The following is a 55,552-nucleotide window of genomic DNA, read 5'->3' as shown; positions in this document are numbered from 1 at the left end:
CGATGTTCTGCGAGAGGTAGCCGACGGCGCGGTACACGGCCGTGACGTCCCAGTCGTTGAACTTGCCGGTGCCCCGGACGTTGCCGGTGCCGTCGAGTTCGGTGCGTTCGGTGCGCAGGCCGACGACCTTGCCGTCCTCGCCGAGCACCTCCGACGGCGACTCGAAGAAGTGCAGGAACAGCTTGTGCGGGCGGTTGCCCACGTCGCGGATCGCCCAGTCCTGCAGCGTGTTCGCGACCATGTCGACCTGCTTGGAGTTGCGCCGCGCGGCCTCGGAACCCTCGTCGTAGTCGATGTCCTCGGGGTCGACGATGACCTCGATGGTGGGGGAGTGGTCGAGCTCGCGCAGCTCCAGCGGGGTGAACTTGGCCTGCGCCGGGCCGCGGCGGCCGAAGACGTGCACCTCGACGGCCTTGTTGTTCTTGAGGCCCTCGTACACGTTCGCGGGGATCTCGGTGGGCAGCAGCTCGTCGCCGGTCTTGGCGAGCACGCGCGCGATGTCGAGCGCGACGTTGCCGACGCCGAGGACCGCGACCTTCTCGGCCTCGAGCGGCCAGGTGCGCGGCACGTCCGGGTGGCCGTCGTACCAGGAGACGAAGTCGGCGGCGCCGTAGCTGCCGTCGAGGTCGATGCCCGGGATGTCCAGCGCGCGGTCGGCGTTGGCGCCGGTGGAGAAGATCACCGCGTCGTAGAAGCGGCGCAGGTCCTCGAGGGTGATGTCGGTGCCGTAGTCGATGTTGCCCAGCAGCCGGACCTGGTCCTTGTCGAGCACCTTGTGCAGGGCGGTGATGATGCCCTTGATGCGCGGGTGGTCGGGCGCGACGCCGTAGCGGATCAGGCCGAAGGGCGCGGGCATGCGTTCGTACAGGTCGATGGACACGCCGCGGCCCGATGCGGTGTCGGACTTCATCAGGGCGTCGGCGGCGTAGATGCCGGCGGGGCCGGCGCCGACGATGGCGATGCGGAGCGGACGATTCTGGTCAGTCATCTCGAACGAACTACCTCTTCGACTAGCGGACGGACGGTTCGGTGCTGGTACCAGCCTTACCGGCGAGTGTTCAGCTTAAACTGAGCCGTACCTGACAGGTGAGTGCAGCCCTGTCGCCGGGCCCTCGTGAGTCGATCCTCCGCCACGGCGGCCGACTCCGCTAGGGCAGCCCGACTTGAGGGGGCACAAGCAACGGTTGTGACAAGGCAGCGTTGCCGGTGGCGCACGCGGCCGCAACCCTTACCGACAGCGCTGAGTGAAACCCTTCCGGGTCGCCGCGCCGTCTGCTCGGACGGGGCCCGCGGCCGGGGAGGCTGCCGCCGGGTGAGCGCCTCCGCGGGGTTGTGAAAAACTGTTCCCATGAGCTACGCAGGCGACATCACTCCCGAGCAGGCATGGGACCTGCTGCGCGAGCATCCCGGGGCGGTCCTCGTCGACTGTCGTACCGACGCGGAGTGGCGGTTCGTCGGGGTGCCCGACACCTCCGAACTGGGCCGGACCCCGGTGTTGATCGAGTGGGTCAGCGTCAGCGGCGCCCGCAACGACAACTTCGTCGACCAGCTCGAGGAGGCCGGCATCACGGGCGGCGAGGAGCGCGAGGTCGTGTTCCTGTGCCGTTCGGGCCAGCGTTCCATCGGCGCCGCGGAGGCGGCGACCGCGGCCGGTATCGGCCCGTCCTACAACGTTCTCGACGGCTTCGAGGGTGGCATCGACGCGAACGGTCATCGCGGCGCGGTCGGCTGGCGCGCGGTCGGACTTCCCTGGAGGCAGCAATGAGTGGCATTCCCCAAGGCGGCGCCTTCCACAAGGAGCTTCCGCCGAACGTCGGGCTCGGCACCCTCGGCGTGCGCGGTGGCGTGATGCGCACCGGCTTCGAGGAGACCTCGGAGGCGATGTTCCTCAACTCCGGCTTCGTCTACGAGTCGGCGGGCGCGGCCGAGCAGGCGTTCACCGGGGAGGTGGACCACTTCGTCTACTCCCGCTACGGCAACCCGACCGTGAAGATGTTCGAGGAGCGGATGCGCCTCATCGAGGGCGCCGAGGCCTGCTTCGCCACCGCCAGCGGCATGTCGGCGGTGTTCACCGCGCTCGGCGCGCTGCTGAAGGCGGGCGATCGACTGGTCGCCGCCCGCAGTCTCTTCGGCTCCTGCTTCGTGGTGTGTAACGAGATCCTGCCGCGCTGGGGCGTGGAGACCGTCTTCGTCGACGGCGAGGACCTCGAGCAGTGGGAGCAGGCGCTGTCGGTGCCGACCACCGCGGTGTTCTTCGAGACGCCGTCCAACCCGATGCAGACCCTGGTCGACGTCCGCAAGGTCTCCGAGATGGCGCACGCCGCCGGTGCACAGGTGGTGCTGGACAACGTCTTCGCCACCCCGCTGCTGCAGCGCAGCCTCGACCTGGGCGCCGACGTCGTGGTCTACTCCGGCACCAAGCACATCGACGGTCAGGGTCGAGTGCTCGGCGGGGCGATCCTCGGCACCGAGGAGTACATCGACGGGCCGGTCAAGAACCTGATGCGTCACACAGGTCCGGCGCTGAGCCCATTCAACGCCTGGACCCTCCTCAAGGGCCTCGAGACCATGCCGGTCCGGCTGCGGCACACGGTGGACTCCACGCTGAAGATCGCGCAGTTCCTCGAGGGCCACCAGGCGATCCGCTGGGTGAAGTACCCGTACCTCGCGTCGCACCCGCAGTACGACCTGGCGACGACGCAGATGAGCGGCGGCGGCACAGTCGTCACCTTCGAGCTCGACGCGCCCGACGGCGAGGGCAAGAAGCGCGCGTTCGAGATGCTCGACGCGCTGCGCGTCATCGACATCTCCAACAACCTGGGCGACGCCAAGTCGCTGATCACCCACCCCGCGACGACCACACACCGGGCGATGGGACCGGAGGGACGGGCCGCGGTCGGGCTCACCGACGGGGTGGTGCGACTGTCGGTCGGGCTCGAGGACGTCGAGGACCTGCTCGCCGACCTGGAGAACGCGCTGCGCTAGCGGCGAACCGGATGACGAGATCGGCTGTGTCGACAGGTTTCTCACGATCGGCGTCGGTCCGCCGACCTCGATTCGCCGGCATCGCCGCGCTCCTCGGCGCGGCGATGCTGGCCTTCGCGACGGGTTGCGCGAGCAGTCCGCCCGATCGCCCCGCACCCACCACGGGCGACGGCGCCTTCCCGGTGTCGGTGCGGTCGGGTCCGGCGAACTCCACCGACACCGTCACCGTCGACGCGCGGCCGACGCGGATCGTCTCGCTCAGCCCGACCGCGACCGAGACCCTGTGGGCGGTCGGCGCGGGCGGGCAGGTGGTCGCCGTCGACGACAAGTCCGACTATCCGGCGGGCGTCCCGACCACCACCCTCTCCGGTTACGCCCCGAACGTCGAGGCGATCATCGGCAAGGAACCCGACCTGGTGATCGCCTCGGAGGACAACGGCGGGCTGGTCTCCGGGCTGAAGGCGGCCGGGGTGCCCACCCTGCTGCTCCCCGCCGCGGCGAACCTCGACGAGGCGTACGGGCAGATCGAGCGCGTCGGGTCGGCGACCGGACACACGCCGGAGGCGATCGCCGTGACCGCGTCGATGCGCAGCGAGATCGCCTCGGCGGTGCAGTCCGCGCCTGCGCGCGCCCAGCAGCGGACCTACTTCCACGAACTCGACGACACGCTCTACACGATCACCGACAAGACCTTCCTCGGCGAGATCTACGCGCTCTTCGGACTGCGGAGCATCGCGGCCGGCGGCGGGTCGGGCGGCGACTACCCGCAACTGTCGGCGGAGTACGTCGTGTCCGCCGATCCGGACCTGATCTTCCTCGCCGACAGTCAGTGCTGCGGCGTCACCCCCGACACGGTCGCCGCGCGCCCCGGGTGGTCGGGCCTGGCCGCGTTGCGCGCCAGGCAGATTCACGTCCTCGACGCGGACCTCGCCAGCCGCTGGGGGCCGCGCGTGGTCGACCTCGTACGCAGCATCGCCGCGGCGGCCTGATGCGCCCCGCGCAGTGGAGCGCTTCCGGAGTCCAGGCCAGCCGTATCCGCACCACTGCGCGCAGCGCACCGCTGCTGGTGGTCGGCGGCGCCGTGGTCGTGCTCCTCGCGGCGTTGCTGATCGGCGCCGTGACCGGGCCGGCCGGACTGACCGTGCGCGGGGTGATCGTGGACCTGCTGGACGCGGTCCCGGGCGTGCACCTCGACTCGGGACTGTCCGCGCAGCAGCACGCCGTCCTGTCGCAGATCCGGCTGCCCCGGGTGGTGCTCGGTGCGCTCGTCGGCGCGACCCTCGCGATCGCCGGCGCCGCCTATCAGGGCGTGTTCCGCAACCCGCTCGCCGACCCGTTCCTGCTCGGTGTCTCGAGCGGCGCCGGGCTCGGCGCCACCGCGGCGATCGTCTCCGGCGCGGCCATGGGCACGTTCGGCGTGCCGGCGGCGGCGTTCGCGGGCGGCATCGTGGCGGTGGCCGCGACGTACTCGCTGGGCCGCGGGGTCGGGGGCGCGCGCAGCGAGGTGGTGATCATCCTCGCGGGGGTCGCGGTGGCGGCCTTCGCGAATGCGGCGCAGACGTTCCTGCAGCAGGGGCACGACGAGACGCTGCGGCAGGTGTACAGCTGGTTGCTCGGCAGGCTGAGCACCGACGGCTGGACGCAGGTGCTGGTGGTGCTGCCGTACGTGGTGGTCGCGGCCGCGGTGATCGGCCTGCACCGGCGGGTGCTCGACGTGATGGCGGTCGGCGACGTGGAGGCCGCGAGCCTGGGCGTGCACCCGGCCCGGGTGCGGCTGACGCTGGTGGCCGCCGCGACGCTCGGCACCGCGGCGGTGGTCAGCGTGAGCGGGCTGATCGGTTTCGTCGGGATCGTGGTGCCGCACTCGATCCGGTTGCTGGTCGGGCCGGGACACCGGCTGCTGCTGCCGCTGTCGCTGATCCTCGGCGCGGCCTTCCTGGTGCTCGCCGACGTGGTCGCGCGGACGGCGATGTCGCCGGCGGAGCTGCCGATCGGCGTGGTGACCGCCGCCGTCGGCGCGCCGTTCTTCCTGTTGATCCTGCGGCGTGGGCAGCGGGCACCGTGATCGAGTGCGCGGGACTGCGGGTCGAGCGCGGCGGGGTTGACGTGCTGGACGGGGTGGATCTGGTTGTCCGGCAGGGCGAGTGGGTCGCGGTGGTCGGGCCGAACGGGGCGGGCAAGACCACCCTGCTGCACGCGCTGGCCGGGCTGGTGCCGTTCGTCGGGACGGTGTCCGTCGCCGGGCACGATCCCGGTCGGGCAGCCCGGCGCGCGATGTCGCGGGCGGTCGCGCTGATGCCGCAACGGCCCGTGGTGCCGGACGGGGTGAGCGTGGCCGATCTCGTCGCGCTCGGCCGCACCCCGCACCTGCCGCGTTTCGGCACCGAGACCGGCCGCGACCGGGAGGTGGTCGAGGCGGTGATCGAGCGGCTCGACCTGTCCGGGCTGTCCCACCGGCCGGCCGCCGAGCTGTCGGGCGGCGAACTGCAGCGGGTGGTGCTCGCGCGTGCCCTCGCCCAGCAGCCGCGGGTGCTGCTGCTCGACGAGCCGACCAGCGCGCTCGACATCGGTCACCAGCAGCAGGTGCTCGACCTCGTGCAGAGCCTGCGGGCGGCGGACGGCATCACCGTGGTGGCCGCGATGCACGACCTCACCCTCGCGGGGCAGTACGGCCGGCGCGTCGTCCTGCTCGACGGCGGTCGGGTGGTCGCGGACGGGTCCCCGAGGGAGGTTCTGCGGGCGGACCGGATCAACGAGGTGTACGGCGCCCGGGTCGAGGTCCTGGACCGCCCGGGAGGTCCGGTGGTGTTGCCGGTCGGGCCGCCCGAGCCGGGCGCGGGGAGGGAGTGATGGAGGTCGTGCTGCTCGGCACCGGCGCGGCCGACGGCTGGCCGAACCCGTTCTGCGGCTGCGCGTCCTGCCGGAGCGCGCTGGAGCGCGGGCAGATTCGCGCGCAGACCGCCGCCCTCGTCGACGACGTGCTGCTGCTCGACTGCGGACCGGAGGTGCCGCGAGCCGCGGCCCACGCCGGGAGGTCGCTGGCCGGGGTGCGGCACCTGTTGCTCACCCACGCCCACCCCGACCACACCGGGCCGCTGGCGTTGCTGATGCGGTCGTGGGCGGGCCGGACCGAACCCCTGGACGTCGTCGGCCCGCCGGAGGCGTTGGATCTGTGCCGCGACTGGGTCGGACCTGGCGACCCGATCCGGTGGTTGCCGGTCGCGCCGGGCTCCGTGCTGCGGGTGGGGGAGCACGCCGTGCGGGTGTTGCCCGCGGCGCACCGGGTGGTCCGTGCCGGCGATGCGGTGCTCTACGAGGTCGCCGGACCGGACAGCCGGAAACTGTTGTGGGCCACCGATACCGGACCACTGCCGATCGAGACGCTCGACGCGGTGCGAGGAGCTCGGTACGACGCGGTGTTCCTGGAGGAGACCTTCGGCGACCTCGCCGATCACGAACCCGACCACCTCGACCTGACCACCTTCCCGCGGACCCTCGCCGCGCTGCGGGTGGCAGGTGCGGTCGTCGACGGAACCGACGTGATCGCGGTGCACCTGGGCCATCACAATCCGATCGACCTCCCGGAGCGCCTGCGGCCGTGGGGAGTCCGCGTCGTCGACGACGGAGCGGTGATCGTGCTCGGGGAGCCGGGGCCGAAAACCACACTGCCACAACGGACGCTGGTCCTCGGTGGGGCGCGGGCCGGCAAGTCCACGTTCGCGCAGCGATTGCTCGCCGACCGCGACGACGTCACCTACCTGGCGACCGGCGGTCCGGCGAACGGCGACGCAGAGTGGGCCGAGCGGATCGCCGCGCACCGCGCGTCGCGGCCGGCGTGCTGGCGCACCGCCGAGACCGACGACGTCGTGACGACGCTGCGCGCGGCGTCGGGTCCGGTGCTCGTCGACTGCCTCGGGACCTGGCTGACCCGCCGCATCGACGACCGCGGCGCGTGGACGGACGAATCCGGCTGGGCGGCAGTGCAGTCCGACGTCGACGAGCTGCTGGCGGTGTGGCGGGCGGCGCCGGTGCCCGTCGTCGCGGTGAGCAACGAGGTCGGCAGCGGCGTCGTCCCGGCGACCGCCTCGGGTCGACGCTTCCGGGACGCGCTGGGCCGGCTCAACGCCGCGGTCGCCGCCGAATCCGAGTCGGTGGTGCTGGTGACCGCGGGCATCGCGCGGGAGTTGCGGGAACGCTGACGGTGGCCGGGTGTACTCGGCCACCGCCAGCAGAGAAAGTCGCCGCACCGCAGATCTCCCGAATGGCCCACTCGTTCAGCCGGACTGAATCGATGCGCCATTCGGGAAGTGTTCGCCGGTCAGCCGAACGGGTCCTGGGTCCGCCCGACGAGGTCGGCGACGGAGTCGAGGACCAGCGTCGGCCGGTAGGGGTACGCCTCGACGGTGTCGCGGGTGGAGATGCCGGTGAGCACCAGGATCGTCTGCAGCCCGGCCTCGAGCCCGGAGACGACGTCGGTGTCCATCCGGTCGCCGATCATGAGGGTGTTCTCCGAGTGCGCGCCGATGGCCCGCAGCGCCGAGCGCATCATCAACGGGTTCGGCTTGCCGACGTAGTACGGCTCGCGCCCGGTGGCCCGGGTGATCAGCGCGGCCACCGACCCGGTCGCGGGCAGCGAACCCTCGCGCGACGGGCCGGTCGCGTCCGGGTTGGTGGCGATGAACCGGGCGCCGCGCTCGACCAGCCGGATCGCGGTGGTGATCGCCTCGAACGAGTACGTGCGGGTCTCGCCGAGCACCACGTAGTCCGGGTCCTTGTCGGTGAGGACGTACCCGATGTCGTGCAGAGCGGTGGTCAGGCCCGACTCCCCGACCACGTAGGCGCTGCCCTCGGGACGCTGATTGGACAGGAACGTCGCGGTCGCCAGCGCCGAGGTCCAGATCGACTTCTCCGGGATGTCCAGGCCGGTCTGGACCAGGCGGGCCCGCAGGTCCCGCGGGGTGCGAATGGAGTTGTTGGTCAGCACGACGAAAGGCGTGCCCGACTGCTGGAGTTCGGCGAGGAACTCGTCGGCACCGGGAACGAGGTGGTCCTCGTGGACGAGCACGCCGTCCATGTCCATCAGGTAGGTCCAGCCGGGGCTCTGCTGCGTCGGGGTCACCCGTCAATTGTGCGCGCCGGTCTGTGGACTCACCGACCGGCGCGCACGACGTGTTCGTCACTCCCCGGCGTACGCCTGTCGCAGCACGCCGATGTCGAGCTTGCGCATCTTCATCATCGCGGTGACCGCCCGCTGGGCGCCGGCCGGATCGGGTCCGCCGAGGATTCCGGCCAGCTCCGACGGCACGATCTGCCAGGACAGTCCGAACTTGTCCTGGAGCCACCCGCACTGCGACTCCTTCCCGCCGTCGGCTGTGAGTGCGGCCCAGTACTCGTCGACCTCGGCCTGGTCGGCGCAGGCGACCTGGAACGAGATCGCCTCGGAGAACACGAACTCGGGTCCGCCGTTCAGCGCGGTGAAGTTCTGTCCGTTCAGAGTGAACTCGACCGTCAACACGGTCCCGGCGGGCTTCGACATGTCCTCGCCGTACCGGCTGATCTCACCGATCGACGAATTCTTGAAGACGGACGTGTAGAATCTGGCCGCCTCTTCGGCCTGCGAGTCGAACCACAGGCAGGGCGTGATCTTCTGCATGATCAGTCGGTCCTCTCGGTTGGGTGTGCTCACAGGTACAGACCACCCTGGCGGGCCGAACTCATCGCGTCCACTCGGATCCGGTCCGATCAGAAGCGGCGGATCTGGTTGATCGGCGGCAGCTCCGACAGCGGAGTGAGCCCGATCGGCACCCCCGCCCCGTACGCGTTGAACACCTGCCCGAACCCCGCGTAGATGCCGACATGGTCGTTCGCGGCACGGAACGTGATGATGTCGCCGGGCGCCATCGCCGCGAACGGGATCGGAGTCCCGGCCCACGCCTGGTCCTGGCTGACCCGCGGCAGTTGGACGCCGGCCTGGCGGAACGCCCACTGCACGAGGCCGGAGCAGTCCCAGGCGTTCGGTCCGGTGCCGCCCCACAGGTACGGCTTGCCGGTCTGGGTGGTCGCGGCGGCAAGCGCGACCATGCCTGCCGGGCTCGAGATCGGCAGGGGGATCACCGAGCTGCCGCCGGCGCTGCCCGAGCTCCCGATGCTGCCGACGGCGAGGGCCGGCGCTGCGGGCAGGGTGACGGCGCAGACCGTCAGGGCGCCGGCGACGAGGGCGCGGCGGAGGTGGGTTGATCGCCTGTCACGTGTTGTCGATGAGGTCACGGGCATGCCCTTCCCGGTCGGTGTCGAGGTCGCTGCGGCGCGATGTCGCCGCAACCGGTGAATCACGAAACGAAGGCAATGTGTTACACATCACACCTGATTCTCTGCCGTGCCGTGACCCTTTCGGGCGCACCCGGCGTCGACCGTGATGTGAGGATGGGGTGTGCCCGACGCCCCGAGCGAAGTCCCAGACCGCCCCGACGAGCGGTTCACCCTCGCCAGCGAGCGGACGTTCCTCGCCTGGATCCGCACGTCCCTCGGCCTGCTCGCGGGCGGGATCGCGATGGTGCACCTGGTGCCCGAGTTCAGCACCGGGTGGGTCCGCACCCTGCTCGGCGTGGTGCTGATCCTGCTGGCGGTCGCCGCTCCGATCGCGGGCCTGCGGCGATGGATGCAGGTCCGCCGCGCCCTGGAATCCGGGGCGCCGATGCCGCAGGAACGTGACCTGTGGGTATTCGGCGTCGGGGTTGCGGTGGTCGCCGCCGTCGCGGCCGTCGCGACCCTGATCGGGGCGTGACGCGGACCCGCCGCGGAGGCGGACACCTGTCTGGTTTAGCGTCGCGACAGAAGGTAAGCGGCATCACGCCCACGGCATCACCCCATGAGGAGGAACGGTGGCACTCAAGCTCGGGTACAAGGCGTCCGCGGAGCAGTTCGGTCCGCGCGAGCTGGTGGAACTGGCGGTGCTGGCCGAGTCGCACGGGATGGACTCGGCGACGGTGTCGGACCACTTCCAGCCGTGGCGGCACAACGGCGGTCACGCGCCGTTCTCGATCGCGTGGATGACAGCAGTCGGGGAGCGCACCACGACGCTGCAGTTGGGGACCTCGGTGATGACCCCGACGTTCCGCTACAACCCGGCGGTGGTGGCGCAGGCGTTCGCGACGATGGGCTGCCTGTACCCGGGACGGATCATGCTCGGTGTCGGGACGGGCGAGGCGCTCAACGAGATCGCGACCGGCTACGCGGGTGAGTGGCCCGAGTTCAAGGAGCGGTTCGCGCGGCTGCGCGAGTCGGTGTCGTTGATGCGCGAACTGTGGAAGGGCGGCCGGGTCGACTTCGAGGGCGAGTACTACTCCACGAAGGGCGCCTCGATCTACGACGTGCCCGAGGGCGGGATCCCGGTCTACGTCGCGGCGGGTGGCCCCGTGGTGGCCCGCTACGCCGGGCGGGCGGGCGACGGGTTCATCTGCACCTCGGGCAAGGGCATGGAGCTCTACACCGAGAAGCTGATGCCCGCGGTCCGTGAGGGCGCCGAGAAGGTCGGCCGTGACGCCGCGGGCATCGACCGGATGATCGAGATCAAGATCTCCTACGACACCGATCCCGAACTGGCACTGGAGAACACCCGGTTCTGGGCGCCGCTGTCGCTGACCCCGGAGCAGAAGCACTCGATCGAGGACCCGATCGAGATGGAGGCCGCCGCGGACGCACTGCCGATCGAGCAGGTCGCCAAGCGCTGGATCGTGGCCTCGGACCCCGACCAGGCGGTCGAGCAGGTCAAGCAGTACGTCGACGCCGGGCTGAACCACCTGGTCTTCCACGCTCCTGGGCACGACCAGCGCCGATTCCTCGACCTATTCGAGCGCGACCTCGCCCCGCGGCTGCGCGCGCTGGCCTGAGACGGGCCTGGCCCCGGATCCAGGCGAGGGCAGCCGGATCCGGGGCCAGGGGTCTGAGCCGAGGGAGCAGGTCAGGCGACGAGCTTGGCCTTCAGCTTCGCGAGCGTGGCCTTGTCGAGTCCGAGGCCATCGGACAGGTACTTGCCGACCGTGCCGTAGTCCGCGGTGATCTGGTCGAGACCGGCCTGCAGGTAGCTGGCGTCGACACCGAGGATCGGGGTCAGGTTGGTCGCGGCCTGGGCGCCGAGCGCGCCGGTGATCTGCTGGAGGATCTTCTGGTTGGTCGCCGCGAGGTAGGTGTTGCTCAGCAGGTAGTCGTCCATGATGGTCTGCTGCGGCAGGCCGGCGAGCGACTGCAGCAGCATCGCCGTCCAGCCGGTGCGGTCCTTGCCGGAGGTGCAGTGGAACAGCTGGGCGCCGTCGTTGTTCGCGATGTCGGTCAGGACCGTCGCGAACTGGGCCCGCTTGGCGGCGTCGGTGACGAAGGACTTGTTGGTGTCCACCAGGAACTGGGCGGCCTGCTCCGGCGAGGTGATCGTCTGCGCGAGCTGGATCAGGTTCGAGAAGTCGATCGGCACGTTCTTGTACACCGTGCTGGCGGGGAGCTTGTCCGTGCCGCCGACGAGCGGGTTGGTGATCTCGGACTGGCCGCGCAGGTCGTACGCATCGGCGACACCGAGGTCGGTGAGCGTCGTCAGGTCGGCCTCGGACGTCTTGGTCGGTGCGTCGGACCGGTAGATCACGCCGCGCTTGAGGTGGTGTCCGTTCGCGGCCGCGTAACCGGCGCCGGTGTTGCCCGCGACGTCGCGGAAGTTGGCGACGGTCGCGAGGCGCGGAGTGTCAACGAGGTTGGTCGGGGTCTGCGGGGTGAGCGAGCCCGTGCCGAGCGAACCGGTGTCGAGCGAGCCGAGGTCGAGGGCGCCGGCCGCGGCCGGCGCGGACAGCAGCAGACCGCTCGCCAGCAGCGCTGCGGTGAAGGTTTTCATCGTGCGAGTGGACATGTGGAACCTTTCCTTGGATGGAGCTGTGGACGATCAGGGGGCGACGTCGGCGAGGCTGGTGAAGCCGTAGCGACGGTGCGGGCCGATGACGCCGATCTCGAACAGACCTGCACCGGTGTGGGTGTCGCCACCCTCGGACAGGGTGAAGCGGGCGAGGTTGTCGACGGGGCAGAGGATCTTCTTCCAGGGTTCGATGTCGGAGACCTTCTCGCGCAACCCCTGGACGACGAGGTCGCCCTGCCACATGCCGTGCCGCCAGTCCTGCTCGAGGCCGTATCCGGTGCCGACCCCGAGGTAGTGCGGCAGCACCGGCTCGCAGGTGACGGTGACGACCTCGTCCGGACCGCCCGGTTCGCCGGGACGGCGGAACCGCAGCGTCGACGCGGCCACCTCGCGGGTGCCCGGCACGAAACGCAGGTCGTGCTCGGGCCGACCGAGCCACTGCGGTTCCCGGGTGCGGTCCGCCCACACCCGGGTGGCGTCCTCGACGATGCGCCGGCCGTCGGTGTCCTCCTGGATCACCGTGATCACCGAGAAGTCGTCGAACTGCATGATCGAGTAGATCCAGAAGAAGTTCTGGGTCGCTGCGATCGCCGGATCCGCTCGGCGCCCGGGGGGTTCGGCTTCCCCGACCGGGCGCACCCCCCACGAGCGGTCTCGGTTGCCGCGCCACCGGTCCTCGGTGACCGGGACCGTCTCCCCGTCGACGGTCATGGTGCCCTGCCAGGACCCGGTCTGCACGAAGCGCTGCGTGTCGAACGTGACGCGTTCGAGCTGCCGGTGGAAGTGCCGGGCCTCGAGATTGGCGGGCACGTCGGAGGTGAACACGAGGTCGAACGACAGGTCGGGGGCCTCGTCGCTCGGGTCGAGAACCACCCGCAACCGGTGCAGACCTTCGAGCACCTCGATCCGCAGTGGTCCGACCGACAGGTCCATCCGGTCGTCCCCGAGTGCACGGGAGGCGCGGAAGACGATGTGGTCGTCGCCGCGTCGCAGGACCGCGAACCCGTCGCACACACCGAGATTCGGGTACTGGCCGAGTCCGACGATCAGGAACAGCGGATCCTCGGCGTCGACGCCGGGGTGGCAGTTGAAGTAGTAGCGGTCGTAGAAGTTGCGGTCCGAGGTGCCGACGTGCCGGACGGTCTCGGCGATCTGGTGGACGGGATAGTCGTCGAGCGGCGACAGAGTCACGGCTGCACTCCGATGCCCGACCAGTAGGTGCCCTCGAGCATCGCGGTGAGCGAGGCACGGTGCAGGATCATGTCGTCGGGGTCGGCCGGGGCCGGTGCCTGCCCGAACGCGATCGTGCGGGTCTGCACCCGGAACATCACGACGGCGTGCCGCAGCGCCGCGTAGAGCGTGTAGAACTCGATGTCCTGGGCGTCGTGGCCGGTGCGGTCGCGGTACCCGGCCACGACGTCGGCCGGGCGCAGGAAGTCGGGCAGGCCGGGCAGTCCGGCGAGCGAGGCCAGGTCGTCGAAGAACCGGTGCAGGTAGATCATCCAACCGAGGTCGAGTTCGCGGGGGCCAAGGGCGGCCATCTCCCAGTCGAGGACGGCGGCGGGCTCGAAGTCCCGGTACATGATGTTGCCGATCCGGGAGTCGCCCCAGCACAGCACCGCCTGCCCGGCCGGCGCCGGCATGTTGGCCTCGACCCAGTCGAGACCCCGTTCGATCAGCGGCGAGCGAGGCCCGTCGCCGGTCGCCCACTCGTAGTAGTTCCGCTGCTCCTGGATGTGGGCGCGCAGTCCGTCTGCCGCGGTGAGCGGGCTGGGCGATTCGGTGCCGGCGGGCCGCAGCACCGCGAAGCGACGGTCGGGTTCGGGGATCGCGTGCAGGTCGGCGAGGACACGGACCGAGGTGTCCTGCAGGCGGCGCTGGTCCTCGGCCGAGGCCTCCGACAGCCAGGACCCGAACGTGTAGGGCATGACGTCCGGCGGAACGTCGCCGTCGAGGCGTTCCATCACGAAGAACTCGCCGCCGAGCGGCTCGGTGGAGGTCTCGGACCAGTACACCCGCGGCACGGGGACCGGCGAGTGCTCGGACACCGCGCGCATGACCTGGTACTGGCGATCCAGGTCGTAGGTCGGGAAGAGCGGCACCGCGGACGCGGACGGCGCGATCCGGGCGACCAGGTGGTGTTCGGTGCGCTGGCCGGCCTCGGTCCATGTCGCGCTGAACAGCACCGTCTCGTTCGACATGCCGTTCGCGGCAGGAACCTCGACCGAGGTCACCTCGGGCTCGGCCTCGGACGCGAGGATCGAGCCGAGCCATTCCTGCAGTCGGACCCGCAGTTGCTCCGGATCCTTCCGCGATTCGCCCGGGCGGGCGATTTCGGCGTAGTCCGGTTCCGGTTCCCGGGTGGCGGTGTCCAGTGGTGATTCCATGACCAGTCCTCGTGATGATGTGACGGCCGGCGTGGTTGCGTCCGCCCAGGTCGGGCAGCAGCGGCGCGGCTAGTGTTCGGGGGGCGGTGGCATCCGAAGCCGTGCCGTTACAAGCTGTAACGACAAAGCCGTGACACAATGTAACGGCCGTCACAGGGCTATGCAAGGGGTTTGGAAGAAATGGCAAAGGAACGGGCGGCGAAGCACCGGCTTGGGCCGCAGCGGAATCCGGCGATCGACGAGGCGGTTCTCGAAGCCACCCGGCAACTTCTGGTCGAGAAGGGGTACGCGGGCGTCACCGTCGATGCGATCGCCACCCGGGCCGGCGTGGGGCGCCCGGCGATCTATCGCCGCTGGCCGTCGAAGGCGCACATCGTCAACGACGCGGTCTACCCGGTGCTCGACACCGACCGTGACGCGGACATCGACGCCGAACTCGGTACCCAGGGCGCGATGGCCGAGCAGGTGCGCGACCTCGTGTACGGCGCGGTCGCGTTGTTCGGTGCGCCGGCGACGCGCGCGGCCGCGCCGGGACTGATGAACGAAGTGCGGTCCGACGAGTCGCTGCGCGGGGTGCTGATCGAGCGGCAGCTCGCCGGGGTCCGGACCGAGTTGGCGCGTCGGCTCGACGACGCCATCGCGCGCGGCGAGATCCGCGCCGGCGTCGATGCCGACACCCTGCTCGACATCCTCGCGGGCACGGCGATCTTCGCGCTGTCCCTCCGTGACGTCGAGGACGCCGAGTCCGTTGCGGCCGCCCTCACCGACATCGTCCTGCACGGAATCCTGCCCGAGCCGGGGCGCTAGTGCCCCGCGCCCGTGGCACTAGGCTTCCGCGCATGGACGCCAGCGACTCGATCAGGGAACAGGCTCGCCGGATCGGGGAGGTGTTCGGCGGGCTGCCCCGGGTGCTGAGGTTCAGGGCCGCGGTGGACGAGGACGGCGACGGGCAGGACCCGGACGAGGTGTCGGTCGCCGTCGGCGACGACTGCCCGGGGCCCGGCTTCTCCTCGTACGCGACGCTCGACCTGTCCCGATATCCGACGAACGTCACCACCGCCGACGGCAGGCCGATCCGCACCGAGCTGGTGACGGTCGGCCGCGCCGACTACCGGGCGATGGCCGACGTGCTCGCCAAGTGCGCTTTCGCGGTCGCGTCCGGGTCCTTCCACGTCACGCCCAACACGATCGTCCCCAACGCGGTCCGTGAGGCGGATGCGGACCGGGCGATGAAGCACGTGCTGCTCGTGGTGCCCTTCATCTGGCCGGAACTCGAGATCATGGTCGACGAGGAGGAGGCCGTCAGAACCTGGCTACAGGTCGTCCCGATCAGCGACGCCGAGCTCCAGTTCGCCTCCGCGCACGGCACCGAGCAGCTGTTCGGGCGGCTCGAATCGGCGGGTGCCGACGTGTCCGACATCGATCGCGCATCGGTGGTCTGACCGGGCGAACCCGGCAAAACGCAGAATTCCCCCGGTCGCGGGCATAGGCTTTTGATCATGAATCGGCCTTGGCCGCTGATTCAGCGGCAGCTCGAATTCGAAACGCTGAAGTCCGCATTGACCTCCGACGCAGGTGCGTGTGGGGTCGTTCTGACCGGGGATGCCGGAGTCGGCAAGACCACCCTCGCGCGAGTGGCGACCCAGTCGATCCCTGGTGAGGTGCGCTGGGTCGCGGGTACCGAGTCGGCTCGCAGCATCCCGCTCGGGGTGTTCGCTCACCTCGTCGGCTCGACCACGTCCCGGGATCCGGTGGCCTTCATGTCGGCGGCCCGCGAGGCGCTGCTCGGCGACGGCGACCCAGTGGTGATCGGGGTCGACGACGCACACCTGCTCGACCAGCTCTCGGCGACCTTCCTGCACCAGTTGGCCATCGACCGGGCAGCGCACATCGTCGCGACCGTCCGCAGCGGCGAGTCCACCCCGGACGCCGTCACGTCGCTGTGGAAGGACGGGCACCTGATGCGCCTGGAGTTGACGCCGTTCACCCGTGAGCAGAGCGTCACGTTCATCGAGTCCGTGCTCGGCGGGCCGCTCGAGGGACTGAGCGCGAAGCTGATGTGGGAGGCGTCCGGCGGCAACGCGCTGTTCCTGCACCACCTCGTGGAGGGGGCCCTGGAGGCCGGCACCTTGCGTGAGCGGCGCGGGGTGTGGCAGTTGCGGGGGCGGGCGGCGATCACCTCGGAGCTTGCGTCGCTGCTCGAGGACCGCATCGAGCACTTGCCCTCGGACGTGATGCGGGTGCTCGAACTGCTCACCTTCTGCGAGCCCCTGGCCCTCGACACCCTCAGCGACCTGGCCGGCGAGGGCGCGGTGGAGGATGCCGAGCAGCGTGGGCTGATCCAGATCGTCGAGGACGGGTCGAAGGTCGAGGTCCGGTACAACCACCCGATGTTCAGCGAGGTTGTCCGCCGACGGGTCGGCCGCGCCGCGGCACGGCGATTGCGCGGCAATCTGGTCGAGGCCCTGCAGACCCATCCGCTCGCCGGGCCCGGTGACCGGATCCGGCTCGCAGAGTTGGCCCTCGACAGCGACCAGACTCCGGACGTCGAACTCCTCGTCGCCGCGGCCAAGGACGCGCTCGCGCTCGCGAACGTGCCCCTCGGCGAACGGCTGGCTCGTGCGGCCGTCGACCGCAACGGCGGCTTCGGGCCGTCGAACCTGCTGGCCCGGACGCTGCTGTGGCAGGGTCGGGTGGCCGAGGCGGAGGCGCTGCTGAGCCGATTCGACCCCGACCAGCTCGACCAGCGGCAGCTGGTGCGGTGGGGCCTGACTCGGGTCGCCAACTTGTTCTGGTCCGGTGGTGATGCGGACAAGGCCGACGAGGTGCTCGCGGCGCTCCGCGTACGGGCCACCGACCCGACCGCGGCGCTGGTGGTCCGCGGGCTCGCTGCCACCTGCGCAGTCTTCGAGAACAGGCTCGGCGAGGGTCTTTCCGACGCGAACGCGATCCTGGCCGAGCCGGACCTCTCGCCCTGGGCGGAGGAGTGGGCCACCTTCGCGGGCGGCCTCGCGCTGGCGTTGTCCGGTCGGGGTACGGAAGTCGCCGCGCTTGCCGCCCGCGGCGACGCCGTCATGACGAAGGTGGACGGGCTGACCCGGTACCCGGCGGCGATGGGGCCGATCCTGGCACTTGTGCTGACCGGAGATTTCGACGCAGCCGAGCGACGGGCGCAGCGGTACCTCGACTACTCGGCCACGACGGGTGGGTACCTGGGATGGGGGCAGGCCAACATTCTGATCGCGCCGGTCGAACTGGCCCGTGGCAGGTTCGCGGACGCCGCACGGCGGCTCGAACAGGCAATGGCGGCCTTGGCCGGGGGGGACACCGGCTCCGCCATCTCCTGGATATTTCCGGCGTATCCGTTTCTGGCGCATGCGTATTCGGTGCTCGGCCGGAGCGCCGACGCGAAGGCCGTCGTCGCCGCGGCGCAGGCGCGCTTCGGCCGCCACGTCGCGGTGTTCGGGCCGATGTACGAGATCGGCACAGCATGGGAGGCGGCTGGTCAGGGTGAAGCGTCCCGGGCGATGGCCACGGCCCGGGCCGCCGCTGACGCCGCCCGCGAAGCAGGCCAGTTCGCCATCGAAGCGAGAGCGTTGCACCTGGCGACGCGTTTCGGGGACGCGACCACGGCGCCGCGGCTCTCGGAGCTCGTGGACCGCTGCGACGGTCCGCTGGTGCGGCTCGCGGCGGCCCAGGCCGCCGCGTTCGCCGCGGGGGACGGTGACGAATTGGCCAGAGTCGCACGCGAATTCGAGGACCTCGGTGTGCCGCTCGACGCCGCGGACGCCTCCGCGCAGGCCGCGGTCGCCTATTCGGATGCCGGGCGCCGTCGCGAATACCTCGACGCCGCTGCCACGGCGAATACCCTCGCCGAGCGGTGTGATCACGCGTCGACGCCGGCGGTGACGGCAGCGGCGCGGCCGCTGCCGTTGACGAGCCGGGAACGCGAGGTCGCCTCGATGGTGGCGGTCGGACTGTCCAACCGGGAGATCGCGGACCGGCTGGTGGTGTCCGTGCGGACCGTCGAGGGACACATCTACCGCGCCTGCATGAAGCTCGACGTCGCCGATCGCAGCGGGCTCGCGGATTTGCTGCGCGACCGGCACTGAGTCCCCGGGTCGCCGACACCGCGGCCGACGGTCGCCGCGGGGAGTGGGTTACGGCACCGGCGATCACCCGGGGCGGCCACCGACACTAGGCTGACCGCATGGCATCCGCAGAGTCGGCAGTCTCGAGCATCTACATCGCCTCGCCCGAGGGCGACACCGGCAAGTCGACGATCGCGCTGGGTGTGTTGCAGATGCTCAGCGGGTCCGCGGTCCGGGTCGGGGTGTTCCGCCCGATCGCGCGTTCCGCCGCCGAGCCCGACTACATCCTCGAACTGCTGATCGACCACACCACGGCGGACTTGAGCTACGAGCAGTGCCTCGGTGTCACCTACGAGCAGGTGCACGCCGATCCCGAGCTGGCGCTGAGCGAGATCGTGGCGCGCTACCACGCGGTCGCCGAACAGTGCGACGCCGTGGTGATCGTCGGCAGCGACTACACCGACGTCGGCAGCCCGAGCGAGCTCGGATACAACGCCCGCATCGCCGTGAACCTGGACGCACCGGTGCTGTTGGCGCTGCGTGGTTCCGGACGCACCCTCGAGGAGATCGTCGCGCTCGGTCAGATCTGCGCCGCCGAACTGCGGGTGCATCACGCGCACCTGGTGGGTGTGGTTGCGAACCGTTGCGACCCAAACGGACTCGACGCGGTCACCGCCGCGCTGGCGCCGCTCGGGGTGCCCGCGTGGAGCCTGCCGGAGATCCCGCTGCTGGTGGCGCCGACGATGGCCGAACTGCAGACCGCCGTCGACGGCGAGCTCTACAGCGGCGACCCGGAACTGCTCCAGCGCGAGGCACTGCGGGTGATGGTGGGCGGCATGACCGCCGAGCACATCCTCGAGCGGCTCACCGACGGGCAGGTGGTGATCGTTCCCGCCGACCGTTCCGAGGTTCTCCTCGCGTTGGTCAATGCCCATGAGGCGGAGGGCTTTCCGTCCCTCACGGGCATCATCATGAACGGCGGCCTCGCCCCGCACCCGGCCGTGGCGAAGCTGATGGCGGGGCTGCGACCACGGCTGCCGATCCTCGCCACCGACCTCGGCACCTACGACACGGCCTCGGCCGCGTACCGGGCGCGTGGTCGCGTCGCGGTCGGCTCGCAACGCAAGGTCGACACCGCGCTGAGCCTGATGGAGCAACGCGTGAACGCCGCCGACCTGCTGGCCCGGCTCCAGGTTCCACGGCCGGAGGTGGTCACCCCGCAGATGTTCGAGTACCAGCTGATCGAACGCGCCCGCACCGACCGGAGGCACATCGTGCTGCCCGAGGGCGGCGACGACCGGATCCTGCGGGCGGCGGGACGGCTGTTGCAGCGCCGGGTCGCCGACCTGACGATCCTCGGAGACGAGGGGCCGATCCGTCGACGTGCCGCGGAGCTCGGCGTCGATCTGGACGCGGCGCGGGTGCTCGACCCGATCTCCTGCGAGTACACCGATCGGTTCGCCGAGGAGTACGCCCGGATCCGGGCGCACAAGGGCATGACGCTCGAGCGGGCCCGCGAGGTGATGGCCGACATCTCGTACTTCGGCACGATGATGGTCCACCTCGGGGTGGCAGACGGGATGGTCTCCGGCGCCGCGCACACCACCGCGCACACCATCCGGCCGTCCTTCGAGATCATCAAGACCGAGCCCGGGGTGTCGACGGTCTCGAGCATCTTCCTGATGTGCCTCGCCGACAGGGTGCTCGCCTACGGCGACTGCGCGGTGGTGCCCGACCCCACCGCCGACCAACTCGCCGACATCGCGATCTCGTCGGCGTCCACCTCGGCCCAGTTCGGCATCGACCCGCGGGTCGCCATGCTGTCGTACTCGACCGGTGACTCCGGCTCGGGCGCGGACGTGGACAAGGTGCGCGCCGCGACCGCGCTGGTTCGTGAGCGCAGGCCGGACCTGTTGGTGGAGGGGCCGATCCAGTACGACGCGGCGATCGAGCCGAGCGTGGCCACCGCGAAGCTGCCCGACTCGCAGGTGGCCGGCCGCGCGACGGTCTTCGTCTTCCCGGACCTGAACACCGGCAACAACACCTACAAGGCGGTCCAGCGCAGTGCGGGCGCGGTGGCGGTCGGGCCGGTGCTGCAGGGCCTGCGCAAACCGGTCAACGACCTCTCGCGAGGCGCACTGGTCCAGGACATCGTCAACACCGTCGCCATCACCGCCATCCAGGCGCAAGCCGTTGCGGCACAGGAGGTCACATCGTGAAGGGTTCGGTGCTGGTCGTCAATTCGGGGTCGTCCTCGATCAAGTACCAGCTCGTCGACCCGGACGACGGTGCCGCACTGGCGTCGGGTCTGGTCGAGCGGATCGGCGAACCCGAGGGCGTCGTCAGCCATCGGCAGGACGGCGTCGATCGCGAGCACCGCGGGCCGATCGCCGACCACCGCGAGGGGCTGGCGCTGGCGTTCTCGATGTTCGCCGAGGCGGGCGTCGATCTCGGGTCCGCGGGCATCGCGGCGGTCGGCCACCGGGTGGTGCACGGCGGCGAGGTCTTCTACCGTCCCACCGAGATCACGGCAGAGGTGCTCGCCGAGATCTCGCGGCTGTCCGCCCTTGCCCCGCTGCACAATCCGGCCAACGTGATCGGCATCGAGTCGGCGATGGCGGCCCTGCCCGGTGTCCCGCACGTCGCCGTGTTCGACACCGCGTTCTTCCACACGCTGCCGGAGTCGGCGCGGACCTACGCGATCGACATGACGATCGCCCGCAAGCACGCGGTGCGGCGGTACGGGTTCCACGGAACCTCCCACGAGTACGTCTCCGGCCGGGTCGCCGAGGTGCTCGGCCGCGACCTCGGTGCCCTGCACCAGATCGTGCTGCACCTGGGCAACGGTGCCTCGGCGTCGGCCATCGCGGGTGGCAAGGCCATGGACACCTCGATGGGCCTGACCCCGCTCGAGGGCCTGGTGATGGGGACCCGCAGCGGCGACATCGATCCCGGCATCGTGATGCACCTGCGGCGTAGTGCCGGACTGGACGTCGACGAGATCGACGACCTGCTCAACCGCCGGTCCGGGCTCAAGGGCATCAGCGGGGTCAACGACTTCCGGGAGTTGCGTGCGTTGATCGAGTCGGGTGACGAGGACGCGTCGCTGGCCTATCGCGTGTACGTGCATCGCCTGCGCAAGTACATCGGCGCCTACATGGTGACCCTCGGCAGGCTGGACGCGATCACCTTCACCGCCGGAGTCGGGGAGAATGCGGCCGAGGTCCGTGCTGACGCGCTCGCCGGGCTCGAGGGCTTCGGCATCGAGGTCGACGCCGAGCGCAATGCGGTGCGGAGCCGGGAGGCACGGGTGATCTCCACCGACGCCTCGACCGTCGCGGTGCTCGTCGTCCCGACGAACGAGGAACTCGCGATCGCGCGGGCGGCACGGGAATTCGAGAGGTAGCGCCGCCCGCGCCCGGTCACTTCGCGACGCGCTCCCACATCTGCAGGTACGCCTCCGCGCCCCGGGCCAGGTCCTCGGTGATCTGGTCGCCGTCCGCGCCGGCGACGCCCCGCATGTCCGCGATCCAGTCGGGGATCATGCCGTACTGCGCGACCCCGTCGGTGTTGACGTCGAACACGCGGTCCCCGGTGCGTTGGCGGTCCATCACGGTGCCGCCGTCGAAGGTGGTGTACGGGTACCGCAGCGGGGTGGTGTCCGCACCCTCGCGCGGGGCGACCTGGGGAGCGAAACCGTTGGTGTCCGCCCCGAAACCGAAGCCGTAGTAGTACTTGTCGCTGCGTTGCGCGCGCGTCTCGCGCCAGGTGTCGACGAAGCCCGGCAGGGTGCCCGCGTACTCCGCGACGAACCCGCCGAGCGCGTAGATCCGCCCGACGTTCGACCTGTCGGTCCAGCCGTGGCTGGACACCACGCCCGAGTACTTCGCGTCCTCGAGGATCTTCAGTGTGGCGTCGGACGCCTTGGCGCTCATGTGGTCGATGTCGACGATCATGCCGCGGCTCATCATGCCCCGGATCGCGTGCTCGCCCAGGTCGGTCAGCCCGCGGGTGTTGCATCGGGGACCGTCCGGGTACGAGGGTGCCGAGCTGCCCAACGGCAGCGACGCCGCCATCTTCCCGAGGTCTGCCGGCGTGATCGACTGAATCGTCTTGTCCGTGGCCGCGCCGCGGCACGGCTCGACCTCCCAGAACTTGCCGGTGCCGAGGAGGTTCCCGATGTTGACGGCGACGCCGGTGGTGCCCGGGTCGAATCGCGTTCCGCCGAGGGCGTTGTCGAACTTGTGCACGAGGATGATCTGCCGCACGCCCATCGCATGGACCTCGTCCAGCCCACGGTCGATGTCCTGCGCCGTGCACTGCGGCACCTCCCGCAGCGTGCTGCAGCCGAACGGCTCGGAGGTCTCGATGCCGAGGGTGACGGCGAGCTTGCCCTCCGCGGCGACCTGGCGGACCTGCTCGGGCGTGCTGACGATGCGGAACCAGCCGCGGCCGGGGCCGCCGTACTGGGCGTCGATGTAGTCCTGCAGTTCACGAACCTGAGCGGCCTCGATCCGGATGGTGTCCATCTCGTTGCACGGATTTCGCTCGAGCGGGTACAGCTCGCACAGCACGCGGTTGGCCACGAGCATGTTGGTGAAGATCCGGAGTCCGCCGCGCCAGGCCCGCTCCACCCACTTGTAGTAGGTCTGCTCGTGGGTCATCGAGTCGTGGGCCGGCCAGTCCGCGAAGGTGGGCCAGCCGGTGGTGTCGTGTTCCTCGAACGGGCTGCCGTGCGAGAGGACGTTCTCGAGCAGGGCGGGCAGCCCGTTGCTGCCGTGGTCGGGGCAGTCGCGTAGGGCGGCGGTGATGCCCTGCGGGTCGAAGGGCTTGCCGCAGTGCACGTTTCCGCCCATGAACTCGGACGCGTCGAGGTGGACGTGCGCGTCGATGAAGCCGCGCACCTCGCCGTTCGGCCCGGTCCCGGACAGCGGGGCGCCGGTGGCGTTCACCTCGGAGTCGGGGAAGTCGGCACAGCCCGAGGTCGCGACGAGGGTGAACCGTCCGCCGGTCGGGTCGACGCCCGGGTTGCTCAGTGCCAGTCCGTTCGGGCCGGCGGTGAGCTGGTTGCCGTTGGCGGTGGAGGTGATGGCGTAGGTGCCGTCGGTGTGGGTGAGGGTCCAGTCCGTCGCGGGAGTGGCGTCGCGGGTCGCGACGATCGCGCCGGCGCCGTCGTGCGCGAGGAGGTCGCCGCCGGGGCCGTAGAACATGAACCGGCCGAGCCCGGCGGCGTGCAGCCGGAGGGCTTCGGCGTCGGCACGGGTGGCCGCGTCGGCGCGGTAGCCGGCGTCGGCACGGCGGACGAGCTTTCCCGACTGCTCGGATTTCACTGCGTAGCAGCCGTTCGCGAGCCCGAAGACCGGATTGTCGGCGAGGGGGTCCGGTCGCTCGGTCGGCGCGGCCGCGGCCATGCCCGCGGATGCCACGACGAGTGCGAGCGAGACGGACAGCGCGTGCGCGAGGCGGCGGCGAACGCGCGCGGTCAGCGGGGGCATGTGCTTAGGGGTCCTCATCAATCGACTACCTGATCTACCTGATTGCGGAACCGGGAGCATAGAGGATGTTGGACGACCGTCCAGGGCGAATCGGGGGTGGTGTGACGCGTTCGAGGCCGACCTCGGCGCGCCGCGACCCGGTCGACCGGACGCGGCAGTCCGCTCAGAACCAGGTGCGGGGGCGGATGGAGTTGGCGACGTCCACCAGGGCGTAGCGGTGCCGGGTGTCCGCCGCGTTGCGGGCGAGCGCTCGCAGGCCCGCCTCGGTGCCCGAGCGCAGGCCGTGCTCGGTGAACGGCACGCCCAGGATGGGCTCGCGCTCGGCGCGGGCGGTGTGCCCGAGCAGCACCCAGTCCAGCGCGGTGCCCAGCACCAGGGTCCGCAGCTGCAGGGCGCGGCCCTCGTCGGCGGGCAGGGCGCTGACTCGCTGCGCGGCGTCCCGCAGCGCAGCCTCGTCGATCTCGTCGATCGGCGCACCCGACAGTCGGGTCAGCACGGCCGTCATCCGGGCGAGGTTGAAATGTCTCGAGGTGACGGGGATCTGGTCGAGCGCGGCCAGGGCGCCGGCGATGTCGCCGCGGTCGGCGAGTTGCCGGGCCAGCCCGAACGCGGCGCTGACCACCCCGCGGTCGGTACGCCAGACGATTCGGTAGTACTTCTCGGCGAGGGAACGCCACTTGTCGGGGCGTTCGGTCTTCCAGTGCGCGATGACGAGCTCGGCGGTGGCCGCCAGCGCCAGTTTCGGGGCGATCTCGCCGGGCAGTGCGGCGAGTGTCGCGTCGAAATGCGTCATGGCGGAACGATATTCGCCCTCCAGTAGGTCCGTCATGCCCCGATACCAGTCGACCCGCCAGTTTCCTCCCTTCCTGGCGGTGATCGTGTCGAGCACTCGGGCCGCGGCCGGACCGTCGCCGAGGTCGAGGTGCGCCTTGACCTCGGCGAGCGCGATCTCCGCCGTGAAGCCAGCGGCCCCGTCCACCGTGCGCTCGAGGCCGTTGGCGCGGGCGCGGCGGATCGAGTCGAGGGTCTGGTCCGGCTCGGCGTGCACCATCGCGGTGATCAGCGCCGAGCTCGGGTCGGTCGGGTTGATCAGCGGAACCGCTAGGGCGGCAACGACTTCACCGCCGTTCAGTGTGACCTCGTGCCGATGCCCGTCGACGTAGACGTCGGTCGCGAGCACGGCCTCCTCCGTGCCGAACGTGGTGCGGCCCGGGCTCAGCACCTCGGACAGTCCCGGCCGCTCTTCGCCGGTCTGCTGGGCCAGAATCTCGCGCAGCACGCCGGTCAGCTGGCCGCCCATCTCGTGCGCCGTCGAGAAGCGGCGCCGCGGATCCGGGTCGGTCGCGCGCAACAGCAGTCGATGGAACGATTCGTACTCGGCCAGTAGCGGTGCCTGCTCGGGCGACGGGATCCCGTCGAGATATCGGCCCTTCTCCGAGGGCAGGTGGAGCGTCAGTACCGCCAGTGTGCGTCCGACCGTGTAGATGTCCGAGGCGACGGTCGGACCGGTCTCGACGATCTCGGGCGCCTGGTAGCCGGGTGTGCCGTACAGGTAGCCGAAGTCCTCGATTCCCGCCACGGCGCCGAGGTCGATCAGCTTGAGCTGGTCGTCGGCGACCATGATGTTCTCCGGCTTGAGGTCGTTGTAGACCAGTCCGACGGAGTGCAGGTAGTCGAGCGCGGGCAGGATCTCGAGCACGTATGCGATCGCCTGCTCGACGGGAATCCGTTCCGGCCGTGTGTGAGTGCTCAACACCTCGCGAAGGGAGTGTCCGCCCACGTATTCCATGACGATGTACCCCATCGGGCTGCCGTCCGGGCGTGGGTGTTCGACGAAGTTGTAGATCTTCACGATGCCGTGGTGCTCCACCTCGGCGAGAAAGTGCCGCTCCGCCAACGCCACGGCCTGCGCCTCGGCGTCGCCGAAGTGCAGCAGGCCCTTGAGGACCACCCACCGATCACTGACATTGCGGTCGATCGCCAGGTAGATCCAGCCGAGCCCGCCGTGCGCGATGCACCCCTGCACCTCGTACTGGCCGGCCACCAGGTCGCCGGTCTCGAGCAGCGGGGTGAAGTCGAAGACGGTGCCGCAGGTGGAGCAACTGCCTGAGGTTGCCCCCGGTTCGTCCCCGACGGCCCGCCCGACCCGAGCACCGCACTTCCAACAGAAGCGCTTCTTCTCGGCCACGACGGCCTCGGCCATCACCGCCTCGGCGGGATCGGGTGCCGGCACCGGTGGAACCTCGACCAGTCCGGCACCGATCCGCCGGCGGGCGCTGCTTCGCGATCGCTGGGTGCGGCTGCGCCGGCCGGTGGTGCGGGTCGGCGTCGAACGGGTCGGGGCCGAGGCCGCGGGGGTGGCCCGGGTGGGCTCGGATTCCGGCGGGGCCTGGGTGGGCTGCAGTTCCGGGGTGGAGTCGGTGGACTGGGTCGGTACCTCCGGCTCGTCGGGGGTGGTCACGACTCGGCCCTCAGTCCCGGTAACTCGGCACGGGTGGGCCGGAGGAAGGACCGAGTACGCCGAGCCACCGGTCGTAGAGTCGCTGCCACGTGCCGTCCTGACGCATTCTGTCCAGGCTGCCGTTGACCAGGCGGACGAGATCCGGGTCGGTCTGGTTGACACCGATCCCGTAAGGCTCGGGGCTGAGGCTCCCTCCGACGATCTGCAGGTTCGGGTCCTGGGAGGCGAGGCCGGCGAGGAGGGTGTCGTCACCGGTCACCGCCTCCACCTGACGTTGCTGCAGGACCACGAGGCAGTCTCCCCAGTTCGGCACGGTGACGACGATCGCGGCCGGCTGAACCCGCTGGATGTGCTCGACCGAGGTGGTGCCCGCCGCCGCGCACACCCGCTTGCCCGCGAGATCGGCCGCACTCCGGATGTCCGAGCCCTTGGTCACGAGAACTCGTTGCTGCGCAAGGAAGTAGACGGTGGAGAAGCCGACCTGTTGACGGCGCTCACAATTGATCGTCATGGTCTTCACGACGATGTCGACCGTATTGTCGTTCAGGGCCGGAATCCGGTCGGCCGAGGACAGGATGCGGAACTCCACCCGGCTGGGGTCGCCGAGCAGGTCGCGAGCGACCTCGCGGGCGATGTCGGCGTCGAAGCCCTCGATGGTCCCGGTGCTCGGGTCGCGGAAACTCATCAGATTGCTACCGGTGTCGAGCCCGACGATCAGTCGGCCCCTGGCCTGGATGCGGGCGAGTGCCGCGGTCGGGGGTTTCGCGCCCTCGGCGAACGGACGCAGGCTCGCGGTCGGGTCCCCGCAGGTGCGCTCCGGGGCGGTGCCGGTCGGGGATGCGGCGACGCTCGCGCCGGAGGGCATGGGGGGCATGGCGTAGTCGGGGCGCGATCCTGGACCGAGCTGCTCGCCGGTACACCCGGCGACCACGAGTGCCGCTGCGGCCACCGCGAACAATGCTGCCCGCCTTCGGGTTCCGGTCTTCGTCATTGGTACTCCCGCAGTCGGGGCAGGAGTCCGGCCACGACTCCGGTCGCGGCGAGGGCGGCCAGCACCAGAACGCCCGGTGCGAGTGCGGTCAGTGTGGACACGGCGCGGTCCACGTTGTTGCGCAATTGCGTTCGCGCCGTGTCGATCGCCTTGCTGAGCTCGGCGTCGGCGGCGGCGAAGTAGGTCGCCGAATCGCGGTCCCCGGTACCCACCGCCACCGCGACCGCACCGTTCCAGTCCCCGCTGCCGAGCATCGCGACCAAACGCTGGTGCGCCTGTGCCCACGCGGTGCGGGCCGCGGCGGTCGCCGCGACCTGATCGGTGCTGACGTCCACCCGGCCGCCGTGCGGGTACTGGTCGAGGAGTGCCTTCAGTCGTGTCAGGTGGTCGTCGAACTGCTGGTCGTAGACGCCGGTGAGTTCGCGCCGGACCAGGCTGAGCGTCTCGTCGGCGCGGGCCTGCTGGGCGAGGATGCGGGCGGTCGTCAGATCGGTCAGCGGTCGGGCGCCGTCGTCCAGCGCGTGCGCGGTGGCCGTCGCCGAGACCAGCCCCGCGGCCACCAGCCAGCAGACCGCGGCGGCGATCGCGGCCGCGGCGACGATCAGGCCCAGGTTCAGTCGGCGGCGGGTCCAGCGGGCGAGCAGCAGCGAGGCGACGACGAGGGCCACCAGGGCGAGCACCAGCAGGGCGATCGCCAGCCACGGCGGCCGGGCGAACTCGTCCTGGCTCTGCACCACCCGGTCGGACTGCTCGTTGTGCAACTGCTCGGCCAGCGGCAGCAGGGTGGTCTGCATCATCGACGAGGCCTCGCTCAGGTACGCCGACCCCACCGGGTACCCGGTGCGGTTGTTGGCGCGCGCCGTCTCGACGAGGCCGGTGTACACCGGCAGCCCGACCGACAGCTGCGTCAACAGGGCGTGCGCGGTCCCGTCGTCGGCCGCGACACCCACGGACGCGTCGACGATGTCCTGGCCCGCGTCGCCGACGGCCTGCGTGTACCGGTCGCGGACGGCGGCGGGCTCGATGCCGCCGGCGAGGAACGCGGTGGTCGCGGCCGCGTCCGCGATGGACAGCGAGCTGTAGAGGTGCTGGGACGCGTTCGCGAGTGGTTCGACCTGGGTGAGCAGGGTGTCGAGGGTGCGCTGACGGTCGGCGACCTGGGCGGCGCCGACGGTGCCGGACAGGAGCGCGAGGGCGATCAGTCCGACACCGAGGGTGACCATCTTCGCGGGCGTGGTGCGGCTGAACGCGCGCAGCCGTGCGGGCCGGCTCGGCGGCGGTAGCGGCTCCGTGGTCGGGGCGGGCGTGTCGCCGAGCGGCTCGGTCGAAGGCGCAACTCGAACAGCCACTGTGCTGCACCCCTTCTATCTGGCCCGAGTGCCCGACAAAGGGCAGCATATAAGCAGTAACCGCGCTTTGGGATCCACGACTGGCTAAGTTCGACGGCGAACAGTTGTGGCGGACACGCGAGGGGCCGACTTGGTGCGGCGCGGCACGATCTGGAGTAGGTGAGCGAAGTCGATGCGCGGTGACGGGGACGGCTGGGCCACGAGCGAGGACGGCAGCCGGTACTGGGGGCGGTTCGGTGCGGCCGGGCTGCTGCTGCGCGCGCCCGCGCAGGACGGTGGATCGGCGGTCCTGCTCCAGCACCGGGCGCAGTGGAGTCATCAGGGCGGCACGTGGGCACTGCCCGGCGGCGCCCGGGACTCGCACGAGAGCACCACCCACGCGGCAGTTCGCGAGGCGCAGGAGGAGGCGGGCATCGCCACCGACCTGGTGCAGGTGCGGGCCGAACGGGTGACCGCCCGAGCCGGGGGAGGCTGGACCTACACGACGGTGATCGCCGATGCCGAGACCGCGCTGGACACCGTCCCGAACGGGGAGAGCACCGAGCTGCGCTGGGTGCCCGAGGACCGCGTCGAGGACCTGCCCCTGCATCCGGGGTTCGCGGCCAGCTGGCCGTCGCTGCGCGCGGCGCCGGTACGGCTGCTGCTCGACACCGCGAACGTGCTCGGATCGCGGCCCAACGGGTGGTGGCGCGACCGGGTCGGGGCCACCGGGGAGTTGCTGGCCGCGCTCGCCGGAAGCCTGCCGCGCACCATCGAACTGCCTGGCGGTGGTTTCGGTTGGCTGCCGAGGGTCGAGGCGGTACTCGAGGGACAGGCCGGCGCGGTCGCCGGGGTGGACGCCCGGGTTCCGGTGCACGTCGCGCCCGGCAGCGGGGACGACGCACTCGCGCTGCTGGCGTCGGGTCGCCCGGCGTCGACCACCCTCACCGGGTTCGCCGACGAGCTGACCGCCGTCGTCACCGCGGATCGCGGCCTGCGCGACCGGCTGCCCGAGACGGTGCTGCGGCTCTCGCCGTCGACCGTCCTCGCCTGGCTCGACTGACCCGGGGTTCCTTCCCGAATGGCCCATTCGTTCACTCTGACCGACCGAATGGGCCATTCGGGAAGACCGACGGGGCTTGGGGGTCGGCGGGGGAGGGTCAGCGGGCGGCGGCGTTGACGGCCAGGGCGTCGGCGAGGGAGCGGGCGGCGGCCTGGGGGTCGCGGGCCTCGGTGATCGCGCGGACCACGACGATGCGCTTGGCCCCGGCGTCGAGCACCTCCGGCAGCCGATGCTCGTCGATGCCGCCGATCGCGAACCACGGCATCGTCGGTGACGACTCGGCCGTCGAGCGCACGAGCTCGATGCCGGACGCGGTGCGCCCGGGCTTGGTGGGCGTGGCCCACACCGGACCGGTGCAGAAGTAGTCGACGTCGTCCTCGATCGCCGCCAGCTGGGCCTGCGCGCGACTGTGCGTCGAACGGCCGACGACCACCTGCGGGCCGACGATCCGGCGCGCGTAGTGCACCGGCAGGTCGCCCTGCCCGAGGTGCAGCACGTCGGCGCCCGCGGCCAGCGCGAGGTCGGCGCGGTCGTTCACGGCCAGCAGCGCGCCGTGCCGCCTGCACGCCGCCGCCAGCTCGGCGAGCGCGCCGAGTTCCTCGCGGGTCTCCATCCGGCCGAACTTCTTCTCACCCGGCGAGCCCTTGTCACGGAGCTGGATGATGTCCACCCCGCCGGCGAGCGCGGCTTCGGCGAACTTGGCGAGGTCGCCGCGCTCACGGCGGGCGTCGGTGCACAGGTAGAGGCGGGCGCTCGCGAGGCGTTCCCGTGGGGTCAGGTGCTTACCGGAATGCGAGGGATGCACGACCTCAACGGTAGTCTCTACCGTGAACGAAGTGACACGGGAGTCCCGGCGGACGCGGGGCTGAGAGGGGGCTCGCGAGCCCCGACCGTCATACCTGACCCGGATCATGCCGGCGCAGGGAGTGAGGTGGAGTTGTGAGCAGAACCGTCGCGGTGATCGGTGGCGGCGCCATCGGACTGTCGGTGGCGTGGCGCGCGACCAAGGCAGGCTGGACCGTCACCGTCCACGACCCGGCGGTGGCGTCGGGTGCATCCTGGGTGGCCGGCGGCATGCTCGCGCCGCTGTCCGAGGGCTGGCCCGGCGAGGACGCGGTGCTGGCCGCCGGGGCCGCGTCGCTGGAGCGGTGGCCCGAGTTCGGTCGCGAACTCGAGTCGCTGACCGGTGAGTCCCTCTTCACCTCCGACGGCTCGGTGACGGTCGCGCTCGACGCCGCCGACGCCGCCGACCTGCGCCGCGTCGCGGAATGGCTCGAGACGCAGGGGTACCACCTGGACCTGCTCTCGCGTGCCGAGATCCGTGCGGCCGAGCCCTCGCTCGCCCCGAACATCCGACTGGCCCTGCTCGCCGCCACCGAGTCCGCCGTGGACAACCGTGCCCTGGTCCGCGCGCTCCGTGGGGCCTGCGAGGGCGCGGGCGTGACGTTCGCCCCGCAGGCCGTCACCGACGTCCATGCGCTCGACGCCGATCAGGTGGTGATCGCCGCGGGCACGGCCGCCGCGCGACTGTGGCCCGGACTGCCGGTGCGCCCGGTCAAGGGCGAGATCCTGCGCCTGCACCGTCGTCCCGGAGTCGCGCCCGCCCCCACCCGCACCATCCGCGGCAGCGTGCACGGCCGGCCGGTCTACCTGGTGCCGCGCGGCGACGGGATCGTCGTCGGTGCGACACAGCACGAGTCCGGCGAGGACACCCAGGTCACGGTGGCCGGGGTGCGCGACCTGATCGCGGACGCCGAGGCGTTGATGCCGAGCATCGGGGAGTACGAACTGCACGAGACCGCCGCCGGGCTGCGGCCGATGAGCCCCGACAACCTGCCGATCCTCGGCCGGGTGTCGGACCGGGTGGTCCTGGCCGCCGGGGCCGGGCGCAACGGCATCCTGCTGACGCCGCTGTCCGCGGACGCGGTGGTCGCCGAACTCTCGGGCACTCCGCTGCCCGAGGCCAAGACCTGTTCCCCGGACCGGTTCGCCGGGCTCGGGGCGTCGATCGACAGAGCGAGGAAGTAGATGACCAACGCACCGGTGAACATCGGTATCACCGTCAACGGCGAGGATCACCAGTTGTCCGAGCAGCTGACCGTGGCCCAGTTGCTCGCGCATCTCGGACTGCCGGAGAAGGGCATCGCGGTGGCGGTGGACGGCACGGTGTTCCCGCGCACGTCCTGGGGCAGTCCGGTCGAAAAGGGTTGGGAGATCGAGATTCTCACGGCGGTGCAGGGTGGCTGACCCGATGGTGACCGACCAGCTGACCATCGCCGGGCGCACCTTCGGCTCGCGCCTGATCATGGGCACCGGCGGGGCGGCCAACCTCGCGGTGCTGGAGGAGGCGCTGGTCGCGTCGGGCACCGAGCTGACCACGGTCGCGATGCGGCGGATCGACGCGGCCGGCGGCACCGGGGTGCTCGACCTGCTGACCACGCTGAAGATCGCACCGCTGCCGAACACCGCGGGGTGCCGGGGCGCGGCCGAGGCCGTGCTCACCGCACAGTTGGCGCGCGAGGCGCTCGAGACCGACTGGGTCAAGCTCGAGGTGATCGCGGACGAGCGGACGTTGCTGCCCGACGCCATCGAGTTGGTCTCCGCCGCCGAACAACTCGTCGACGACGGATTCACCGTGTTGCCGTACACCACGGACGACCCGGTGCTGGCCCGTCGGCTCGAGGACGTCGGTTGTGCGGCGGTGATGCCGCTCGGCGCCCCGATCGGCACCGGGCTGGGCATCTGCAACCCGCACAACATCGAGATGATCGTCGAGTCGGCGGGCGTGCCGGTGATCCTCGATGCCGGCATCGGGACGGCGAGCGACGCCGCGCTGGCGATGGAGCTGGGGTGCGACGCCGTGCTGCTCGCGACCGCGGTGACCAGGGCGAAGGACCCCGCGCTCATGGCGACCGCGATGGCGTCCGCGGTGGTCGCCGGTCGCGCGGCTCGGCTCGCGGGCCGGATCCCGAAGCGGTTCTGGGCGCAGGCTTCCTCGCCCGATCTCTGACCCGATCCGGAGGTAGTCTCGAAAGGTGGACGATCTTCGGAACTCAGACGGCCAGGGTGCCGGTCCCGATTTCGAGATGGCGCAGCCCCAGCAGGTCGACGTCACGCCCGAGATCGACGAGATCGACGAGCTGCTGCGCAAGTCCGGACGGATACGGAGCGACGACGGTCCGGACGCGCCGTGGCGGCACGGGTACCCCTACGACAAGAAGATGACCCGGCGGCAGTACGAGCGGCGCAAGCGGACCCTGCAGATCGAGCTGCTGAAGCTGCAGGCGTGGGTCAAGGAGAACGACGAGAAGATCGTCATCATCTTCGAGGGTCGGGACGCGGCGGGCAAGGGCGGCGCGATCAAGCGGCTCACCGAGCACCTCAACCCTCGTGGCGCCCGGGTGATGGCGCTGGAGAAGCCCACCGAGCGTGAGCGCAAGCAGTGGTACTTCCAGCGGTACGTCGAGCACCTCCCGTCGGGCGGTGAGATCGTGCTCATGGACCGGTCCTGGTACAACAGGGCGGGTGTCGAGCGGGTGATGGGTTACTGCACACCGCACGAGTACCTCGAATTCACGCGCTCCGCACCGGAATTCGAGCGGATGCTGGTGCAGTCGGGTATTCGTCTCGTGAAGTTCTGGTTCTCGGTCGGTCGCGAGGAACAGCACGCGCGGTTCGTCGCCCGCAGCACCGACCCGGTCAAGCGGTGGAAGCTGTCGCCGACCGACCTCGCCAGCCTCGACAAGTGGGACGCCTACACCGAGGCGAAGGAGGACATGCTCTTCTACACCGACACCCCGCACGCGCCGTGGACGATCGTCAAGTCCAACGACAAGAAGCGGGCGCGACTCGAGGCGATGCGCTGGCTGCTGTCGCGGTTCGACTACACCGACAAGAACCCACGGGTCGTCGGCACCCCCGATCCGTTGCTGATCGGCCCGGCCTCGACGGTGTACGACGAGGGCGAACAGCCCACCAACCACTTCCCGGACCTGTCGGCCTGGCCCTCACCCGGGGGTAACGGTCAGGGTTGACGTCATCCCCAGGGATGACAGATGTCGAGACCTGCGGAGGATGCGCGCCTCGGTGCACTGGTGAATCCTTGACCTCATGATTGAAGTGAGGGGATTGACCAAGATATACGGGCCCACGAAGGCGGTAGACGACCTGACCTTCACGGTGCGACCCGGCATCGTCACCGGATTCCTGGGGCCGAACGGCGCGGGCAAGTCCACGACCATGCGGATGATCCTCGGCCTCGACCGCCCGACATCGGGCACCGCGCTGATCGACGGCAAACCGTACGGCGAACTCAAGCAACCGTTGCGGACGGTCGGCGCGCTGCTCGACGCGAAGTGGGTGCACCCCAACCGGTCCGCCAAGGCGCACCTGCACTGGATGGCCGCCTCCAACGGCCTGCCGTCGTCGCGGGTCGACGAGGTGTTGCGACTGGTCGGTCTCACCGAGGTGGCGGGCAAGAAGGCGGGCGGATTCTCTCTCGGCATGTCGCAGCGACTTGGGCTCGCGGGCGCGTTGCTGGGCGACCCCAAGGTGCTGCTGTTCGACGAGCCGGTCAACGGTCTCGATCCGGAGGGCATCGTCTGGATCCGAAAGTTCATGCAGCGCTTGGCCGCCGAGGGACGAACCGTTCTGGTGTCCAGTCACCTGCTCTCCGAGATGGCGTTGACCGCCGAGCATCTGGTGGTGATCGGCCGCGGTCGGCTGATCTCGGACACCTCGGTACAGGAGTTCGTCGACCGGTCCTCCGAGTCGAGCGTGCGGGTGCGCAGCCCGCAGCTCGACGCCCTGCGCAGCCTGCTCACCTCGCAGGGGCTGACGGTCCGCGAGGACGGTCGGGATCCGCTCGACGGGCAGGCGCTGGTGGTGCTGGACGCCACCACGGACGCGATCGGCCACCTCGCCGGCAGTAACGGAATCATCCTGCACGAGTTGTCTTCTCAGCGCGGATCGCTCGAGGAAGCGTTCATGAAGCTGACCGGCGACGACGTGCAGTACCACGCCGCGGGCGTCGAAGAAGTGATGGGAGGGGCGCTCTGATGGGTGTCATGGCAGCGGAACGAATCAAGCTCACCTCGACCCGGTCGCCCTGGTGGTGCACGGTCGCGATCGTGGTCCTCGGCCTGGGGCTGGCCGCGGTGGTCGGCCTGAGCTCGAAGGCGAGCCTCAATTCGTTCAACAATCAACTCGCGCAGGGGGAGAAGCCGGACTTCGAGCCGCTCCTGCCGACCCTGTCCGACGCCGTCGGCGGCGTCACGGGCTTCGGCGTGCTGGTGCTGATGATCCTGGCCGCGCTCGCCGTGACCAGTGAGTACCGCTTCGGCATCATCCGCACCACGTTCCAGGCCGTGCCCAAGCGCGATTCGGTACTGGTGGCAAAGGCGGGACTGATCGGCGTCTTCGGTGCGGTGCTGACCTTCGCGCTGACCTTCGGGGCCTTCGCGATCGCCAAGGCCACCGCGGGTGCCGAGGCCGGCGCGCGACTCGTGCTCACCGGCGGCGAGGCGTGGCGGGCGGTGTACGGCGTGCCGATCTACGCCTTCCTGTGCGTGATGCTCGCGGTCGCCGTCGGCACCCTGCTCCGGCAGTCCGCCGGTGCGATCACCCTGCTGCTGCTGTGGCCGCTGCTGATCGAGAACCTCTTCAGCCTGTTCGGACGGTTCGGCGAGAACGTCAAGCCGTTCCTCCCGTTCGCCAACGCGAACCACTTCCTGGGCGCCGACCAGGGCATCGACTGGCACTGGGGACCCTGGGGCTCGCTGGTGTACTTCGCGGTGGTCGTGCTGGCGATCTTCGGTGCCTCGCTGGTGCTGGTGAACCGCCGCGACGCGTGAGGCAGCTGCGCGGCCCGGGCGCGATTTGTACCCTCATCGGGGTACGGATCGCGCACGGGCGCGTAGCGCTTTTTCATGTGACGTCCGGTTACACTTTTGTCTGTGAGTGAGGAGCGCTCGGTGCGGGATGAGGCGGTCGACGAACCCGCGCGCCGCAGTACGCCGGCGGCGGCCGTCGGCTGGATCCGTTCCGCGAACAGCTCGCCCCAGCTCGTCGACGCCGTCCGCAAGCTTCGCCGTGCGCTCCCCGGCGACCCCTCCTTCGGTGACCCGCTGTCGACCGCGGGACCGGGCGGCGTGCGGGCCATGGCCAGAGCCGCCGACCGCCTGCTCGACGACGGTCCCGGTGCCTCCCGCGAGGTCAGCCTCGGTGCCCTGCAGGTCTGGCAGGCGCTGCTCGAGCGCACCGGCCGCGGCCGCGGCACCCGCGAGGTCACTCTCGTCTTCACCGACCTGGTCGGGTTCTCCGACTGGGCACTCGTCGCGGGCGACCAGGCCACGCTCGACCTGTTGCGGGACGTCGCGCGCGCCATCGAACCGCCCGTCGCGGGCCTCGGCGGGCACGTCGTCAAGCGGATGGGCGACGGCATGATGGCCGTGTTCGCCAGGCCCGACCGCGCGATCGAGGCGGCCTTCGCCGCGCGTGCCGCTCTCGCGGAGGTGCAGCAGGGCGGCTACCGGCCGCGCATGCGGGTGGGCATCCACACCGGCGTACCCCGACAGATCGGCGCGGACTGGCTCGGGGTGGACGTGAACGTCGCCGCCCGGGTGATGCAGGCCGGTAGCGACGGCAACGTGATGGCCTCCTCGGCCACCCTGGACGGGCTCGAGCCCGGGCTCCTCGACGACCTCGGCCTTCGTGCCAAGCCGTACCGCCGCGGGCTGTTCGCGGCGCCGCTGCGCGGTGTTCCCGACGACCTGAGACTGTTCACCCTCACGCGCGCCGACTGAACGGGGTGCGTCGAACCATGACGCCGGGGCGCGAAGGCGCGCACACTGAGGGAATGGTTGACAGGGAGCAGCGAACACCCCTGTACGGGGTCGTGATGATTCTCGTGGCGCTCGGCGCGGCGCTGGCGGTCAGCTACTACGGACCGGTCTGGTTTCGCGTCGTGGTCTACCTGGTTGCGGTGGTGCTCGTCCTGGTCGGGGGCGTCATGACCTTCCGCGACTACTCGCGCTGACGCCGGCGCTGTGCGCGTCCTCGCCGTGGGCGAGGACGCGCACAGTCGCGTGTCAGTGCAGGCGCCAGAGCGGGGACACCGGGCCGTGCCCGGCGCCGAGGTCGTAGGAGGCCGCCAGGCAGCGGGTGACCCACTCCTTGCCGAACTCCACCGCGGCCGGCATCGAGTACCCGTGCGCGAGCGCGCAGGCGATCGCGGCGGCCAGGGTGTCGCCGCCGCCGTGGTCGTTGCCGGTGTCGATCCGCGGGCTGGTGAACTCGTGGAATCGGTCCCCGTCGAACAGCAGGTCGGTGGACTCGGTCGACGTGCGCAGGTGCCCGCCCTTGACCAGTGCCCACTGTGCGCCGAGCGCGTGCAGGGCCTCCGCGGCCCGGCGGGCGGACGCGTCGTCGACCACTTCGATGCCGGTGATGAGCCGGACCTCGTCGAGGTTCGGTGTGACCAGCGAGGCGATCGGGATCAGCGTGTTGCGGACCGCGTCGAGTGCCTCCGCGTGCAGCAGCGGGTCGCCGTGCATGGACGCGCAGACGGGGTCCACGACCAGCGGCACGGCCTGCCCCTTGCCGATCCCGACCTCGCCGCACACCCGTGCGACGGACTCGATGATCGCCGTCGAGGCCAGCATCCCGGTCTTCGCGGCGCTCACCCCGATGTCGCCGACCACCGACCGCACCTGGTCGGCCACGATCTCGGGCGGGATCTCGTGAAACCCGCTGACCCCCACCGAGTTCTGCACGGTCACCGCCGCGACCGCGACGCACGCGTGGACGCCGCACATCGCCATCGTGCGCGAGTCGGCCTGGATGCCGGCGCCGCCGCCGGAGTCGGTTCCGGCGATGGTGAGGACGCGGATCGGCGTCTGGCCGTCGGGGGTGAGGGGCAGGAACTTCACGAGGTGGACACTACCGGGAGGTAGACCTGGCTTCCCGTGCCCGCGAACTCCGCCGACTTCTCCGCCATTCCGGCCTCGATCGCCGCCGCATCGGTCAGTCCGTTGCGCTCGGCGTACTCACGCACGTCCGCCGAGATCCGCATGGAGCAGAACTTCGGTCCGCACATCGAGCAGAAGTGCGCGGTCTTCGCCGGCTCGGCCGGCATGGTCTCGTCGTGGTACTCGCGGGCGGTGTCCGGGTCCAACGAGAGCGCGAACTGGTCGCGCCAGCGGAACTCGAAGCGCGCCTTGGACAGCGCGTCGTCGCGTTCCTGCGCCCGGGGGTGCTGCTTCGCGAGATCCGCCGAGTGCGCGGCGATCTTGTAGGTGATGACACCGACCTTCACGTCGTCGCGGTTGGGCAGTCCCAGGTGCTCCTTCGGCGTCACGTAACAGAGCATCGCGGTGCCCGCCTGCGCGATGATGGACGCACCGATCGCCGAGGTGATGTGGTCGTACGCGGGCGCGATGTCGGTGGCGAGCGGTCCGAGGGTGTAGAACGGCGCCTCCTCGCAGAGCTCTTCCTCGAGTCGCACGTTCTCCACGATCTTGTGCATGGGCACATGGCCGGGTCCCTCGATCATCACCTGCACGCCATGCGATTTCGCGATCTTCGTCAGCTCGCCCAGGGTGCGCAGCTCGGCGAACTGAGCCTCGTCGTTCGCGTCGGCGATCGATCCCGGACGCAGTCCGTCGCCGAGCGAGAACGTCACGTCGTAGCGCGCGAGGATCTCGCACAACTCCTCGAAGTGCGTGTACAGGAACGACTCCCGATGGTGGGCCAGGCACCAGGCGGCCATGATCGAGCCGCCCCGCGAGACGATCCCGGTGACCCGCTTGGCGGTCAGCGGGACGTACCGCAGCAGGACACCCGCGTGCACGGTCATGTAGTCGACGCCCTGCTCGCACTGCTCGATCACGGTGTCGCGGTAGATCTCCCAGGTCAGCGCGGTCGGGTCGCCGTTCACCTTCTCCAGTGCCTGGTAGATCGGCACCGTGCCGACCGGCACCGGGGAGTTGCGCAGGATCCACTCGCGGGTCTGGTGGATGTCCTTGCCGGTGGACAGGTCCATGATGTTGTCCGCACCCCAGCGCGTGGCCCAGACCATCTTCTCCACCTCCTCGGCGATGGAGGAGGTCACCGCGGAGTTGCCGATGTTCGCGTTGATCTTCACCAGGAACCGCTTGCCGATGACCATCGGCTCCGACTCGGGGTGCTTGTGGTTCGCCGGGATCACCGCTCGTCCCGCGGCAACCTCCTCGCGCACGACCTCCGGTGCAACACCCTCGCGGACGGCGCAAAAACGCATCTCGGGCGTGACGATCCCGGCCCGCGCCCAGGCCAACTGGGTGCGGACGGGGGTGGACTTCCCGTCGCCACGCTCGCCCCCGATGTCGACGGCGTCGGGCTTGGTCCAGCCGTCGCGGGTCTTCGGCAGGCCCGCCTCGAGATCGATGTGGGCTCCGGCGTCGGTGTACGGGCCGGAGGTGTCGTACAGGTCCAGATGCTCGCCGTTGCTCAACTGGACGCGCCGGACGGGCACTCGCAGCCCGTCGACGTCGAGATACCGCTTGCTGCTGCCCTCGATGGGGCCGGTGGTGACGGTGCTGGTGGTGACAGAGGTGTCCCTCATGCGTGCTCTCCCTACGCCGGCATTACCCGGTCAGGTTCGACGGTCGACGGCCCTGATCGCTCCGAAGAGCTAGCCGTCCTCTCAGCCCGCTGGTGCGAGCCCCCGTGGGTTGTGTAGTTGTCGGCGCCGACCCTAGACCGGGCCCCGTGCACTGCGCCAGTCCGAGTCCACGAGCTGGACGGGATTCGAGTGATCCCCCTCACAATGTCCGCCGGCTGACCTATAGTGGTGTGGATCACATTTTGGTTACGGGCGGGGTAGGGAGACGGGTTCATGATTGCGGATTCACCGACCGCGGAGGTGTCGAACAATGCTGGTCAGAGCCGGTTCGAGCTCCGGCTGAACGGCGATCTCGTCGGCATTCTCGGTTACTACGAGTTGGACACGAACGCGGGGGCCGGTGTTCGTGTCGGTCGGCGGTCGGGGCCGCCCGTCGTCTCGTTCATGCACACGGTGATCGTCGAGGACTTCGGCCATCGCGGGCTGGCCGCGGTCATGGTGCAGCGCGCACTCGATGCGGCCCGCGAATACGGCTGGAAGGTGCGCCCGGTGTGTACCTATCTGCAGCGGTTCATCGCCGACAATCCCCAGTATCAGGACATGCTCGCTCCGCTCTGACCGCCGGTTCCGGGCCTGCATTGTGCCGATTCGGCCACGATTCGAAGAAGTCTGGGCGACAAACAGGCAAGGGGTTCGCTGTGCGGCGGCGGGATCTTGCCGGGGCTGCTTGCATTGCGATGTGGATCACATCTTCAAGCGACATCACGTCCAGGTAGCGGCGGTGAGCACGCCCGTCGTTGCGGCAGCGGACCCGGCGCTCGCGCGCGTCGAGGACAATCCGTCGCACTCACGCTTCGACCTGTGGGTCGGCGACGAGCTGGTGGGAATCCTCGGCTACCGAAGCGGACGCGACGATCCCGATGCGCCGCCCTCGGGTGACCCGCAGGGCGGCGATCCCGAGGTGATCGCCTTGATGCACACCGTGGTCAAGGAGGACTTCGGCGGGCGCGGGTGGGCGGCGATCCTGGTTCGCGAGGTGCTCGAGGAGTCGCGGGTGCGGGGCTGGCGACTGCGGCCGGTGTGCACCTACGTCCAGCGGTACCTCGGCACGCACACGGAGTTCCTGGGGTTGGTCGACGCCGACTGACGGCCCTCCCTGAAATTCGAGAGCACTGCTCTTGCGATGCCTGGCATGGGGGTGAATACTGCTCTGAACAGAGAGCGCTGCTCTCGTTCGAGGTGGGGAGCGAACCATGATCGACACAACCGTCCGACCGCAGACCCGACGTGGGGTTGCGACCGCCGCGGCCGCGCTGTTCGGCGCCTCCGGGTTGCTGTTCCTGCTCTACCCCGCCGTCCGGCCCTACTCGGACTACCTGAACGAGACCACTCTCGACGGCGCCCACGCCTACGCGTCGGGCGGCTGGATCGCCGCACACGTATTCGGCATGCTCGGGTTCGTGCTGCTCGGGTTGGCGATGCAGGCGCTGCGGGAGGTCCTCCGTGACACGCCCGCCGATCGGATCGGCGTCGCCGCCACCGTCGTGACCTGGGTCGGCGTCGGCCTGACCCTCCCGTACTACGGCGCCGAGGACTTCGCCCTGCACGCGGTCGGTGTCCGTGCGCTCGGCGACGGCTCGCCGGACCTGCTCGACCTGGTCGTGCAGGTGCGGGGCGGCGGTACGCAGATGACGATGTTCGCCTTCGGTCTGGTGTTGGTCGCCGCCGGCACGGTCACCGCGGCGGTCGCGATCTGGCGGTCGGGAGTGCTCGCCCGGTGGAGCGGGATCCCGCTCGCCGTCGGCTTCGCGCTGTTCGTCCCGCAGTTCTTCGGACCGCCGTGGATGCGGGTCGCGCACGGCGCCGTGCTTGCCGCCGGTGCGTTGTTGCTCGCTGCGGAACTGCTGCGGCTTCGCCGCGGCGTCGCCGACGCCTGGCCGGGCGGCCCGCGCTAGGCGAGCTCGACCACCACCGGCGCGTGGTCGCTGGCGCCCTTGCCCTTTCGCTCCTCGCGGTCGATCGACGCATCGGTCACCCGGGCGGCGAGTGCGGGCGAGGCGAGTTGGAAGTCGATCCGCATGCCCTGTCGCTTCGGGAAGCGCAACTGTGTGTAGTCCCAGTAGGTGTAGACGCCCGGGCCGGGCGTGAACGGCCGGACCACGTCGGAGAAACCCGCATCGACGAAGGCCTGGAATGCGTCCCGCTCCGGCTGCGAGGTGTGGGTCTTGCCCTCGAACAGGGCCGGATCCCACACGTCCTCGTCGGTCGGTGCGACGTTCCAGTCGCCGACCAGGGCGACCTGGGCGTTCGGGTCGTCCGCGAGCCACTTGACGGCGTCGTCACGCAGGGTGGCGAGCCAGTCCAGCTTGTACTCGTAGTGCGGGTCGGACAGCTCGCGACCGTTGGGGACGTACAGGCTCCACACCCGCACCCCGCCGCAGGTCGCGCCGATCGCCCGGGCCTCGACCACCGGGGTGGCGATGTCCAGGCTGTCGGCGGCGGCCTTCGCGAATCCGGGCTGTCCCTCGAACCCGACCTGCACGTCGTCGAGCCCCACCCGCGAGATGATCGCCACCCCGTTCCACTGGCTCAGCCCCACGTGCGCGACCTCGTAGCCGAGGTCGGTGAACCGGTCGGTGGGGAACTGGTCGTCGCGGCACTTGGTCTCCTGGATCGCCAGCACGTCCGTCTCCGTCCGCGCCAGCCAGTCCACGATCCGGTCCGTCCGGGCCCGCACCGAGTTCACATTCCACGTCGCCAGTCGCATGCCAGGCAGCGTAGTGCGCGGCGAACCCGGTTCAATCGGGGGCGGTCGCGTATCGGTAGCGGTGGTGATCGATGAGCCCGAGGGTGCGGTAGAGCGCGATGGCAGCGTCGTTGTCCGCCTCGACCTGGATGTACGCGTGAGTCGCGCCGTTGTCGCGTCCCCAGCGGATCATCTCCGCGCACATCAGCAACCCGAGTCCGCGTCGCCGATGTTCGGCGGCGACCTCGACCGCGGCCAGGCCCACCCAGTGCCGCCCGTCCGGCGCCTCGGTGACCGCCGCCCGCGCGATCGCGAGCAGTTCGGTGTCCGGGCTGCCGAGCGCGCCGAAACCGACCTTGCCGTCACGGACCGCGCCGAGCACCGCCGGCGCGCATGCGGGCAGCGACTCGCCGCGGTAGTGGTAGAGCGGCAGCCAGCGCTCGTCCGGCGCGTCCGCCACGGTCACCAGCGAATCACCCTCGGGCAGGATCAGATTCGCGATGTCGGCGGCCATCACCTGGACCTCGTCGGAGACCTCCCAGCCGTCCGGTGCGGTGCCGAGACGGTCGGGCAGCAGCAGCTGCAAACGCTGGCCTCGGTCGGCGTACCAGGCGCGCAGCCGTTCGAGGGTGTCACCGGTGTAGAGATCCCCGATCCGGTCCGCCTTGCCCAACGGGGTCGCGGCGTTCGCGCGTCGGGTGAAGCCGTCGCCGAAGCGGGCCAGCCACCCGTTCACCCACGTCTGCTCGGTGCCGGGCCAGCCGTCGGCCGCGGCCAACTCCAGGGCTCGGATCTCCCTCGTCAACACCGGGCGGGCGCCGAGTGCCTTGAGCGCGACCACCTGGTCGGGGGAGACCTGCACCACCCGGCCGTCCGGAGCGCGGACCACCACCGCGGGAGTCAGCGAGACCAACTCACCGATGATGTCCGTCAGCGGCTGCGGATAGCCGGGCGGAAGCTTGTAGCGCAGGACGACCCTGCCGCCGAGTGCGGCGTCAGTCATCGTGGCCGAACGGATCCTCGACCGTGCCGGGGACCCAGCTCTGCCCGGGCACGCCCCAGCCGGCCCGCTTGATCGTCTTCTTCGCTGCGCGTGCGTTGCGGCCGATCAGCATGTCCGTGTAGACGAATCCGTCCAGGTGGCCGACCTCGTGCTGCAGCATCCGGGCGAAGAATCCGGTGCCCTGGATGTCGACGGGATCGCCGTTGGCGTCGACGCCGGTGACCCTGGCCCAGTCCGCGCGACCGGTCGGGAACTGCTCACCCGGCACGGACAGGCAGCCCTCCTCGTCGTCGTCCGGGTCGGGCATCGTCTCGGGAAGCTCGGAGGTCTCGAGCACCGGGTTGACGACCTCGCCGCGGCGCCGCTCGCCGTCGCCTTCGCCGTCGTAGTCGGGGCAGTCGTAGACGAACAGCCGCAGTGCGACGCCCACTTGGTTGGCGGCCAGACCGACGCCGTTCGCGGCGTCCATCGTGTCGTACATGTCGGCGATGAGCTCGGCCACCTCGGACACGGGTTGCGTCACCGGCTTCGTCGGCTCGTGGAGCACCGGGTCGCCAATGATCCGGATGGGAAGAATAGCCATGGTGAGAAGGATAGTGGGGGTCCCGCGTGCCATCCGGACGGTGGGGCGCGCGAGCGACGCGCCGCCACGTCGAACCCGGGCCCGACGTGGCGATCGTGGTTGAATCAGTAGCCGAAGATCAACTGTGTAATTTCGTTGCTCGGTCATGTGAAGCCGACCGGGTTTCCGGGGAACTTTAGGTTTCGCTGAAATTGGGCGAGAGCTCGAAGTTGAGGAGTGAGATGGACGGCGCAGCAGCGCGTAGCCGGAATTCCGAGCACACCGACCCGCAGGTCACCGACGAGGTAGGCGCGGACGGACTCACCCGCCGCGACCACGACATCCTGTCCTTCGAGCGCCAGTGGTGGAAGTACGCGGGTGCGAAGGAAGAGGCCATCAAGGAACTCTTCGACATGTCCGCGACCCGTTACTACCAGGTCCTGAACGCGCTGGTCGACCGGCCGGAAGCCCTCGCCGTCGACCCGATGCTGGTGAAGCGACTGCGTCGGTTGCGGGCCAGCAGGCAGAAGGCACGCGCGGCCCGTCGGCTCGGATTCGACATCACCTAGGTGCCGGCGACGATGCCTCGGCCTCTAAGGTCGGTACCGTGAGTACCCCGCAGCCTGCACCGTCAGGACCGCCGCTTCGCGCGCTCGCGATGGTCCTCATCGCCCTCGCCATCGCCTTCGCGGGCATCGGTGCGATGGCCCTCTCCGACTCGGGCTCGGACACCAAGCCGACCGAGGTGGTGCCCAGCGTGGCCCCGGTCCCCGCGAGCCCGAAGAGTCCCGGTGCTTCGGCGCGTCCGACCACCCCGCCGATCACGTCCGCGGCCTCCGCGCCGACGACGACCAGCGCGGTCGCCTCGGCGGCGACCGTCGACAAGTCCACCGTGCCCGTGCGGGTGTTCAACAACAGCACCGTCAGCGGTCTGGCCGCGCAGACCGCGAGCACGCTCGAGGCGGACGGCTGGCGCGTGTCCGAGACGGGCAACTACAGCACCGGGAACGTCGCCAAGACGACGGTGTTCTACTCGCCCTCCTCCGCCACCGAGAAGCAGGCGGCACTCGAGATCGCCTCGGCCCTGGGTGTCACGGCGGAACCGCGCTTCGCGGGGATCCAGTCGGCCTCGCCGGGTGTGATCGTTATCGTCACCTCGCCCTAGGCGAGTCCAGGATCGAGCGGCGCGTGGTCAACTATCGGGTGTCGTAGACCACCGGTCGGCCGGATCGCCCGGCTGGCTATGATCAGAGCACTTTCAGCCCATCTCGAAGGAGCGGTTTGATGGCCTTGCTTACCCGACGCGACGCGAACACTGCCGGCCGTGTGTCCTGGCGCGTCGTCGCCCCGATGGTCGCGGTCGCGGCCGTTGGCCTCACCGCGTGCTCGAACAGCCAGGAGCCGAGCTCGGTCCCCGGCACCACGCCTGCCGTGTGGTCGGGCCAGCCCGCCCCGATCGGTGCCCCCGGTTCCGGTGGCGGCGTCGGTGAGGGTGCCTCCCGCGCGGATCGGATCACGGCGCCGCTCAAGGACGCGCACGGTGAGGCGGCGGGCACCGTCAGCTTCGTGCAGTCCGGTGATCACCTGGTGGTCACCGTCACCGCGCACGGCCTCACCCCCGGCTTCCACGGTCTGCACATCCACTCGGTGGGCAAGTGCGAGACCAACTCGGTGGCCCCCACCGGCGGCGCCCCCGGCGACTTCCTCTCCGCGGGTGGGCATTTCCAGGCCTCGGGCCACACCGGCCACCCGTCCAGCGGCGATCTCACCTCGCTGCAGGTGCGTCAGGACGGCAGCGCGGACCTGATGACCACCACCGACTCGATCACCATCGAGGACCTGCAGAACCACGGTGCGGGCACCGCGATCGTCGTGCACGCCGGTGCCGACGACTTCGGCAACATCCCGGCCCGGTATGCCCCCGGCGGACCGGACGAGGAGACGATGAAGACCGGTGACTCCGGCGCCCGCGTCGCCTGCGCAGTCCTGAAGTAGTCCCGGCGCGGCTCGTTCTGCCGCGTTGTCGTGCCCCGACGCCGTGACCGTCGAGATGCTGGCCACTTGCCAGTTCCCGGTCGCGGCGTCGGTGCGTTTGCTGTGGTTGGATCAGCGCTGTGGCAGTCCACTTCGCCGGTTCGCCCCGGCCCACGATCGGCGTCGAGTGGGAGATCGCACTGGTCGACCCGGCCACGCGCGACCTCTCCAATTCCGCCGCCCGGGTGCTGGCCGCCGCCGACTCGCTCGCCGGGTCGACGCCGCCGCGACTGCACAAGGAATTCCTGCGTAACACCGTCGAACTCGTCACCGGGATCTGTACGACCACCGCCGAGGCGATGGACGACCTGGACGAGACCATGCGGTTGCTGCGCCGCGCGGCCGCCCGCGAGGGTGTCGAGCTGATGTGTGCGGGCACCCACCCGTTCGCGCAGTGGTCCGCGCAGCAGGTCACCCCCAACCCGCACTACGACGAGATGATCGAGCGCACCCAGTGGTGGGGCCGGCAGATGCTGATCTGGGGCGTGCACGTGCACGTCGGGGTGTCCTCGGTGGACCGCGTCTTCCCGATCATCAACGCCCTGCTGGTGAAGTACCCGCACCTGCTCGCGCTGTCGGCGTCCTCGCCGATGTGGGCGGGCGTGGACACCGGGTATGCCAGCAACCGGGCGCTGATGTTCCAGCAGCTGCCCACCGCGGGCCTGCCGTTCCAGTTCGAAACCTGGTCGCAGTTCGAGGGATTCGTGCACGACCAGATGAAGACCGGGGTCATCGAGCGACTCGGGGCGCTGCACTGGGACATTCGCCCGGCGCCGCAGTGGGGCACCATCGAGGTCCGCGTCTGCGACGGCGCCTCGACCGCGGCCGAGCTCAGCGCGCTGGTGGCGCTGACGCACTGCCTGGTGGTGCATTTCGACCGACAGCTCGACGCCGGGGTGGAACTGCCGGGGATGCCGCCGTGGCACGTCCAGGAGAACAAGTGGCGGGCCGCGCGCTACGGGCTGGACGCCGAGATCATCCTCGACGCCGACAGCAACGAGCGGCTGGTCACCGACGACCTGTACGACCTGCTCGAGCAGCTCACGCCGATCGCCCGCGAGCTCGGCTGCGCGGACGAACTGGCCCGCGTGGCCGACATTCCGCGACGCGGGGCCTCGTACCAGCGTCAGCGCGCGGTCGCCGCGGCCGCGGACGGCGACCTGACCGCCGTCGTGGATGCCCTGGTGCGTGAGCTCGACAGTTAAGTCCCTGTTCACGCACCGTTTACTATGTACGGGTGCTGATCGACGACTCGCCCGCCGCTGCGCCGTGGCGACCGTCGCGGGGCGCCCGTCCGACCCTGGTCACCATCGCCGTGGCCGTCTTCGTCGCCGTGCTGATCGCGCTGCAGGTGGTGGCCTCGCGCAACGGTTTCGAGGGTCCGCTGCAGTCGCTGAGCAGGGATTACGTCGGCACCCCGAAGTCGATGTCCGTGCCCTGGGCCGGGTTGGCGCTCGCCCTGGTCGGGCTGACCAACCGGCAGCGGGTGGTCGCCCTCGCCGCGGCGATCGGGCTGGACCTGGTGTTCCTGCTCGGGAGGCTGGCGGTCGACGGTCCGGTCGCGATCGGCAACGGTCCGACCCTCGTGCTCACCGGGATCGGTGTGGTCGCTGCGGTGCGGTGGTCGGGGGACCAGCGGGCGAGTGCGCTGCGCGGGGTCGCGCTCGGCGCCCTGCTGATCGTCGCGACGAAGGTCGGCGACGTGTGGCTGCAGATCACCGTGATGACCCGGCCGGTCGTGCTCGACCAGTACGTCGAACTGGCCGACCGGGCACTGGGCAGTCCGTCGTGGGTCATGGGCCGGGTGGTCGACGCGCTCGGCGGCGCCGGCTACGGGGTGCTGCACTGGGTGTACATCGAGCTGCCGGTCGCCGCGATCGTGGTGGCGCTCTACCAGCTCCGGAACGGCTGGCCGTCGCACTACCTGGTGCGGACCTTCCTCGCGATCGGGCTGATCGGGCCGATCTTCTACCTGCTGTTCCCCGTGGTCGGGCCCGACTTCGCGTACGGCACCGCGGGGGCCGGATCGCAGCTCGCGAACCTGTGGCCGAACGTGGTGCCGACGGGAACCGACCCGTCGGGGTTCGCGTTCGACACCCCCGCGCCGCGCAACTGCATGCCGTCCCTGCACACCGCCTGGGCGCTGTCGATCTTCGTCCACTCCCGCCGCGGGCCGCGGTGGCTGCGCTGGGGCGGCACCTTCTGGCTGGTGTGCACGCTGATGGCCACGCTCGGCTTCGGCTACCACTACGGCGTCGACCTCGTCGCCGGCGCCGTGCTGTGCCTGACCCTGGAGTCGGCGCTGCGGGACCCCGAGCGTGGCTGGGGCCGGTTCCGGGTGCGGCTGGTGGTCGGCGGCACGGTCGTGTTCGCGGCGCTGCTGGCGAGTTACCGGTACCTGGCGGTCCCGATCGCCGAGTACCCGATGGTCTCCGCGCCGTTGATCCTCGGGTCGCTCGCGGTGGTGGCCGTCGCGTTCTACGCCAGCTTCTTCGCCGCGCCGGAGTCGGGGCTGGGCCGGTGGGGTGGGCAGCGCGGCGACGAGGACGACATCGTCCCCGTCGGGGCGTCGCAAATATAGACTCCGGGTATGGATACCGGACCGGAGGCCGCGCTGTCGCTGCGTGAGCGGCAGAAGCAACAGACCCGGTCACACCTCCTGGAGACCTCCGCCCGGCTGATCGGCGAGCGCGGGTACCAGGCGAGCACCATCGAGGACATCGCCAGGGCGGCGGGCATGAGCCGGGCCACGGTGTACTCGTACTTCCCCAGCAAGGAGGCGATCGTCCGGGGGCTCGTGGTGGAGCTGTGGGACGGCGCCGAGGCGCTGTACGTCGCCTTCGGTCGCCTCACCGAGTGGTCGCGGCCGACGGTGCGCGACTGGGTCCAGATGGTGGTCGAGACCTGGGAGCGCAGCGGGGACCGCCTCCGGGTCGGTGCGGCGCGCCTGGTCGACTACGACGACTTCTACCTCGACTACCACCGACGATTCGTCCGCGCGCTGACCGCCGACGAGAAGCTGTGGGGCCGGTTCCCGGCCGAGGAGGCGGAGCGGCGGGCGCTGTGGCTGATCAGCGGGCTGGAACTGTTCCTCAACACCTGGCTGGTGCGCGGGTGGGCGCACGACCGCGAGGCGGCAATCGACACGCTGACCGACGTGTGGCGGGCGACGCTGAACGCCGAGGAGCCCGCCGCGGACGGTCGCGCCCGCCGCGGCGGGGGCGCGACCACCCGCTGACCCTCAGGCCAGTGCGAACTTCGCCCGGGCGATGCCGCCGATCTCGGCCAGCGCCAGCCGGGCCCGGGCGTGCGCGTCGGCGTGCATCAGAAAGCCGTGCGCCACACCGGGATACCGCAACAGTGCGGTCTGCACCCCGGCGTCGCGGAGCCGCCGACCGTAGTCCTCGGCCCCGTCCCTGGCCACGTCGTGGGACGCGGTGACCACGATCGCGGGCGGCAGGCCGGACAGGTCCTCGGCGAGGCTGGGCACCGCGTACGGGCTGTCGCGACTCGGGTCGTCCCCGAGGTACATGTTCATCGACCACGGGATGTCGCCGGCGGTCACGATCGGGCCGTCGGCGAACTCGAGCACCGACGGCCACTCGAGGCTCCGATCGATCCCGGCATAGATCAGCAGCTGGAACACCGGGGACTGTGCCTGCTCGTCGCGGGCGCGCAGCGCGACCCCGGCCGCCAGGGTCGCGCCGGCGCTGTCCCCGGCCACCGCGACCAGGTTCGGCTCGGTGCCCAGCTCCGCCGCGTTCTCGAGCACCCATCGGGTCGCCGCATACGCCTCGTCGGAGGCGACCGGGTAGGGGAACTCGGGGGCGAGCCGGTAGTCGACGCTGATCACCATCGCGCCGGTCGCGGCGGCGAGGTGGCGGGCCATCGAGTCGAAGGACTCGACGCTGCCGATGACCAGGGCGCCGCCGTGGAAGTAGACCATCGCCGGCAGGGTCGCGGCGTCGTTCGGTCGATAGACCCGGACCGACAGTGGGCCGTGCGGCCCCGGCAGGGTGCGGTCCTCGACGGCGTGCATCTCGGGTGCGGGCGTGCGCGGCATCGACTCCATCATCGAGCGCGAGGCCTGCACCCCCAACTCGTACATCGGACGCCAATACTGTTGCCGGGCAGACAGGTACGAGGCGACGTCGGGGTCGAGTTCGGTCATGATGGCTCCGATCGTGGGGTGGGTGGACTCAGTCGCCGACCTTGGCGGCGACTGTGGTCGGGATGCCGATCGCGGACCACTGGGCGTACGCGTCGGGGCCCAGCCGGCGGGCGAAGCCGTCGAGTTGGGCCCACATGGTCGGCGCGATGGTCAGGTCCACGGGTGCCATCACCCGGTCGATGAGCGCGGGCCAGCTCTCGGGCTCGGTGTCGGGTGCGATCGCGCCGTGGGTCTCCGCCTGGACCACGCGGGAGACCAGTCCGCCGCCGACGGTGAACGCCTCGCCGCTCAGTTCGGTGTCGCGGTGCAGCAGGTACACGGCGAACGCGCCGACCGCCTCGGGTGGGAAGCGGTCCTGCATGAACTCCGCGAACCCGTCGGCCTGGATGCCGGCGGTCGACCGGGTCCACGCCGCGGGGAGCACCGCGTTGGCGCGCACCCCGGCCGCGGCGCCGAGGATCGCCTGCGTGCGGTTGAGGGCCAGGACGGCGCCCTTCGCCGCGCCGTAGCCGGGCATCGCGGGCGAACCCCAGATGGCGTTGGAGGCGACGTTGAGGATCCGCCCGGCACCGGTCGCCGACAGGTGCGGCCAGGCGGCCTCGCTGATCCGGTGCGCCCCGTGCAGGTGGACGTCGACCTGGGTGTCGAAGTCGCCGCCCGCGCCGGCGTTGTTCACCACGATGTCCAGGCGGCCGAAGGCCTCGACGGCCGCGCCCACGATCCGCTCGGAGTCGTGGACCACGTCGCCGGTGACCCCGATCGCGGTGCCGCCGGACTCGGAGATCAGGCGTACGGCGTTCTCGGTGCCGGGCGTGTTGGAGTTCCCGGCCCAGTCGCGGCCGAGGTCGTTGACCACGACCGCGCATCCGCGCTCGGCGAGCATTCGGGCGTAGGTCAGACCGAGGCCGAAGTCCGAGACGCCGGTGACGAGCGCTACCTGACCGTCAAATCGCAAGGGGCTCATGGTTGTCGGACGCTAGCCGATCGAGCGGGTGTTGGGTAGACCCTTTGGAAGAAAAGTGAACTCTCAGTATGGAAATCGTAATACAGGTATGGACAAACGGCCCACGGTCCACCTAGTGTGCCCTGCATCACATCGGTACCGGATCTGTCCGTCCCGCCCCGCGGGAATCGGCGTGCCGCGCAGCGGATCCGGGCCCGTTCTCGAGAAGGAGCGTCGATGTCTTCCGTTACCCACGCCTCGCCGCCCGTCCCGGTCGATCGGGATCGGCTGCGGCGATGCCTCGAGTCGGCCGATCCGGCGGTCCTGCTCGCGGTGCTGGTGCAGCTGACCGGCGACGCGTCGCTGCTGGACCGCTTTGCCGGGCAGATCTCCCACGTGCCGGACCCGCCGGAGATGGCGGCCGTCGCTCCGGCGCCGATCGCGGGCGAGATCGTGGACCGGCTGACCGAGGCCGTGGCCGGCGGCGCGCGGCCCGACGGCCGGGTCGACGAGGAGTTGTTCGGTCGGCTCGCCGCGCTCGCACTGGGTGTCCCGGTCCCCGACGAGTTCGTGCCGATGCTGCTCGAACAGGGCGGATTCCGGTTCTACCAGCCGGTCGTGCCGCGGACGACCCCGATCCCGGCCACCGTGAGCGTCGCGATCGTGGGAGCGGGCCTCGCCGGGATCGCCGTCGCGATCGCCGCGGCCCGCGCAGGCGTGGCGTACGAGGTCTTCGAACGAAACGGTGATGTGGGCGGGACCTGGCACATCCAGAACTATCCGGGGGTCGCGGTGGACACCCCGGCCGCGTACTACTCGCTCTCGAGCGCGCTGAACCCGGACTGGTCCAGCTACTACCCGAAGGGCGGTGAGTACCAGGACTACCTGCGTGCGGTGGTCGACGAGCACCGGATCCGGGACCACACGAGATTCGGGACCGAGGTCGAGGCGCTGCGGTGGGACGACGAGGCCGCCCGCTGGGAGATCCACTGGCGAGGCGCCGACGGCGGTCGCGGGATCGCGTACGCCTCAGCCGTCGTCACGGCCGCCGGCTACCTCAACCGGCCCAAGTATCCCGACGCCCCGGGGCGGGGCGAGTTCGCCGGACTCAGCGTGCACTCCAGCGAGTGGGACCCCGAACTGGACCTGGCCGGCAAGCGGGTCGCGGTGATCGGCGCCGGGTGCACCGCGGTGCAGATCGTCGACTCGCTCGTCGGCGACGTCGAGCACCTGACCCTGTTCCAGCGGCAGCCGCACTGGGTGGCCCCCCGCAAGCGGCGCTCCGACACCGTCCCGGAGGAGCGGCGGTGGCTGGCGAAACACCTGCCGTACTACGCCAACTGGATCCGGCTCAAGTCCTTCTGGGGCTCGTCGGACAATGCCTATCCGGTGGTCGTGGTGGACCCGGAGTGGGCCGAGGGGCACCTGTCGATCTCGCCGGCCAACGACTTCCTGCTACAGGACTGTCTGGCCTACATCGACGAGACCTTCGGCTCCGGGAGCGAATTGGCGCGGAAGGTGACACCCGACTTCGCGCCGTTCGGCAAGCGCATCATCCGCGATCCGGGCGGCTACTACCGCGCCTTGACCCGTCCCGACGTGGACGTGGAGGTCGAGGCGATCGACCGGATCGTCCCGGACGGGATCGTGACAGCGGACGGGCGCCTGATCGACGTCGATGTCATCGTGTACGCGACGGGATATCACCTGGATTTCCTGTCCACCATGGAGATTCGTGGCCGTGACGGGGTGACCCTGGGCCAGGAGTGGGCGGGCAACAACCCGCGCGCGTATCGCGGCGGCACCGTCCCCGGCTTCCCGAACCTGTTCGTCACCTCGGCCCCCAACGCCAATCCCGGGCACGGTGCGGGCAACAACTTCGCGATCGAGGTGACGGCGCACTTTCTCGTCGAGTGCCTGCAACTGCTCGCCGAACGCGAGGCGACGTCGCTGGAGCCGACCCGGCAGGCCTACGACGAGTACAACGCGCGGATCGACGAGGCGATGGAGCGCACCGTGTGGCGGCACACCCCGAGCGCGCACACCTACTACCGGAACGACTCGGGGCGGGTGATCGTCGCCAGCCCATGGCGGCTGATCGACGTCTGGTCCGAGCATCGAGCGCCGGTGGAATCGCACTTCCGGCTCAAATAGCCCGAGCCTTCCCGAGTAGCCCAGCGTTCTGAAGTTGACTCCGGCGGTCCCGACCGCCCCGGATGAAAGCGGGTCGCACATGTCCTTGTCCACATCGCCTGGCGGAGCCAGGGATTCCTCCGCACTGCGGGCTCCGTCGCCTGCCGCCGAGCGTCCCACCAGCTATTGGATTCGCACGCTGCTGATCCTGCTGCTGCTCACCGAGCAGTCCGCGCTCGGGTTCTCGCTGATCGCGCCGACCCTGCCGAAGGTGGCGAACGAGTTCGCCACCCCCAACGTGGTGTGGGTGATGACCGCGTTCACCCTCTCCGGAGCGCTCGCCTCGCCGATCCTCGGCAGGTTGGCGGACTCGTACGGCAAGAAGAAGATGCTCGTCGTGACCGCCACCATCGGCGCGGTGGGGGCCCTGATCTCAGCGGTCGCACCCACGTTCGCGATCTTCGTCCTGGGCCGGTTCCTGTCCGGTGCCGGATTCGCCTGCATGGCACTGGGATACACGCTCATCCGGGATGTCTTCCCGCCGCGGCTGCAGCCGATCTCGATCAGTATCGCGAACACCGGTGTCGGTGCGGTCGGGGTGGGTGCACTGTTCCTCAGCGGGGTGCTCATCGACCACCTCGGATTCCGTTCGGTGTTCTGGTTCGCATGTGCGTTCTGCGCGGTCGGTGCGGCGCTCACGGCGCTGTTCGTCCCCGAGACCGACATCCGTGCGCGGTCGCGGATCGACTGGGCCGGTGCCGGACTGCTCACGGCGGCGATGCTGTCGATCATGCTCGGCCTCTCGCAGGGCAAGGTCTGGGGCTGGAGCGATCCCCGCATCATCGGCCTGCTGGTGCTGGCCGTCGTCGGGTTCGCCGCGTGGGTGTGGTGGGAGCGCCGGACCGCCGAGCCGCTGATCCGGATCGACCTGATCTCCAATCCCGCCCTGCGTTTCGTGCTGATCGGCGGCGGATTGGCCTACGGCGCAACGACGCTGCTGGCGACCATGGTCCCGATGCTGCTGCAGTCGTCGGCCGAGCCCTACGGGTTCGGGCTGTCCGCGACCGAGATGGCGCTGTGGCTGCTGCCCGGCCAGTTGATGATCGTGGCCAGCGGGTTCTTCGTCGGCGCCACGGCGAAGTCCATCGGGTTCCGTCGGCATCTGATCCTCGGCGGTCTGCTCATCGCGGCCACCGCCGTGATGCTGTCGACGGTCCCGAGCCTGGCGGCGGTCGTGGTGGTGGCGTGGATGATCTTCGGATTCGGCTGCATGATCTATGCGGCCGTCCCCAACCTCGCCCTGCTCACCCTTCCGGAAACCGAGCGTGCGGTGGGGTCGAACTTCGTCGGGGTGTCCCAGACGCTCTGCGGCACCCTCGTCTCCACCATCGGCTTCGCGGTCCTGGCCGAGAACGTGATCGGTGCAGGTGCGCACGGAGTGGTGTACGCGGAGAGCGGGTTCCGGTACGCCTTCCTGGTCGCGGCCGCGGCGGCCCTGATCGGCGCACTCGTCGCGATCGCGGTGCCGCGGACTCGCGTGCCCGCGCCGACGGACCCGGCCACCTAGGAATCGGGTGCGGTGTCATCGCCCGGCGCCGGACCGTCGGAACTCCGTGTCGGCTCGGTGCAACACCGAATTGCAGGCATTGCAGGTGTACTGGGGTTCGAGCAGGTGCTCGCCTGCGCTGTGCACGATGGTCAGGCCGGAACGTCCGTCCTCGGACAGGCGACGCGCCGCCCAGGCGTTCAGTGCGGCGAACACGGGAAAGAAGTCGAGGCTCTTGGGCGTGGTGCGGTACTCCTGACGGCGCGCGCCGTCCACGATCGGCGTGCGGACCAACATCCCGTTGTCGACGAAGTACGCGAGGCGGTCGGTCAGGGTGACCGGCGAGATCGACCCGAGCCGGTCCTGGAAGTCACCGAACCGGCGGTTGCCCTCGAGTGCTGCGGCGAGCAGGAAGGTCGACCAGCGATCCGCGAGCACGCTGGTGGAGTCCATCCCCGGCGCGTCACCCTTCGTCGTGCGCCGGGACCGGCGGTCGGCGACGTCGACGAGGAGCGGCGCATCGACCTCGGTCCGCACGTCGCGGGCGGTCACCCCGATCGCCTGGCACCCGCCGCAGCCGAATATCGGGGTGATGAGGTGCCCGCACGTCAGGTGACGAAGATGGGTCGTCGGTCTGTCGGGCGCCCACGGTGCCCAGTGGCGGTCCCAACTCCACAACGCGACGAACGCCAGCCACAGATCGTCGCCGAGATCGGTGAGGCGGTACTCGTTGCGCGGCGGTGCGGTCGAGTACGGATGAGCGTCGAGGATTCCGTCGTCGATCAGCCGACCTAGGCGATGCGAGAGGACGGCGTCCGAGATCCCCAGCTCGTCACGTAGTTGCCCGAAGCGCTCGGCGCCGTCGAGGACGGCCCTGATTATCTGCAGATTCCACCTGTCGCCCGCGATGAGCAGGGCTCGCCCCAGCGCGGACGATGCCGGAGGGGCCGGGACTGGGGACATGCCGTCAATGATCGCAAACAGGGTCGGGTCGGGCGCCGAGGTGTCCTGGAGCACTCGTCGGCTCAGTGGCTTTTCACTGAGAAGTAACAGCAGCAATTGTTACTCCAGCGTGTCAGGAGTGCGCTGCCGTGATCGGCAATATGTCGTTGCACTGCT

53 protein-coding genes and 2 riboswitches (1 of these 55 running past the window's edge) are annotated in these 55,552 nt (G+C 70.3%); of the genes, 33 read left to right on the top strand and 20 right to left on the bottom strand.

Features of this window, described 5'->3' with window-relative positions:
- Window positions 1-988, bottom strand: partial view of an FAD-dependent oxidoreductase gene (locus ACFVH2_RS10430; protein ID WP_378422158.1) — the 5' portion only. The gene continues 380 nt to the left of window position 1, outside the view; 988 of the gene's 1,368 nt are visible here — the first part of the coding sequence; it begins with the start codon at window positions 986-988; its stop codon lies off the left edge, out of view.
- A gap of 360 nt (window positions 989-1,348) precedes the next feature.
- On the opposite strand from ACFVH2_RS10430, the gene ACFVH2_RS10425 reads away from it, so the two are divergent.
- The 6 genes from ACFVH2_RS10425 (at window position 1,349) to ACFVH2_RS10400 (ending at window position 7,184) form a co-directional block, all read left to right on the top strand.
- The gene (locus ACFVH2_RS10425) at window positions 1,349-1,765 is read left to right on the top strand and encodes a rhodanese-like domain-containing protein (RefSeq protein ID WP_378422156.1); all 417 of its coding nucleotides are present in this window, start codon (window positions 1,349-1,351) and stop codon (window positions 1,763-1,765) included.
- Window positions 1,762-2,985, top strand: a complete 1,224-nt coding sequence (locus ACFVH2_RS10420) for an O-succinylhomoserine sulfhydrylase (RefSeq protein ID WP_378422154.1) — start codon at window positions 1,762-1,764, stop codon at window positions 2,983-2,985. The genes ACFVH2_RS10425 and ACFVH2_RS10420 overlap by 4 nt, the downstream gene beginning before the upstream one ends.
- Window positions 2,986-3,089: 104 nt before the next feature.
- Complete coding sequence (locus tag ACFVH2_RS10415; protein WP_378422200.1) at window positions 3,090-3,974, top strand: ABC transporter substrate-binding protein; 885 nt, start codon at window positions 3,090-3,092, stop codon at window positions 3,972-3,974.
- Window positions 3,974-5,050, top strand: coding sequence for a FecCD family ABC transporter permease (locus ACFVH2_RS10410; RefSeq protein ID WP_378422152.1), 1,077 nt, complete (start codon window positions 3,974-3,976; stop codon window positions 5,048-5,050). Before ACFVH2_RS10415 ends, ACFVH2_RS10410 begins: the two co-directional genes overlap by 1 nt.
- Window positions 5,047-5,835 carry an ABC transporter ATP-binding protein gene (locus ACFVH2_RS10405; RefSeq protein WP_378422150.1) on the top strand — a complete coding sequence of 263 codons (789 nt, stop codon included), beginning with the start codon at window positions 5,047-5,049 and terminating at the stop codon, window positions 5,833-5,835. The genes ACFVH2_RS10410 and ACFVH2_RS10405 overlap by 4 nt, the downstream gene beginning before the upstream one ends.
- Entirely contained in the window at window positions 5,835-7,184 is a 1,350-nt protein-coding gene (locus tag ACFVH2_RS10400; RefSeq protein WP_378422149.1) for a bifunctional adenosylcobinamide kinase/adenosylcobinamide-phosphate guanylyltransferase, read from the top strand. Before ACFVH2_RS10405 ends, ACFVH2_RS10400 begins: the two co-directional genes overlap by 1 nt.
- 119 nt (window positions 7,185-7,303) lie before the next feature.
- Here the strand turns inward: ACFVH2_RS10400 and ACFVH2_RS10395 are convergent, their stop codons facing one another.
- The 3 genes from ACFVH2_RS10395 to ACFVH2_RS10385 form a co-directional block, all read right to left on the bottom strand.
- The gene (locus ACFVH2_RS10395) at window positions 7,304-8,065 is read right to left on the bottom strand and encodes an HAD-IIA family hydrolase (RefSeq protein ID WP_378422198.1); all 762 of its coding nucleotides are present in this window, start codon (window positions 8,063-8,065) and stop codon (window positions 7,304-7,306) included.
- Window positions 8,066-8,161: 96 nt separating this feature from the next.
- Complete coding sequence (locus ACFVH2_RS10390) at window positions 8,162-8,638, bottom strand: VOC family protein (RefSeq protein WP_378422197.1); 477 nt, start codon at window positions 8,636-8,638, stop codon at window positions 8,162-8,164.
- Between the two features lie 89 nt (window positions 8,639-8,727).
- A complete protein-coding gene (locus ACFVH2_RS10385) occupies window positions 8,728-9,258 on the bottom strand; it encodes a C40 family peptidase (RefSeq protein ID WP_378422147.1) in 531 nt (176 codons plus the stop codon).
- A gap of 157 nt (window positions 9,259-9,415) precedes the next feature.
- Here ACFVH2_RS10385 and ACFVH2_RS10380 point away from each other — a divergent pair, with 157 nt between their 5' ends.
- Together ACFVH2_RS10380 and fgd are read left to right on the top strand one after the other, a co-directional pair.
- The gene (locus ACFVH2_RS10380) at window positions 9,416-9,769 is read left to right on the top strand and encodes a YidH family protein (protein WP_378422145.1); all 354 of its coding nucleotides are present in this window, start codon (window positions 9,416-9,418) and stop codon (window positions 9,767-9,769) included.
- 97 nt (window positions 9,770-9,866) lie between these two features.
- Window positions 9,867-10,874: a glucose-6-phosphate dehydrogenase (coenzyme-F420) gene (fgd, locus tag ACFVH2_RS10375; protein WP_378422143.1), complete on the top strand. Its 1,008-nt coding sequence runs from the start codon at window positions 9,867-9,869 to the stop codon at window positions 10,872-10,874.
- A 71-nt stretch (window positions 10,875-10,945) separates the two neighbouring features.
- Here fgd and ACFVH2_RS10370 read toward each other — a convergent pair whose 3' ends face one another.
- From ACFVH2_RS10370 to ACFVH2_RS10360, 3 genes are read right to left on the bottom strand one after another with little or no spacing between them, the layout of a single operon-like run.
- Window positions 10,946-11,875, bottom strand: coding sequence for a tyrosine-protein phosphatase (locus ACFVH2_RS10370; RefSeq protein WP_378422141.1), 930 nt, complete (start codon window positions 11,873-11,875; stop codon window positions 10,946-10,948).
- 33 nt (window positions 11,876-11,908) lie between these two features.
- The gene (locus tag ACFVH2_RS10365) at window positions 11,909-13,069 is read right to left on the bottom strand and encodes a hypothetical protein (RefSeq protein ID WP_378422139.1); all 1,161 of its coding nucleotides are present in this window, start codon (window positions 13,067-13,069) and stop codon (window positions 11,909-11,911) included.
- Window positions 13,066-14,265, bottom strand: a complete 1,200-nt coding sequence (locus ACFVH2_RS10360; RefSeq protein ID WP_378422137.1) for a phosphotransferase family protein — start codon at window positions 14,263-14,265, stop codon at window positions 13,066-13,068. The genes ACFVH2_RS10365 and ACFVH2_RS10360 overlap by 4 nt, the downstream gene beginning before the upstream one ends.
- 180 nt (window positions 14,266-14,445) lie before the next feature.
- On the opposite strand from ACFVH2_RS10360, the gene ACFVH2_RS10355 reads away from it, so the two are divergent.
- The 5 genes from ACFVH2_RS10355 (at window position 14,446) to ACFVH2_RS10335 (ending at window position 21,762) form a co-directional block, all read left to right on the top strand.
- Entirely contained in the window at window positions 14,446-15,072 is a 627-nt protein-coding gene (locus ACFVH2_RS10355) for a TetR/AcrR family transcriptional regulator (RefSeq protein WP_378422135.1), read from the top strand.
- Window positions 15,073-15,104: 32 nt separating this feature from the next.
- Window positions 15,105-15,707, top strand: a complete 603-nt coding sequence (locus ACFVH2_RS10350) for a suppressor of fused domain protein (RefSeq protein ID WP_378422133.1) — start codon at window positions 15,105-15,107, stop codon at window positions 15,705-15,707.
- 57 nt (window positions 15,708-15,764) lie between these two features.
- The gene (locus ACFVH2_RS10345) at window positions 15,765-18,377 is read left to right on the top strand and encodes a LuxR C-terminal-related transcriptional regulator (protein WP_378422131.1); all 2,613 of its coding nucleotides are present in this window, start codon (window positions 15,765-15,767) and stop codon (window positions 18,375-18,377) included.
- Window positions 18,378-18,475: 98 nt separating this feature from the next.
- Window positions 18,476-20,575: a phosphate acetyltransferase gene (pta, locus tag ACFVH2_RS10340; protein ID WP_378422129.1), complete on the top strand. Its 2,100-nt coding sequence runs from the start codon at window positions 18,476-18,478 to the stop codon at window positions 20,573-20,575.
- Window positions 20,569-21,762 (top strand): acetate kinase, encoded by a 1,194-nt coding sequence (locus ACFVH2_RS10335; RefSeq protein ID WP_378422195.1) that lies wholly within the window; start codon window positions 20,569-20,571, stop codon window positions 21,760-21,762. Before pta ends, ACFVH2_RS10335 begins: the two co-directional genes overlap by 7 nt.
- A 16-nt stretch (window positions 21,763-21,778) precedes the next feature.
- Here the strand turns inward: ACFVH2_RS10335 and ACFVH2_RS10330 are convergent, their stop codons facing one another.
- The 4 genes from ACFVH2_RS10330 to ACFVH2_RS10315 all read right to left on the bottom strand — a co-directional run bounded on the left by ACFVH2_RS10330 (window position 21,779) and on the right by ACFVH2_RS10315 (window position 28,652).
- Entirely contained in the window at window positions 21,779-23,869 is a 2,091-nt protein-coding gene (locus ACFVH2_RS10330; protein ID WP_378475700.1) for a peptidase, read from the bottom strand.
- A gap of 145 nt (window positions 23,870-24,014) precedes the next feature.
- Window positions 24,015-26,312 carry a tetratricopeptide repeat protein gene (locus ACFVH2_RS10325; RefSeq protein ID WP_378422125.1) on the bottom strand — a complete coding sequence of 766 codons (2,298 nt, stop codon included), beginning with the start codon at window positions 26,310-26,312 and terminating at the stop codon, window positions 24,015-24,017.
- A 10-nt stretch (window positions 26,313-26,322) separates the two neighbouring features.
- Window positions 26,323-27,303, bottom strand: coding sequence for a glutamate ABC transporter substrate-binding protein (locus ACFVH2_RS10320; RefSeq protein WP_378422123.1), 981 nt, complete (start codon window positions 27,301-27,303; stop codon window positions 26,323-26,325).
- Window positions 27,300-28,652 carry a hypothetical protein gene (locus ACFVH2_RS10315; protein ID WP_378422122.1) on the bottom strand — a complete coding sequence of 451 codons (1,353 nt, stop codon included), beginning with the start codon at window positions 28,650-28,652 and terminating at the stop codon, window positions 27,300-27,302. The genes ACFVH2_RS10320 and ACFVH2_RS10315 overlap by 4 nt, the downstream gene beginning before the upstream one ends.
- Window positions 28,653-28,824: 172 nt before the next feature.
- On the opposite strand from ACFVH2_RS10315, the gene ACFVH2_RS10310 reads away from it, so the two are divergent.
- A complete protein-coding gene (locus tag ACFVH2_RS10310; protein WP_378422121.1) occupies window positions 28,825-29,694 on the top strand; it encodes an NUDIX domain-containing protein in 870 nt (289 codons plus the stop codon).
- 97 nt (window positions 29,695-29,791) lie between these two features.
- Here ACFVH2_RS10310 and thiE read toward each other — a convergent pair whose 3' ends face one another.
- Window positions 29,792-30,499, bottom strand: coding sequence for a thiamine phosphate synthase (gene thiE / locus ACFVH2_RS10305; RefSeq protein ID WP_378422119.1), 708 nt, complete (start codon window positions 30,497-30,499; stop codon window positions 29,792-29,794).
- A gap of 26 nt (window positions 30,500-30,525) precedes the next feature.
- A riboswitch (TPP riboswitch) is annotated at window positions 30,526-30,637 on the top strand.
- Between thiE and thiO the strand changes: the two genes are divergently transcribed.
- The 8 genes from thiO (at window position 30,634) to ACFVH2_RS10265 (ending at window position 36,730) form a co-directional block, all read left to right on the top strand.
- Window positions 30,634-31,722: a glycine oxidase ThiO gene (gene thiO / locus ACFVH2_RS10300; protein WP_378422117.1), complete on the top strand. Its 1,089-nt coding sequence runs from the start codon at window positions 30,634-30,636 to the stop codon at window positions 31,720-31,722. (Overlaps the previous riboswitch by 4 nt.)
- Window positions 31,723-31,941 (top strand): sulfur carrier protein ThiS, encoded by a 219-nt coding sequence (gene thiS, locus ACFVH2_RS10295; RefSeq protein WP_378422115.1) that lies wholly within the window; start codon window positions 31,723-31,725, stop codon window positions 31,939-31,941. It begins immediately after the preceding gene.
- A gap of 4 nt (window positions 31,942-31,945) precedes the next feature.
- The gene (locus tag ACFVH2_RS10290) at window positions 31,946-32,704 is read left to right on the top strand and encodes a thiazole synthase (RefSeq protein WP_378422193.1); all 759 of its coding nucleotides are present in this window, start codon (window positions 31,946-31,948) and stop codon (window positions 32,702-32,704) included.
- Window positions 32,705-32,780: 76 nt separating this feature from the next.
- On the top strand, window positions 32,781-33,728 hold the full coding sequence (gene ppk2 / locus ACFVH2_RS10285; RefSeq protein ID WP_378422191.1) for a polyphosphate kinase 2: 948 nt from the start codon (window positions 32,781-32,783) through the stop codon (window positions 33,726-33,728).
- Between the two features lie 76 nt (window positions 33,729-33,804).
- Window positions 33,805-34,752, top strand: a complete 948-nt coding sequence (locus ACFVH2_RS10280; protein WP_378422113.1) for an ABC transporter ATP-binding protein — start codon at window positions 33,805-33,807, stop codon at window positions 34,750-34,752.
- Complete coding sequence (locus ACFVH2_RS10275; protein ID WP_378422111.1) at window positions 34,752-35,546, top strand: ABC transporter permease; 795 nt, start codon at window positions 34,752-34,754, stop codon at window positions 35,544-35,546. The genes ACFVH2_RS10280 and ACFVH2_RS10275 overlap by 1 nt, the downstream gene beginning before the upstream one ends.
- Before the next feature lie 102 nt (window positions 35,547-35,648).
- Entirely contained in the window at window positions 35,649-36,497 is an 849-nt protein-coding gene (locus ACFVH2_RS10270; RefSeq protein ID WP_378422109.1) for an adenylate/guanylate cyclase domain-containing protein, read from the top strand.
- A 53-nt stretch (window positions 36,498-36,550) separates the two neighbouring features.
- A complete protein-coding gene (locus tag ACFVH2_RS10265) occupies window positions 36,551-36,730 on the top strand; it encodes a hypothetical protein (protein ID WP_378422107.1) in 180 nt (59 codons plus the stop codon).
- 52 nt (window positions 36,731-36,782) lie between these two features.
- Here the strand turns inward: ACFVH2_RS10265 and thiD are convergent, their stop codons facing one another.
- Both thiD and thiC read right to left on the bottom strand, forming a co-directional pair.
- A complete protein-coding gene (gene thiD / locus ACFVH2_RS10260; RefSeq protein WP_378422106.1) occupies window positions 36,783-37,622 on the bottom strand; it encodes a bifunctional hydroxymethylpyrimidine kinase/phosphomethylpyrimidine kinase in 840 nt (279 codons plus the stop codon).
- On the bottom strand, window positions 37,619-39,295 hold the full coding sequence (thiC, locus tag ACFVH2_RS10255) for a phosphomethylpyrimidine synthase ThiC (protein WP_378422104.1): 1,677 nt from the start codon (window positions 39,293-39,295) through the stop codon (window positions 37,619-37,621). The genes thiD and thiC overlap by 4 nt, the downstream gene beginning before the upstream one ends.
- A riboswitch (TPP riboswitch) is annotated at window positions 39,287-39,411 on the bottom strand. (Overlaps the previous gene by 9 nt.)
- 157 nt (window positions 39,412-39,568) lie before the next feature.
- Here thiC and ACFVH2_RS10250 point away from each other — a divergent pair.
- The 3 genes from ACFVH2_RS10250 to ACFVH2_RS10240 all read left to right on the top strand — a co-directional run bounded on the left by ACFVH2_RS10250 (window position 39,569) and on the right by ACFVH2_RS10240 (window position 41,250).
- On the top strand, window positions 39,569-39,913 hold the full coding sequence (locus ACFVH2_RS10250; RefSeq protein ID WP_378422102.1) for a GNAT family N-acetyltransferase: 345 nt from the start codon (window positions 39,569-39,571) through the stop codon (window positions 39,911-39,913).
- 163 nt (window positions 39,914-40,076) lie between these two features.
- Entirely contained in the window at window positions 40,077-40,442 is a 366-nt protein-coding gene (locus tag ACFVH2_RS10245) for a GNAT family N-acetyltransferase (protein ID WP_378422100.1), read from the top strand.
- A gap of 106 nt (window positions 40,443-40,548) precedes the next feature.
- Window positions 40,549-41,250, top strand: a complete 702-nt coding sequence (locus tag ACFVH2_RS10240) for a hypothetical protein (protein ID WP_378422098.1) — start codon at window positions 40,549-40,551, stop codon at window positions 41,248-41,250.
- Here the strand turns inward: ACFVH2_RS10240 and ACFVH2_RS10235 are convergent.
- Genes ACFVH2_RS10235 through ACFVH2_RS10225 form a run of 3 tightly spaced genes read right to left on the bottom strand, consistent with a single transcriptional unit; the run spans window position 41,247 to window position 43,627 of the window.
- Window positions 41,247-42,062, bottom strand: a complete 816-nt coding sequence (locus ACFVH2_RS10235; protein ID WP_378422096.1) for an exodeoxyribonuclease III — start codon at window positions 42,060-42,062, stop codon at window positions 41,247-41,249. The genes ACFVH2_RS10240 and ACFVH2_RS10235 overlap by 4 nt on opposite strands.
- 31 nt (window positions 42,063-42,093) lie before the next feature.
- Complete coding sequence (locus ACFVH2_RS10230) at window positions 42,094-43,044, bottom strand: GNAT family N-acetyltransferase (RefSeq protein WP_378422094.1); 951 nt, start codon at window positions 43,042-43,044, stop codon at window positions 42,094-42,096.
- Window positions 43,037-43,627: a peptide deformylase gene (locus ACFVH2_RS10225; RefSeq protein ID WP_378422093.1), complete on the bottom strand. Its 591-nt coding sequence runs from the start codon at window positions 43,625-43,627 to the stop codon at window positions 43,037-43,039. Before ACFVH2_RS10225 ends, ACFVH2_RS10230 begins: the two co-directional genes overlap by 8 nt.
- A 221-nt stretch (window positions 43,628-43,848) precedes the next feature.
- Between ACFVH2_RS10225 and ACFVH2_RS10220 the strand changes: the two genes are divergently transcribed.
- From ACFVH2_RS10220 to ACFVH2_RS10195, 6 genes are all read left to right on the top strand, one after another.
- Entirely contained in the window at window positions 43,849-44,175 is a 327-nt protein-coding gene (locus ACFVH2_RS10220; protein WP_378422091.1) for a DUF3263 domain-containing protein, read from the top strand.
- Window positions 44,176-44,213: 38 nt separating this feature from the next.
- Complete coding sequence (locus ACFVH2_RS10215; RefSeq protein ID WP_378422089.1) at window positions 44,214-44,771, top strand: LytR C-terminal domain-containing protein; 558 nt, start codon at window positions 44,214-44,216, stop codon at window positions 44,769-44,771.
- A 119-nt stretch (window positions 44,772-44,890) separates the two neighbouring features.
- The gene (locus ACFVH2_RS10210) at window positions 44,891-45,601 is read left to right on the top strand and encodes a superoxide dismutase family protein (RefSeq protein ID WP_378422087.1); all 711 of its coding nucleotides are present in this window, start codon (window positions 44,891-44,893) and stop codon (window positions 45,599-45,601) included.
- A 119-nt stretch (window positions 45,602-45,720) separates the two neighbouring features.
- Entirely contained in the window at window positions 45,721-46,845 is a 1,125-nt protein-coding gene (locus ACFVH2_RS10205; protein ID WP_378422085.1) for a glutamate--cysteine ligase, read from the top strand.
- A gap of 32 nt (window positions 46,846-46,877) precedes the next feature.
- Window positions 46,878-48,221, top strand: a complete 1,344-nt coding sequence (locus ACFVH2_RS10200; protein WP_378422084.1) for a DUF5933 domain-containing protein — start codon at window positions 46,878-46,880, stop codon at window positions 48,219-48,221.
- Window positions 48,222-48,230: 9 nt separating this feature from the next.
- Window positions 48,231-48,878, top strand: coding sequence for a TetR/AcrR family transcriptional regulator (locus tag ACFVH2_RS10195; RefSeq protein ID WP_378422082.1), 648 nt, complete (start codon window positions 48,231-48,233; stop codon window positions 48,876-48,878).
- A 3-nt stretch (window positions 48,879-48,881) separates the two neighbouring features.
- Here the strand turns inward: ACFVH2_RS10195 and ACFVH2_RS10190 are convergent, their stop codons facing one another.
- The gene (locus ACFVH2_RS10190) at window positions 48,882-49,811 is read right to left on the bottom strand and encodes an alpha/beta hydrolase (protein ID WP_378422080.1); all 930 of its coding nucleotides are present in this window, start codon (window positions 49,809-49,811) and stop codon (window positions 48,882-48,884) included.
- 28 nt (window positions 49,812-49,839) lie between these two features.
- The gene (locus tag ACFVH2_RS10185) at window positions 49,840-50,775 is read right to left on the bottom strand and encodes an SDR family NAD(P)-dependent oxidoreductase (RefSeq protein WP_378422078.1); all 936 of its coding nucleotides are present in this window, start codon (window positions 50,773-50,775) and stop codon (window positions 49,840-49,842) included.
- A 216-nt stretch (window positions 50,776-50,991) separates the two neighbouring features.
- Here ACFVH2_RS10185 and ACFVH2_RS10180 point away from each other — a divergent pair, with 216 nt between their 5' ends.
- A complete protein-coding gene (locus tag ACFVH2_RS10180) occupies window positions 50,992-52,908 on the top strand; it encodes a flavin-containing monooxygenase (protein ID WP_378422076.1) in 1,917 nt (638 codons plus the stop codon).
- Window positions 52,909-52,987: 79 nt separating this feature from the next.
- The gene (locus ACFVH2_RS10175) at window positions 52,988-54,454 is read left to right on the top strand and encodes an MFS transporter (RefSeq protein WP_378422074.1); all 1,467 of its coding nucleotides are present in this window, start codon (window positions 52,988-52,990) and stop codon (window positions 54,452-54,454) included.
- 15 nt (window positions 54,455-54,469) lie between these two features.
- Here the strand turns inward: ACFVH2_RS10175 and ACFVH2_RS10170 are convergent, their stop codons facing one another.
- The gene (locus ACFVH2_RS10170) at window positions 54,470-55,396 is read right to left on the bottom strand and encodes a winged helix-turn-helix transcriptional regulator (RefSeq protein ID WP_378422072.1); all 927 of its coding nucleotides are present in this window, start codon (window positions 55,394-55,396) and stop codon (window positions 54,470-54,472) included.
- Window positions 55,397-55,552 lie beyond the last annotated feature (156 nt).

It is taken from the genome of Rhodococcus sp. NPDC127527 (genome assembly GCF_042672245.1).
GTDB lineage: Bacteria > Actinomycetota > Actinomycetes > Mycobacteriales > Mycobacteriaceae > Rhodococcus_G.
This window is presented reverse-complemented; position numbering and strand designations above follow the sequence as displayed.

What these genes read in the sequence shown, in the direction of transcription:
- ACFVH2_RS10425 (WP_378422156.1), top strand. Translation starts at nt 1,349, where the DNA reads ATGAGCTACGCAGGCGACATCACTCCCGAGCAGGCATGGGACCTGCTG.
- ACFVH2_RS10420 (WP_378422154.1), top strand. Translation starts at nt 1,762, where the DNA reads ATGAGTGGCATTCCCCAAGGCGGCGCCTTCCACAAGGAGCTTCCGCCG.
- ACFVH2_RS10415 (WP_378422200.1), top strand. Translation starts at nt 3,090, where the DNA reads ATGCTGGCCTTCGCGACGGGTTGCGCGAGCAGTCCGCCCGATCGCCCC.
- ACFVH2_RS10410 (WP_378422152.1), top strand. Translation starts at nt 3,974, where the DNA reads ATGCGCCCCGCGCAGTGGAGCGCTTCCGGAGTCCAGGCCAGCCGTATC.
- ACFVH2_RS10400 (WP_378422149.1), top strand. Translation starts at nt 5,835, where the DNA reads ATGGAGGTCGTGCTGCTCGGCACCGGCGCGGCCGACGGCTGGCCGAAC.
- ACFVH2_RS10395 (WP_378422198.1), bottom strand. Translation starts at nt 8,065, where the DNA reads ATGGACATGGACGGCGTGCTCGTCCACGAGGACCACCTCGTTCCCGGT.
- ACFVH2_RS10390 (WP_378422197.1), bottom strand. Translation starts at nt 8,638, where the DNA reads ATGCAGAAGATCACGCCCTGCCTGTGGTTCGACTCGCAGGCCGAAGAG.
- ACFVH2_RS10385 (WP_378422147.1), bottom strand. Translation starts at nt 9,258, where the DNA reads ATGCCCGTGACCTCATCGACAACACGTGACAGGCGATCAACCCACCTC.
- ACFVH2_RS10370 (WP_378422141.1), bottom strand. Translation starts at nt 11,875, where the DNA reads ATGTCCACTCGCACGATGAAAACCTTCACCGCAGCGCTGCTGGCGAGC.
- ACFVH2_RS10360 (WP_378422137.1), bottom strand. Translation starts at nt 14,265, where the DNA reads ATGGAATCACCACTGGACACCGCCACCCGGGAACCGGAACCGGACTAC.
- ACFVH2_RS10355 (WP_378422135.1), top strand. Translation starts at nt 14,446, where the DNA reads ATGGCAAAGGAACGGGCGGCGAAGCACCGGCTTGGGCCGCAGCGGAAT.
- ACFVH2_RS10350 (WP_378422133.1), top strand. Translation starts at nt 15,105, where the DNA reads ATGGACGCCAGCGACTCGATCAGGGAACAGGCTCGCCGGATCGGGGAG.
- ACFVH2_RS10345 (WP_378422131.1), top strand. Translation starts at nt 15,765, where the DNA reads ATGAATCGGCCTTGGCCGCTGATTCAGCGGCAGCTCGAATTCGAAACG.
- pta (WP_378422129.1), top strand. Translation starts at nt 18,476, where the DNA reads ATGGCATCCGCAGAGTCGGCAGTCTCGAGCATCTACATCGCCTCGCCC.
- ACFVH2_RS10330 (WP_378475700.1), bottom strand. Translation starts at nt 23,869, where the DNA reads ATGAGGACCCCTAAGCACATGCCCCCGCTGACCGCGCGCGTTCGCCGC.
- ACFVH2_RS10320 (WP_378422123.1), bottom strand. Translation starts at nt 27,303, where the DNA reads ATGACGAAGACCGGAACCCGAAGGCGGGCAGCATTGTTCGCGGTGGCC.
- ACFVH2_RS10310 (WP_378422121.1), top strand. Translation starts at nt 28,825, where the DNA reads ATGCGCGGTGACGGGGACGGCTGGGCCACGAGCGAGGACGGCAGCCGG.
- thiS (WP_378422115.1), top strand. Translation starts at nt 31,723, where the DNA reads ATGACCAACGCACCGGTGAACATCGGTATCACCGTCAACGGCGAGGAT.
- ACFVH2_RS10290 (WP_378422193.1), top strand. Translation starts at nt 31,946, where the DNA reads ATGGTGACCGACCAGCTGACCATCGCCGGGCGCACCTTCGGCTCGCGC.
- ppk2 (WP_378422191.1), top strand. Translation starts at nt 32,781, where the DNA reads ATGGCGCAGCCCCAGCAGGTCGACGTCACGCCCGAGATCGACGAGATC.
- ACFVH2_RS10280 (WP_378422113.1), top strand. Translation starts at nt 33,805, where the DNA reads ATGATTGAAGTGAGGGGATTGACCAAGATATACGGGCCCACGAAGGCG.
- ACFVH2_RS10275 (WP_378422111.1), top strand. Translation starts at nt 34,752, where the DNA reads ATGGGTGTCATGGCAGCGGAACGAATCAAGCTCACCTCGACCCGGTCG.
- ACFVH2_RS10265 (WP_378422107.1), top strand. Translation starts at nt 36,551, where the DNA reads ATGGTTGACAGGGAGCAGCGAACACCCCTGTACGGGGTCGTGATGATT.
- thiC (WP_378422104.1), bottom strand. Translation starts at nt 39,295, where the DNA reads ATGAGGGACACCTCTGTCACCACCAGCACCGTCACCACCGGCCCCATC.
- ACFVH2_RS10250 (WP_378422102.1), top strand. Translation starts at nt 39,569, where the DNA reads ATGATTGCGGATTCACCGACCGCGGAGGTGTCGAACAATGCTGGTCAG.
- ACFVH2_RS10240 (WP_378422098.1), top strand. Translation starts at nt 40,549, where the DNA reads ATGATCGACACAACCGTCCGACCGCAGACCCGACGTGGGGTTGCGACC.
- ACFVH2_RS10235 (WP_378422096.1), bottom strand. Translation starts at nt 42,062, where the DNA reads ATGCGACTGGCGACGTGGAATGTGAACTCGGTGCGGGCCCGGACGGAC.
- ACFVH2_RS10230 (WP_378422094.1), bottom strand. Translation starts at nt 43,044, where the DNA reads ATGACTGACGCCGCACTCGGCGGCAGGGTCGTCCTGCGCTACAAGCTT.
- ACFVH2_RS10225 (WP_378422093.1), bottom strand. Translation starts at nt 43,627, where the DNA reads ATGGCTATTCTTCCCATCCGGATCATTGGCGACCCGGTGCTCCACGAG.
- ACFVH2_RS10220 (WP_378422091.1), top strand. Translation starts at nt 43,849, where the DNA reads ATGGACGGCGCAGCAGCGCGTAGCCGGAATTCCGAGCACACCGACCCG.
- ACFVH2_RS10210 (WP_378422087.1), top strand. Translation starts at nt 44,891, where the DNA reads ATGGCCTTGCTTACCCGACGCGACGCGAACACTGCCGGCCGTGTGTCC.
- ACFVH2_RS10195 (WP_378422082.1), top strand. Translation starts at nt 48,231, where the DNA reads ATGGATACCGGACCGGAGGCCGCGCTGTCGCTGCGTGAGCGGCAGAAG.
- ACFVH2_RS10190 (WP_378422080.1), bottom strand. Translation starts at nt 49,811, where the DNA reads ATGACCGAACTCGACCCCGACGTCGCCTCGTACCTGTCTGCCCGGCAA.
- ACFVH2_RS10185 (WP_378422078.1), bottom strand. Translation starts at nt 50,775, where the DNA reads ATGAGCCCCTTGCGATTTGACGGTCAGGTAGCGCTCGTCACCGGCGTC.
- ACFVH2_RS10180 (WP_378422076.1), top strand. Translation starts at nt 50,992, where the DNA reads ATGTCTTCCGTTACCCACGCCTCGCCGCCCGTCCCGGTCGATCGGGAT.
- ACFVH2_RS10175 (WP_378422074.1), top strand. Translation starts at nt 52,988, where the DNA reads ATGTCCTTGTCCACATCGCCTGGCGGAGCCAGGGATTCCTCCGCACTG.
- ACFVH2_RS10170 (WP_378422072.1), bottom strand. Translation starts at nt 55,396, where the DNA reads ATGTCCCCAGTCCCGGCCCCTCCGGCATCGTCCGCGCTGGGGCGAGCC.